Here is a 57671-nt window from a genome sequence, read left to right as displayed (position 1 = left end):
AAGGACATTTGCCCCACCGTGGCCACTTACTCGCTTGTTATCCGCCGGTTGATGATCGTATCGCTGACCATCGTCGTCAGCCGCGCCATCACCAGCCCGTTGCTCACGTTGTTCCTGAGCAACAAACTGGGCCTCAACCAACAGGACGTTGGTTTGCTGCTGGGCATCGCGGTGTTCATCGCCACCCTGCTTGCGCTCTACGGCGGCTACATCATCGACCGCCTGGAAAAGCGCCGGCTGCTGATCCTCGCCATGCTCTCCAGCGCCATCGGTTTCGTGCTGCTGACCTTCGCCGAAAACCTCTACCTGACCACCCTGACCCTGGTGATCACCGAAACCGCTTCGGCGCTGTTCCTGATCGGCTCGAAGGCGATCCTCAGCGAAAACCTGCCCATGGGCCAGCGCGCCAAGGCCTTTTCCCTGCGCTACACCCTGACCAACATCGGTTACGCCACGGGGCCGATGCTCGGCGTAGTCATCGCCGGTGTCTACCCGATTGCGCCGTTCCTGATTGCCGGCGGCATTGCGTTTTTCAGCATCTTTTTGATGAGCGGGATCCCGAAAGATTCGAGCCAGACACCCGCGATCGGCCAGCCGCAAAGCTTTCTGAAAACCCTGATCACCCTGAAAAACGACCGCACGCTGATTATGTTCACCTGCGGCTGCCTGCTCAGCACCGTGGTCCATGGGCGCTTCACCCTGTACCTGTCGCAATACCTGCTGGTGACCCAGGACTCCAAACGCGCCCTGGAAACCATGGCCGCCCTGCTCGCCTGCAACGCCATCAGCGTGATCCTGCTGCAATACCAGATCGGCCGTTTCCTCAAGCGTGAACAACTGCGCTACTGGATTGCCGGTGGCACCAGCCTGTTCATCCTCGGCCTGATCGGCTTCAGTCTGGCGGATAGCCTGGTGTCGTGGTGCGTCGCGATGTTCATCTTCACCCTCGGCGAAATGATCATTTACCCCGCCGAATTCCTGTTCGTCGACACCCTGGCCCCGGAAGAGCTGCGCGGCAGTTACTACGGCGCGCAAAACCTGGCGGCCCTGGGCGGTGCCCTGAGCCCGGTGATTTGCGGTTTCCTGTTGATGCACACCCCGGCGCCGACGATGTTTTATGCCCTGAGCGCGCTGACCGCCATGGGCGGTTTCCTGTGTTTCATGAGCGGACGCCGGGTGGCTTTACAGCAAAATTAATGCACTGAAACTGCATTAATATGAATTTGTCTCCGTCTGGAATGAGCGGCACACTGTGCCTCGTTCCTCCCCCAATAGTTGGAACGACTTCAAGGGCTTTCTGGGTATCCCAGCTAAGCCTTTTTTTGCCTCGACTTTTGCAACGGACCATTCACCTCATGTTTGCTCGCTGGTTCCCCGCCGCCATCAATACCCGACCTTCTGAATGGAGCCGCGCCGCCATCGGCATGGCCCTCGGTACGATGTTCAGCGTCTGGCTGTGCTCACAGGTTTTCGGCATCGAAGTGGCGCAGCACCTGATCGGTCCGCTGGGCGCCTCGGCAGTGCTGTTGTTCGCGGTGTCTTCCGGCGCATTGGCGCAACCCTGGTCGATTCTCGGCGGCTACTTGAGCGCTGGGGTGGTCGCATTGTTGGTCGCCCACGTGCTCGGACGAACCCTTGGCAGTGCTTGCCTGGCCGCAGGCATGTCGCTGATCCTGATGTGCTGGCTGCGTTGCCTGCATCCGCCGGCCGGTGCCTTGGCGTTGCTGCTGGTATTGGCAGACCCGGCGACCATCGCGCTGGACTGGAAAGCCCTCGGCCCGGTAATGCTCGGTGCCTCGACGATGTTGCTCAGTGCGCTGGCGTACAACAACCTGACGCGCATTCGTTACCCAAGACGCGCCAGTGAACCGGTGCCGATGGTGCCGGCCGATCACCCGCCCATCGACAGCCAGGCGATCACTGCCCAGGATCTGAAACGGGCGCTGGCGGACATGGAAGCTTTCTTTGACGTCACGCCCGAAGACCTTGAGCAGTTGATTCAAGCCAGTGAGTTGCATGCCAAACGGCGCAGTATCACTGAAGTCCTTAGCCGCAGAACCTGACTCCCTACAGACCCCTTCAGGAGCGAGCAGTCTCGCTCCTGAACGATCGAGTCAAGCCGCAGATAATTGCTTGGCCGGTACTGCCAGACTCACTGCCCGCACCGATGCACCGGCACTCAACCCCAGCGTTTTTGCAGTCTGCGCATCGACAATCAACGTGCCCGCCGCTACCCGCGCCGGTGCTGCGGTAATCCGGCACTCGGCAAACTGGCGGTTGTGAATCAGGTAAGTCGCCGCCTGTTCTCCGGGGGTGCCAATGCTCAATTGCAGTACCTGACTGTCACGCACCGCGCGGATGTCGGCGGTGGCGCATTCAATCAGCGGCCCGCCATCGAAAATGTCGATGTAGTCGCGGTGTTCGAATCCTTCCGCCTGAAGCATGCCCAGCGCCGGCTCGGTGTTGGGATGGACGCGGCCAATCACCGAGCGCGCTGCTTCCGGCAACAGGCAGGTCGGCAGCGGAAACTTGGGCATCAGTTCCGCGATGAAGGTCTTGTTGCCCAGGCCGGTGAGGTAATCGGCATCGGCAAAGTCCATCTTGAAAAAGTGCCGCCCCAGCCCTTCCCAGAACGGTGAAATGCCCGCTTCGTCCGAGTAGCCGCGCATCTCTGCAATGACCTTGTCGCCGAAGTGCTGACGGAACTCTGCGAGAAACAGGAACCGCGCCTTCGACAACAAGCGCCCGTTCAGGCCGCTGCGATGATCGGCGTGCAGGAACAGTGAGCACAACTCCGATTGCCCGGTCATGTCGTTACCCAGGAACAACGTCGGCAGTTGTTGATTGATCCCGAGGTTTTTCGACGCCGCGACAAACAAGCCCATTCGATAGTTGTACCAGGGCTCGCGCAGGCCGACGGCACCGGCCAATGCGCAAATACCGATCGCTTCTTGCTGGTCGTTTTCCAGCACAAACAAGTAGTCGGCATCGGCACGCTCGGCGTCGCCGGCAAAGGTTTTCGCGGCCCATTCCAGACGCTGGCGCAAACGCGGTGCATCGGCAGGCAAGGTGGTCAAACCGGTCCCGGCGCTATGAGCCAGGGCCAGGAGTGCCGGCAGGTCAGCCGGTGTGGCGGGACGGACGATCATCGCACTTGCTCCTTGGCAGTCAGGTGTTTGGGCAGGAATACTTCGGCCAACATGCAGCGGGCGCTGCCGCCGCCGATGCGTTCGATGGTGTCGATGTTCACCGGCAACGGCGTGGTGTGGGCTTCGATCAACCGACGCTGGCGGGTGTCCAACGCTTGCCAGGCGGTACGTGACATCACCAGCACGGGGTCGCCCGCACTGTCTTGAACTTCCAGCATGTTGCCGGCAAAGGATTCCAACTGGCTCCAGTTCAGCGCGATGACTTGCTTGCCGCTGTCTTCCAGCCGCGAGCGCAGGGCCAGGCGTTCGCTCGGGTTCGTGACCGATGCCAGGCAGGCAATGGCCAGACGCGTACCGACGCTCATCATCACGTTGGTGTGGTAAATCGCGACGCCCTGACGGTCCTGCGCCGTGAACGCGCACAGCTCGTAACCCAGATGGTTGACCACCTCATCCAGCGCCCGGGCGTGGGTGCGGGTGGAGTAGCCGGCGTAGCAAATCCGCTGCTGACGATCCAGCACCATGCTGCCGGTGCCTTCCAGGAAGACTTCCTGCTGTTCGAGGCTGGAAAGGTCCAGCAACTGCTCGACCCGGTATTCGTCGCGCAGCCAGTCGAGCACACCTTTATCCCGCTCCAGGCGCCGGTTGTGGCCTTGCATCGGATACAGCACCAACGTGCCGTCGGGGTGGCTGCTCCACCAGTTGTTGGGAAAGATCGAGTCTGGCGTGTGCGGGGCTTCAAGGTCGTTGTGCACAAGGACCTCGACGCCTTGCCCGCGCAGTGCGGCAACGTAGCCGTCGAACTCTTGCAGGGCCTTGAGCTGAACGTCTTCGGACACGGCGGCCGGGCGCTGAAAACGGTTGTTCGCCGCCGTGTCCTGATTGAAAGAGAAACGTGTCGGGCGAATCATCAAAACGGTATTGGTGGTTTGCATGGGCACAGATTCAATGAGGGTTGAGAGAGGCTCATTGTCTGTTTCGGGAGCGGGAAAACCCGGTTGATAAGGGTTTTTAAGGTGATGGAAACGGCTGAAGATTCCGGCCCCTCCAGCCGATTCGGCAAACACCCAGAACCAAATGTGGGAGCGAGCCTGCTCGCGATTGCGGTGTGTCAGACAACATTATTGCTGGATGACATACCGCAATCGCGAGCAGGCTCGCTCCCACAGGGGACTGGCTTGTTCACTACTCCATCGTGGTCTTGACCATCGCCAGTTCCGGGTGGCTGACCAGTTTGTCGATGTGCAACTCCGGGTCGTCGAACCAGACTTCGGTCAGCACCCGGTAATGTTCCATGTCGCGGCAACGCATGCGCAGGCTGTAGTCGAACGCGCCGCTGATCAAGCGACACTCCAGCACCTGCGGGCAAGCACGGACCTTGGCTTCGAAGGCTTTTTGCGCCGCCCGACCGCTCTGGTTCGACAGCGCCACCAACACCAGCAAAGACAGCCCCGGTGTCAGTTTTTTCTCATCGAGGATCGCCCCGTAACCGCGAATGACCCCGAGCTGTTCAAGCTTGCGCACCCGTTCCAGGCATGGCCTGGGGGTCAGGTGCACGCGCTCCGAAAGCTTTTGGTAAGTGATGCGCCCTTCATGGCGCAGCACTTCAATGATTGCCTGATCGATACGATCAAGCACGATCGACAGATCGCGGATATCCGCCATGTACGTCTTGCCTCACTTCAAACGACCCGATAGGAATTGCTGCAAACGTTCACTGTTTGGCCGGTCGAGGATCGTCGCATCACCCTGCTCCTCGACCCGCCCCTGATGCAAGAACAACACCTGGCTCGACACCTGCCGGGCAAAGCCCATTTCGTGGGTCACCATCAACATGGTCCGGCCTTCTTCCGCCAGTGCCTGAATCACCTTGAGCACTTCGCCGACCAACTCCGGATCAAGGGCCGAGGTCGGCTCGTCGAACAGCAGAATTTCCGGCTCCACCGCCAGCGCCCGGGCAATCGCCACCCGTTGCTGCTGCCCACCGGACAGAAACGCCGGGTATTGATCGGCGACTCGCTGCGGCAAGCCGACCTTGTCCAGATAAGCCCGTGCACTTTCCTCAGCCGCCTTGCGGCTGATGCCCAGCACCCGGCACGGCGCCAGCACGATGTTTTCCAGGACGGTCAGGTGACTCCACAAGTTGAAATGCTGGAACACCATCGCCAGGCGCGTGCGCAAGCGCTGCAACTGTGCCGGATGGGCGACGCGCATGCCACCCGCACCCGGGCGAGTGATGACCCGTTCGCCGTCGAGTTCGATGGCGCCCTCGTCCGCCCGTTCCAGAAAATTGATGCAACGCAGCATGGTGCTTTTGCCTGAACCGCTGGCGCCGATCATGCTCACCACGTCCCCTGCCCGCGCATTCAACGAGACGCCCTTGAGCACTTCATTGTCACCAAAACGTTTATACAGATTTTCAACCGTGAGTTTGTACATGCAGACACCCCTGCAGCAGCACCCGATTCGGCGCTGCTCTGGATAATTGGATTAATGAGTCGGCCCGAGAAAGCTCAGCCAGCGCTTTTCCGCGAGGCGAAATGCGCCGACCAGGCCAAACGACAACGCGAGGTACAGCAGGCCGGCAATGCCGAACGCCTGAAAGGTCATGAAGGTCGCAGCGTTAGCGTCGCGGGCGACTTTGAGAATGTCCGGAATGGTTGCGGTGAACGCCACCGAAGTCGCGTGCAGCATCAGAATCACTTCGTTGCTGTAATACGGCAACGCCCGGCGCAGCGCCGAGGGCAGGATCAGTCGCAGGTACAGGCGCCAGCCGCTCAAGCCATAAGCGTGGGCGGCCTCGATTTCACCGTAGGGAATGCTGCGGATCGCCCCGGCGAAAATTTCCACGGTATAGGCGCAAGTGTTGAGGGTGAACGCAAGCAGCGTGCAATTCATCGCGTCGCGAAAGAACGCTTCGAGCAGCGGCTGCGAGCGCACCACCGCGATGCCGTAGATCCCGCTGTAGCAAATCAGCAGCTGGATATACAGCGGCGTACCGCGAAACACGTAGGTAAACAGCTGAACCGGCCAGCGCAGCAAGCCCCAGCGCGAGGTGCGCAGGATCGCCAACGGCAACGACAGGACAAAGCCCATTGCGATGCTCGCCACCAGCAACCACAGGGTCATCGCCAGGCCAGTGAGGGTCTCGCCGTCGCTGAACAGAAAGGGTTTCCAGTATTCGGCAATCAACTCGATCATCGCGCCATCCCCCGTACGCCCTGGTTGTAACGTCGCTCCAACACACGCAAGGCGTAGTTCGACGCGCTGGTGATCAGCAGATAAAGCGCCGCCGCCATCAGCAGGAAATCGAGCATGTTGAAGGTGCTTTTACCGGCCTCCTGCGCGACCTTGACCAGGTCCGACAGGCCGATGATCGACACCAGCGCCGTGGCCTTGAGCAACACCAGCCAGTTGTTGCCCAGGCTCGGCAAGGCAAAACGCATCATTTGCGGAAACACTACGAAGCGAAACCGCTGCCAGCGGTTCAAACCGAAACACGCCGCGGCTTCCTGCTGTCCACGCGGCACGCTGAGGATCGCCCCGCGAAAGGTCTCGGTGAAATACGCGCCATAGATAAACCCGAGGGTGATAATCCCGGCCACGAACGGGTCGATTTCCATGTACGGCCAGCCCATCGCTTCGGTCAGGCTGCTCAGCCAGCCTTGCAGGCTGTAGAAAATCAGCAGCATCAGCACTAGGTCCGGCACACCGCGAATCAAGGTGGTGTAGAAGGTTGCCGGCAGGTTCAACAGCTTCAGCGGCGACAGCTTTGCCGCCGCGCCGAGCAGCCCCAACGCCATGCTCACCAGCAGCGAGAGCGCCGACAGTTTCAGCGTGACCCAGGTGCCGTGCAGCAACAATGGGCCATAGCCTTGCAGGGCCGAAACATCGAGCCCGATCAGATTCAGGAAGGAATTCACGCCAGTCACCTGTCTTGAGGCGCCCACGATGAAACACTGTGCCGGTTCACGGCACAGCGTCTTGGGGCGCGAGGATCAGTTGTTGTAGAGGTCCAGATCGCCGAAATGCTTCTGCTGGATCTGTGCGTAGATGCCCTTGTCGTGCAGGGCCTTGATGGCGGCATTGAGCATGCCTTTGAGTTCTTCGTTGTCCTTGCGCACGCCGATGGCGATTTCCGACGGCACCAACGGGTCGCTGATGCCTTCGCTGTTCTGGAAGTCAGCCCCCTGTGGCGATGTGAGGAAGCTCATCTGCGCTTGCAGCTTGTCCTGGATCGACGCATCGAGACGGCCATAAACCAGGTCGGCGTACACCTGATCCTGATTCTGATAAGCGCGCAGCTTCACGCCACCCGGCCCCAGTTTGGCCTTGGCGTAGGTTTCCTGAATCGTGCCCTGCATGTAACCGATGGTCTTGCCCCGCAGCGACTCGGCGGTGGGCAGCAGCCCAGAGTCCTTGCGTGTAACGATGGCGGTCGGCCCGGCGTACAGGCGGTCGGTGAAGTCGATCTGCTTTTTGCGCGGCTCGGTCACGGTCATCGACGATTCGATGGCGTCGAACTTGCCGGCCTTGAGGGCTGGAATCAGCCCGTCGAAATCATTGCTGACCCACACGCAGGTCAGTTTCAGCTCGGCACAGATCGCGTTGCCCAGGTCCACGCCAAAGCCCTGCACGCCGCCATCGGCGGTGGTTGACTCAAAAGGCGGGTAGCTTGGGTTGACGCCGAATCGCAGCTCTTTCCATTCCTTGGCATGGGCGCCGGTGGTGCAGCACAGCAGCGCGAGTGTCGGCAAAGTCAGCCATTTGATATTCATCTTCTTGAGTCCCGATTTGTTTGGAGTTATCGCGGCCTGGCGAACCCGACCGCCTTTATGGGCAGGAACAGAGAGTCGGTGCGGCACAAGCCGCAACAGCGTTCTTATTGTTTTGTTCGAGGGGCCGCACGTTGCGGCCTCCAGCCTGAAACCCTCGGCACAGACGGCTTCAAAAGCACGGCCAGAATGCCAACAGATAACCTGTTGCAGGTGTCGTAAGGGCCGCTCCAGACGCCCCGATTGCGCTGATAAGGCTGTTTTCACAGCCGATTCGGTCGTGAGCGCGTCCCGCGGTGGTCTTGAGAGGGAAATCCTTCAGCGCTATTACAAAAATGCACACGAGACCTGCACATATCCGGGTTGTACTAGGCAAATTTGCACTGTTACGATCCAGCATCGCTCGCGCGCGAGCTTCTCTATAAAGAACAATAAAAGCAGGGAGTTAGTGATGACTGCTCAGGTTTCATCGAAGTGGACTTCGTCCATGGATGCCACGCAAAACGACGTGCTGGCCGAGGTTCGCAACCATATCGGTCACCTGACCCTCAACCGCCCCGCCGGCCTCAATGCCATTACCCTCGACATGGTGCGCAATCTGCAGCGTCAGCTTGACGCCTGGGCGCAGGACTCGAACATTCACGCGGTGGTCTTGCGCGGTGCCGGCGAAAAAGCCTTTTGTGCCGGCGGCGACATCCGCTCGCTGTATGACAGCTTCAAAAACGGCGACACCCTGCACGAAGACTTCTTCGTCGAGGAATACGCCCTCGACCTCGCGATTCACCATTACCGCAAACCGGTTCTCGCCCTGATGGACGGCTTCGTCCTGGGTGGCGGCATGGGCCTGGTGCAAGGCGCCGACCTGCGCGTGGTCACCGAGAAAAGCCGCCTGGCGATGCCGGAAGTGGCCATCGGTTATTTCCCGGACGTCGGTGGCAGCTACTTCCTGCCGCGCATCCCCGGTGAACTGGGGATCTACCTGGGCGTCAGCGGCGTGCAGATCCGTGCGGCGGATGCGCTCTATTGCGGCCTGGCCGACTGGTATCTGGACAGCAGCAAACTGGCGACGCTGGACGAAAAACTCGATCAGCTGGAATGGCACGACACGCCGCTCAAGGACCTGCAAGGCCTGCTGGCCCGACTCGCCGTGCAGCAACTGCCGGACGCGCCATTGGAAGCGCTGCGCCCGGCTATCGATCACTTCTTCGCCCTGCCCGATGTGCCGGGTATTGTTGAACAACTGCGCAACGTCACGGTTGCCGACAGCCATGAATGGGCGACCACCACCGCCGACCTGCTGCAAAGCCGTTCACCGCTGGCCATGGGCGTGACCCTGGAAATGCTGCGGCGCGGTCGGCACCTGAGTCTGGAAGACTGTTTTGCCCTGGAGCTGCACCTGGACCGTCAGTGGTTCGAGCGCGGCGACCTGATCGAAGGCGTGCGCGCCTTGCTGATCGACAAAGACAAGACCCCGCGCTGGAACCCGCCGACCTTGCAGGCGCTGGACGCCGCACACGTCGCGAGTTTTTTCACAGGGTTTGACCGGAGCGGGAGCTGAGCCATGCACGATATCGAATTGAGCGAAGAGCAAGTCATGATCCGCGACATGGCCCGGGACTTTGCCCGCGGCGAAATCGCGCCCCACGCGCAAGCCTGGGAAAAGGCCGGCTGGATCGATGACGGTCTGGTGGCGAAGATGGGCGAACTGGGGCTGCTGGGCATGGTGGTGCCCGAGGAATGGGGCGGCACTTATGTCGATTACGTCGCCTACGCCCTGGCGGTGGAAGAGATTTCCGCCGGCGACGGTGCCACGGGCGCACTGATGAGCATCCACAATTCCGTGGGTTGCGGGCCGGTCATGAACTACGGCACCGACGAACAGAAACAGACCTGGTTGCCGGATCTGGCCAGCGGCAAGGCCATCGGCTGCTTCTGCCTGACCGAGCCGCAAGCCGGTTCCGAGGCGCATAACCTGCGTACCCGCGCCGAACTGCGCGACGGCCAGTGGGTGATCAACGGCGCCAAGCAATTCGTCAGCAACGGTAAACGGGCGAAACTGGCGATTGTGTTTGCCGTGACCGATCCGGACCTGGGCAAGCGTGGCATCTCGGCGTTTCTGGTGCCGACCGATACCGCCGGTTTCATCGTTGATCGCACCGAACACAAGATGGGCATTCGCGCCTCCGATACCTGCGCGGTGACCCTGAGCAACTGCACCATCCCCGAAGCCAATCTGTTGGGTGAACGCGGTAAAGGCCTGGCCATCGCCCTCTCCAACCTCGAAGGCGGACGCATCGGCATCGCCGCGCAGGCCTTGGGTATCGCGCGTGCCGCATTCGAAGCGGCACTGGCCTACTCCCGTGATCGCGTGCAGTTCGCCAAGCCGATCATCGAGCACCAGAGCATCGCCAATATGCTGGCCGACATGCACATGCAACTCAACGCTGCACGGTTGATGATCCTGCACGCCGCGCGGTTGCGCAGTGCCGGCAAGCCGTGTCTGTCGGAGGCTTCGCAGGCCAAGCTGTTTGCCTCGGAAATGGCTGAGAAGGTCTGCTCGTCAGCGATGCAGATCCATGGCGGGTACGGGTATCTGGAGGATTACCCGGTGGAGCGTTACTACCGGGATGCGCGGATCACGCAGATTTATGAAGGGTCGAGCGAGATTCAGCGGATGGTGATTGCCCGAGAGTTGAAGAATTATCTGGTGTGAACCTTAAAAAGCTTCGCGGGCAAGCCTCGCTCCTACAGGTTATCGGTGTTCGCATGAACAACACATAACCCGTAGGAGCGAGGCTTGCCCGCGAAGACGTCCGTGAGAACGCTACATCACTTACCGATGAACTCCGCCTCACGCTTGGCAATAAACGCCGCCATCCCTTCCTTCTGATCCTGCGTCGCAAACGCCGCATGGAACACCCGACGCTCAAAGCGCACGCCTTCCGACAGGCTGACTTCGAAGGCGCGGTTGACGCTTTCCTTGACCATCATCGCAATCGGCAACGACTTCTTGGCGATCAGCGCGGCGACTTTCAGCGCTTCTTCCAGCAATTCATCCGCTGGAACGATCCGCGCCACGATCCCGCAACGCTCCGCTTCAACCGCATCGATCAAACGCCCGCTCAGGCACATTTCCATCGCCTTGGCTTTACCGACTGCGCGAGTCAGGCGCTGGGTGCCGCCCATGCCCGGCAACACGCCGAGGTTGATTTCCGGTTGGCCGAACCGGGCGTTATCGCCGGCCAGGATGAAGTCGCACATCAACGCCAGTTCACAACCACCGCCCAGGGCAAAACCGTTCACGGCAGCGATGATCGGCTTGCGGCGGTTGGCCACGCGGTCGCTGTCGCTGAACAGATCGTCGAGGTAGATCTGCGGGTAGGTCAGCTCGGCCATTTCCTTGATGTCGGCACCTGCGGCGAAGGCTTTTTTCGAGCCGGTCAGCACGATGCAACCGATGTTGGAATCGGCTTCCAGGCCATCGAGGGCGTGGTTCAGTTCGCTGACGATCTGCGCGTTCAACGCGTTCAGCGCCTGCGGACGGTTCAGGGTGATCAGGCCGACACGGCCGTGGGTTTCCAGCAAAATCGTTTCGTAACTCACAATGGACTCCTTCTTAAAGACTGCGCGAAATGACCATGCGCTGAATATCGCTGGTGCCTTCGTAGATCTGGCATACCCGCACGTCGCGGTAGATCCGCTCCAGCGGGAAGTCGTTCAGGTAACCGTAACCGCCGAGGGTTTGCAATGCAGCAGAGCAGACCTTTTCGGCCATTTCCGAGGCAAACAGTTTGGCCATGGACGCTTCGACCAACGCCGGTTTGCCGCTGTCACGCAGCGCGGCGGCGTAATGCACCATTTGCCGGGCGACGGCGATCTGGGTCGCCATGTCCGCGAGGCGGAACGCGACGGCCTGATGCTCGATGATCGGTTTGCCGAAGCTCTCGCGCTCACGGGCGTAATCCCGCGCCGCTTCAAATGCGGCTCGGGCCATGCCCACCGATTGCGAAGCGATACCGACGCGGCCGCCTTCGAGGTTGGCCAGGGCAATTCGATAGCCTTCGCCCTCTTCGCCCAAGCGGTTGGCCACCGGCACTTTGACGTCTTCGAACAGAATCTGGCAGGTGTCGGACGCATGCTGGCCGAGTTTGTCTTCGACGCGGGCGACTTTGTAGCCCGGTGAATCGGTCGGCACGATCAGTGCGGTGATCCCGCGTTTGCCGGCGCTCGGGTCCGTCACTGCAAACACGATCACCACGCCGGCGTTCTGCCCGGAGGTGATGAACTGTTTGCAACCGTTCAGGACGTAATGATCGCCTTCCAGGCGCGCACGGGTTTTCAGGCCACTGGCATCGGAGCCGGCCTGCGGTTCGGTCAGGGCGAAGGCGCCGAGCATTGCACCGCTGGCCAACGGTTTGAGAAAGCGTTCTTTCTGGTCGTCGTTGCCGTAGTTCAGGATCGGCACGCAGCCGACCGAGTTGTGCACGCTCATGATGGTCGAGCAGGCGCCGTCGCCAGCGGCGATTTCTTCCAGGGCCATGGCGTAGGCCAGGTAACCGGTGTCGCACCCGCCCCACTGTTCGGGCACCAGCATGCCGAAGAAGCCCAGTTCAGCCATTTCGCCGATGGCTTCCTTGGGAAAACGGTGCTCACGGTCCCATTCGGCGGCGAACGGTTTCAGCCGTTCCTGGGCAAACTGCCGGGCCGCTTCGCTGATCTGCAGTTGTTCGTCATTGGGAATCATGGCAAATCCTTAAAATCCGGGGTACGACACAGAACTCTGTGGGAGCCAGCCTGCTGGCGATGGCGTCGTGTCAGTCACTGTCTGCTTTTATGACATACCGCATCGCCAGCAGGCTGGCTCCCACAGGGGTGAGGTTGGCCTAGTACAGGCATTCCACGGCCATCGCCGTGGCTTCGCCGCCGCCGATGCAGATTGCCGCAACGCCGCGTTTCAGGCCTTTCTGGCGCAGGGCCGAGAGCAGGGTCACGAGGATCCGCGCGCCGGACGCACCGATCGGGTGGCCCAAGGCGCACGCGCCGCCGTGCACGTTGAGTTTCGCGTGGGGGATTTCCAGATGGGTCATCGCTGCCATGCCGACCACGGCAAAGGCTTCGTTGACTTCCACCAAGTCCACGTCATTCAGCGACCAGCCGGTTTTCTTCATCAGCCGCTTGATTGCGCCAATCGGTGCCACCGGGAACAGGCCCGGCGTGTCGGCGAATGCCGCGTGGCCATGAATCACCGCCAGCGGTTTCAGGCCGCGCTTGTCCGCTTCGGAACGGCGCATCAGCACCAGCGCCGCCGCACCGTCGGAAATCGAACTGGAGTTGGCCGCCGTCACCGTGCCGCCTTCGCGGAACGCCGGTTTCAGCGAGGCAATCTTGTCCAGTTTGGCTTTTGGTGGCTGCTCGTCATTGCTGATGACGACTTGCTCTTTGCCGACGGTCACGGTCAGCGGCACGATCTCGTCCTTGAAGCTGCCGTCCTTGATCGCCTGCTGCGCGCGGGTGGTCGAAGCGATGGCAAACGCATCCTGGGCTTCGCGGCTGAAGCCGTTGGTTTCAGCGCAATCTTCCGCGAAAGTGCCCATCAGGCGGCCCTTGTCGTAGGCGTCTTCCAGACCGTCGAGGAACATGGAATCGAGCACACGGCCATGGCCCATGCGATAACCACTGCGGGCGCGGTCCAGCAGGTATGGCGCGTTGGACATGCTTTCCATGCCGCCCGCCACCACCACATCGGCGCTGCCGGCGAGCAGCATGTCATGGGCCAGGATGGCCGCTTCCATACCGGAACCGCACATCTTGTTCAGGGTGGTGCAGCGGGTCGATTTATCCAGCCCGGCGCCCAGTGCAGCCTGGCGCGCCGGGGCCTGGCCGAGGCCGGCGGGCAGCACGCAGCCAAACAGCACTTCTTCAACCGCGTCCGGCGCCACACCGGCGCGTTCGACGGCGGCGCGAATCGCGGCGGCACCCAATTGCGGTGCAGTCAGGCTTTTCAGTTCGCCCTGGAAACCGCCCATCGGGGTACGGACGGCGCTGACGATAACGATTGGATCGTGGGAAAGGGTCATGACAAATCCTCCTTACTTGGCGGCCATGCGCAAGGCACCGTCGAGACGGATCACCTCGCCATTGAGCATGCTGTTATCAATGATATGCCTGACCAGCTGCGCGTACTCGGCCGGTTTGCCCAAACGTGGTGGAAACGGCACGCCAGCGGCAAGGGAATCGCGGACTTCCGGGGTCATGCCGGCCATCATCGGCGTCTCGAAAATCCCTGGGGCGATGGTCATCACACGGATACCGAAGCGCGCCAGTTCACGAGCCGCCGGCAAGGTCAGGCTGACAATCGCGCCTTTCGATGCCGCATAGGCCGCCTGGCCGATCTGGCCGTCATAGGCTGCGGCGGAAGCGGTGTTGATGATCACACCGCGCTCGCCATCAGCATCCGGCTCGGTTTCGGCGATGGCCGCCGACGCCAGACGCAGCATGTTGAAGCTGCCGATCAGGTTGACGTTGATCACCTGGCTGAAACTGGCCAGTGCATGCGGACCGTTTTTGCCGAGGATCTTCTCGCCACGCACGATGCCGGCGCAGTTGACCAGACCGTTCAGGCCACCGAAGGCTTTGACCGTGGCCTGCACTGCCGCTTCCGCCGCCGCTTCATTGCTGATGTCCGCGACCACGCTTTGCGCGCCGAGACGTTCAGCCTGGGCCGCGACCGCTTCGGCGTTCATGTCCACCAGCATCACTTTGGCGCCGGCCGCGACCAGCATTTCAGCCGTGGCCGCACCGAGCCCGGAGGCACCGCCGGTGACGAGAAAAACCTTGTTTTCGATCTGCATCATTGTTTCCTTGGATTCAAGCTGAAACGTTCTTCGCTGCGGCCTCTTGAGCCTTGGCGATTTCCTGGTTGCGCAAGATAAAGCGCTGCAATTTGCCGCTTGGGGTTTTCGGCAACTCGCTGACAAATTCGATTTCACGTGGGTAAGAGTGCGCGGCCAGGCGTTTGCGCACGTGTTGGCGCAACTCTTCGGCCAACTCCGGCGCGGCGCGGTATTGCGCGCTGAGCACGACGAAGGCTTTGACCAGTTCGGTGCGCTCCGGATCGGGTTTGCCGACCACGGCGGCTTCGACGACGGCCGGGTGTTCGATCAACGCACTTTCCACGTCGAACGGGCCGACACGGTAGCCGGAGGTGGTGATCACGTCGTCACTGCGGCCGACGAAACTGATGCTGCCGTCCGGGTTCCACTCGACGGTGTCGCCGCTCAGGTAATAGTTGCCGACGAAGGCTTTGGTCGGTGCGCCTTCGTAGCCGTTGAACCAGCACATCGGCGACTGAGTGCGGTCGATGGCGAGGATGCCGGGTTGGCCGACACCCAGTTCCTTGTACTCCTCGTCCAGCACCACGATACGGTGGCCCGGCGAAGCAAAACCGGCGGCGCCCATGTGGATCGGATGATCGAGGCCGTGGTGGTTGCACAGGACCATGCCCAATTCGGTCTGGCCATAATGGTCGTGAATCACCACGCCGAGGTTGTCGGCGAACCAACGGATCACTTCCGGGTTCAACGGCTCGCCGGCACTGCTGACGATGCGCAGTTTGCCTTTGATCGACTTAGCGAACTCATCGCCACCGGCGATCAGCAGGCGATAGGCGGTCGGTGAACCGGTGAGGTTGGTGATCCCGTATTTGTTGATCACCCGGCAGGTGCTTTCGAGGGTGAACGGGCCATCGTAAAAGGTGATCGGATGCCCCATCGCCATCGGCCCGGTGACGCCGAAATAGATGCCGTAGGCCCAACCCGGATCGGCGACGTTCCAGAAGGCGTCTTCAGGGCGAAGGTCCACGGCGTCGCGGGTGTAGCTCTCGAACGCGACGATTGCCTTGAGCGGCACCGACAGCGCTTTCGACGGGCCGGTGGTACCGGAGGTGAACATCAGCAGGAACGGGTCTTCGCCGGTCAGCAGCACCGGTTCGCAGTCAGCGGAATAGTTGGCCAGTTCGGCCCAGAAACTGAAATCGCCACGGACGATGCCCTGGCCTTTTGCACCACCGACGGTGACGATAGTCGGGCAGTCGGCGACTTCAGCGAGTTTCGAGCGATTGACCGCGTCGGTCACCACCACTTTGGCGCCGGAGCTGCTCAAGCGGTGTTCGATGGCCTTGGGGCCAAACGCGGTGAACAGCGGCTGATACACCGCGCCGATGCGCCAGGTGGCGAACACGGTGATCAACAATTCGATATTGCGCGGCAGCAGGCCGGCGACCTTGTCGCCTTTTTTTACGCCCTGCGCCAGCAGGAAATTGGCGAAACGTGCAGCCTTGTCCTGCAAGTCGCTGAAGGTGTACGTAGAGCTGGAACCGTCGCGACCTTCCCAGAACAGCGCGATGCGACCTGGCAACGCATGCCGGTCGCAACACTCGACACAGGCATTGAGGGCCGTCAGGTTACCCGCGAGTGCGGCGTCGACGGTGTGCTGATAATTGAACTGTGACGTGGCAGACAAGTAATCGCGCATTGCCAGAATCCCTCGGTATTTTTATTAGGTTGGGGGAAGCGTAACCAACAGCGAAATACTCGCTCTGCGCGGGGGGTGGGGCAATGGTCAAAGCTATCAAGTTGTCTGACTGGTTTGGCCAAGATCCAACAGATGTGGCGCCTGATTTCACGCCTTCGCGGGCAAGCCTCGCTCCTACAGGGGATCGCATTTCTCTGTAGGAGCGAGGCTTGCCCGCGAAGAGGCCCGCCCAATCACCACAAAACCTGGATCAGCTCGCTTCAGTCAGAATCAAACTCCGATAATGCCCCGGATTCGACCCCGACCATTTGCGAAACGCCTTGTAGAACGAGCTCGCATCGGCAAACCCCAGCCGGGTGGCGATTTCGGCGAAGCTGATACTCGGCTCCGCCAGCCAGACAATGGCCAGTTCCTTGCGCACGCTGTCCTTGAGGCCTTGATAGGTCTGCCCCTCCTCCGCCAGCCGCCGCCGCAAGGTCGAGGCCGACATGCACAGTTGCTGTGCCAGAGGTTCGGTTTCCGGCCACTTCTCGGCGGGCAATTGCCGCAAATCGTGCTTGATCCGACTCGCCAGACTCTCCGGGTCGCGGTACTTGACCAGAATATTGGCCGGCGCATGGGCCAGGAAGCGCTTGAGTTCTTCCGCGCTGCGCTTGATCGGCAGGTCCAGGCAATCGGCCGAAAAAATCATTCGGGTGCGTGGCCGGTCGAAACGCAGGTTCTCGGAAAACATCACCTGATAGTCATCACAGAAATCCGGTTCCGGGCAGCGCAACTCGATGGCCAGAATCGGAATCCGCCGCCCGGCCAGCCAACACGCAACGCCGTGAACGATCATCCAGTAGGTGAAATAGGTGAACGCGCGGCGAGGGTCCTGGTCGTCTTCCAGCAGGACGATTTCCGCGAGACTTTGCTGACGAACCAGCTGCGCGGGCAGGTGTTCGAGCATCAACGACAGAAACCCCAGCCCCGAAGTCAGGCCGGCGGTCAGGCTCGGCTGGACCATCGAGCAGCGGCACAGAAACTCCAGGCTGCCGGATTTGAGCTTGCGCGGGTCCATGCCAAAAAACTCATCGTCGCCACGCCGGGCCAGCAACCGCCATAAACGCGCATAGGCCGTGGCCGGGACGCGGGCAACGGCGGACTCCAGCAGCGCCGGATCGATACCGACCTTGCTCAACACCTCATCGGTGGCCGCGCCAGGGGCGCAACTTTGCAACAGCGCTTCACGCACCAGTTGAATGGAAATGGTGTCTTTTTCCGACATTGCGCGGGGTGTGCCCTGTTGTTTGAGTGGAGGGCATAGTAGCGCACAGCGACACAGTTCCGTAGGAGCGAAGCTTGCTCGCGAAAGCAGTGTGTCATTCAACATCCACAGTGACTGACATGGCCTCTTCGCGGGCAAGTCGGATCGCCGCACCGCTCGCTCCTACAGGGGGTACTTGGGCGATGTTGAGGGTTGTTCAGGTTAGGTTCAGGTAAATGTCAACTATTGGCATTTGGGAATGAGTGTCATTATGTTACAAATTAGCACCCTATCTAATTCCACGACGGTGCTGAATGCTTGTTCCTTTTCTGATCATGCTGCGCGAAGGCATCGAGGCCGCATTGATCGTCGGCATCATCGCCAGCTACCTCAAACAGACCGGTCGTGGCCAGTGGATGCCGGCCGTTTGGATTGGTGTGTTTCTCGCTGCGGCACTGGCCCTGCTGGTGGGCGGCGGCCTGGAACTGGTCAGCGCTGAGTTCCCGCAGAAACAACAGGAACTGTTTGAAGGTGTGGTCGGCCTGGTGGCAGTCGGCATCCTCAGTTCCATGGTGTTCTGGATGCGCAAGGTGGCGCGTTCGATCAAGCATTCGCTGCATGTCTCCCTCGATCAGGCGCTGACCGGCTCTAAACATCAGGTCACGGCGCTGATCGCCATGGTGTTTTTCGCCGTCGCCCGGGAAGGCCTGGAAACGGTGTTTTTCCTGCTCGCGGTGTTCCAGCAAAGCGAAGGCCCGGCGGCACCGATTGGCGCCCTGCTCGGCCTGATTCTGGCGATCATCGTTGGTTTCCTCATTTACACCGGCAGCATGCGCCTGAACCTCGGCGCGTTCTTTCGCTGGACCGGGCTGTTCATCCTCGTGGTCGCGGCCGGCATTCTCGCCAACTCGGTGCAGGCGCTGCATGAAGCTGGGGTGTGGAATCAGCTGCAAACCGTGCTGTTCGATTTCAGCGCGACGCTGCCAATGGACGGGCCGCTGGGCTCGGTGCTGGCCGGGATGTTCGGTTATCAGGATGCGCCCACCGTCAGCACCCTCGGCGCTTATCTGATTTACCTGCTGGTGGCGTTGGTGATGTTTTTTCTCCCGGCGCCACCTGTCCTCTGTAGGAGCGAGCCCGCTCGCGATGGTCGTTAACGATAACGCGTAAAACCAGATGCCCCGCGGCGCCTGTGGCTTTTTCGCGAGCAGGCTCACTCCTACAGGGGCGTGCGCCAATGCATTTTTTCCAGTCAGTAAGGGCACCCATGTCAAATCAAGCCCCTCCTCAGGCCTCCCCTCCCCGTGCCTTGCGCTGGGCGGTGGCCGGTTCGGTGATCGTGATGATCGCCGCCGGCGGCCTGTTCTACTACGCCTCGAAAATGGCCGCGGCCAAACGCCAGGCCAACCATGACGAAGTGCTGGTGACCATTCACCCCCACAGCTGCGAACCGAACGCGTTGACGGTGCCGGCCGGTCGCGCCAGTTTCCGCATCGTCAACCGCTCGGATCGCGCCGTTGAATGGGAAATCCTTGACGGCGTGCTGGTGGTCGAAGAACGGGAAAACATCGCGCCCGGCCTGAGTCAGGTGATCAACGCCAACCTGTTGCCCGGCGATTACGCGATCACCTGCGGCCTGCTGAGCAACCCGCGTGGCACGCTGCACGTGACACCGACCGCGGCGTCCGATGCCGCGGCCAAAGCCAAGCCGTCGATGGTGGCTTTCGTCGGGCCATTGTCGGAGTTCCGCGTTTACCTGAGCAGCCAAAGTACCGCGCTGATCAAAGCCGTCACCGCGCTCGAACAAGCCATCGAAGCCGGTGACCTGAGCCAGGCGCAAGCGTTGTACGTCCCGGCGCGCAGTGCCTACCAACGCATTGCCCCGGCCACGCAACGCCTGGCGGAACTGGACAACACCATCAACGCCCGTGCCGATTACTTTGAAAAGCGCGAGCAGGACCCCGGCTTCGTGGGTTTCCATCGCCTGGAATATGCGCTGTTCCAGCAACGCAACCTCGACGGCCTGACACCGGTAGCCCAACAGCTGCTGACCGACGTCACCACGCTCAAGCAACAACTGCTCGCGCAATCGCTGCCCCCGGAACAACTGGTCAGCATCGTGGTGCGCAACCTCAATAACCTCGGCGATGTGCGCGCCAGCAGCGGTGAAGAAGAACGCTACAGCCACACCGACTTGAACGGTTTCGCCGGCAACCTCGAAGCTGCCCGCAAAGTCGTCGACCTGTTGCGCCCGTTGCTGACCAAGTCCGCCGCCGAACTGCTGCCGGCCCTCGACAGCGCTGTCGCCAGCCTTGATGCCGAACTCAACGATTTCAAGGTCAAGGACGGCTATGCGAGCTATGACACGGTCGGCGCCGCGCAACGCAAACAGATCGCCGACAAGGCCAAGGCACTGGCCGATGCACTCGATGGAATCGATCCCGCCCTTGGCCTTTCCGGCCTGTAGCAGAAGACGACATTCAGATGAACGATTCAGAGCAATTCAACCTCCAGCGTCGCCGGGTATTGATGGGCATGGGGGCCGCCGGTGTGGCGTTGGCCGGTTCTGCATTGAGCTGCCCGGCCATGGCCGCCAGCCCGGCGCAAGTCACCGAAGCACCGAGCAGCGACCGGACCGAAGACCACCACGACTTCCACGGCCAGCACCAAAGCGGCATCGTCACCCCGCGCCCGGCGTCGGGCATGTTGGTGTCGTTTGATGTGTTGGCCAGTGACCGTGAAGACCTCGAACGGCTGTTCCGCACGCTCAATGAGCGCATCGCGTTCCTGATGAAGGGCGGCCCGGTGACGCAGGTCGATCCGAAACTGCCGCCAGTGGATTCAGGGATTCTTGGCCCGGTGGTCACGCCCGACAACCTGACCATCACCGTCTCGGTGGGTGAATCGTTGTTCGACGAACGCTTCGGCCTGGCCCACGCCAAACCGAAACGGCTGAGCCGCATGGTCGGTTTCCCCAACGATGCGCTGGAAGCCGATTGCTGCCACGGCGACCTGAGTTTGCAGTTCTGCTCCAACACCACCGACACCAACATCCACGCCCTGCGCGACATCGTGAAAAACCTGCCGGACTTGCTGCTGGTGCGCTGGAAACAGGAAGGCAGCGTGCCGCCCCAGGCACCGGCGAAACCCGGTGTGCCGGCGCAGAGTGCGCGTAACTTTCTGGGCTTTCGCGACGGCTCGGCCAACCCCGATTCCAACGACGCCAAGGCCATGGACCGCATCGTCTGGGTCCAGCCCGGCAGCGACGAACCGGCGTGGGCCGTCAATGGCAGCTATCAAGCGGTGCGGATCATCCGCAACTTCGTCGAGCGCTGGGACCGCACGCCGTTGCAGGAACAGGAAAGCATTCTCGGCCGGGTCAAAAGCACCGGCGCGCCCATGGGCGGTGCCCACGAAACCGAGGTTCCGGACTACGCGAAAGACCCGGAAGGCAAGCTGACCAAGCTCGATGCGCACATCCGTTTGGCCAACCCGCGCACCGCCGCGAGTCAGGCCAACCTGATCCTGCGCCGGCCGTTCAACTACTCCAACGGCGTGAACAAGAACGGTCAGCTGGACATGGGCTTGCTGTTCATCTGCTACCAGGCCGACCTGGAAAAAGGCTTCATCACCGTGCAAACCCGGCTCAACGGCGAGCCGCTCGAGGAATACCTCAAGCCGGTCGGCGGCGGGTACTTCTTCACCCTGCCGGGTGTGACGGGCGACCAGGATTTCATCGGTCGCTCGCTGCTCAACGCCACACAAACAAAAGCCACCGCCTAACCAACCCCCAACACGGAACCGTCCCATGAAAAAGTCGCCACTCGCGTTATTGCTGACCCTTGGTTTGCTCAACACCCCGTTTTCGGCTTTCGCGGCGACGGCGCCGCTGGAACTGGTGGGGCCGATTTCGGATTACAAGATCTACGTCACCGAGCAACTGGACGAACTGGCCAGCCACACTCAGAAATTCACCGATGCGGTGAAAAAAGGTGACCTGGCCACCGCGCAAAAACTCTACGCGCCGACCCGGGTTTACTACGAATCGATCGAGCCGATTGCCGAGCTGTTCAGTGACCTCGACGCCTCCATCGACTCCCGTGTCGACGACCACGAAAAAGGCGTGAAAGCCGAAGACTTCACCGGTTTCCACCGCATCGAATACTCGCTGTTTTCCGAGAAGAGCACCAAGGGCCTGGGCGAACTGGCGGATGGCTTGAACAAAGACGTCAAGGACCTGCAAACCCGCGTGGCCGGCCTGACCTTCCCGCCTGAAAAAGTGGTGGGCGGCGCGGCGGCGCTGCTGGAAGAAGTCGCCGCCACCAAGATCTCCGGCGAAGAGGATCGTTACAGCCACACCGACCTGTATGACTTCCAGGGCAACATCGACGGCGCCAAGAAAATCGTCGACCTGTTCCGTCCGCAGATCGAGAAGCAGGACGCGGCGTTCATTGCCAAGGTCGACAAAAACTTTGCCACGGTGAACAAGACGCTGGCGAAGTACAAAACCAGGGATGGCGGTTTTGAGACCTATGACAAAGTGAAGGACAGCGATCGCAAGGCGCTGGTTGGGCCGGTGAATACGTTGGCTGAGGATTTGTCGACGTTGCGTGGGAAACTGGGTTTGAACTGAGTGTCTAGTAGCGTCTAGGCGGGCCCTATCGCGAGCAGGCTCGCTCCCACATTGGAATGCATTCCAACTGTGGGAGCGAGCCTGCTCGCGATGGCTTTTTCAAACTCAACATATCCCCCTCCTGCTACCATCCCCCGCCAATAATAAAAGCTCACGGAAGACTCACCCATGTCCGCTTCAACCTTCGACCTGCGCCCGCTCATGGTCGCCAACATGGCCTGCACCATGGCAATGATGGCGTTCGTTTCTTTGATCGGGCCCATCGCCCGGGTGTTGGGCCTGGCCACCTGGCAGGCCGGTGCGGCGGTGACGGTGTCCGGGGTGATCTGGATGGTGCTGGCGCGCCCATGGGGTCAGGCCAGCGACCGCTTTGGACGACGGCGCATTCTGTTGCTCGGCACTGCGGGATTCACCCTCGCCTATTGGGCCTTGTGCCTGTTCATCGACACGTCTTTGCGATTCCTGCCTTCAGCGGCGCTGGCGTTTATCGGGCTGATGCTCGGACGCGGGCTGATCGGCGTGTTCTATGCGGCGATTCCGGTCGGCTGTAATGCACTGATTGCCGACAACGTCGAGCCGCAACACCGCGCCAAAGCCATGGCCGCATTGGGCGCTGCCAACGCCTGCGGGCTGGTGATCGGCCCGGCGATAGCGGCGTTGCTGTCCCGATACAGCCTGAGCCTGCCCTTCTACGCCATGGCGTTTCTACCGCTGATGGCATTCCTCGTGCTGCGTTACAAGCTCAAGGCTCAGGAACTGCATTTGCGCCAGGCACCGCGCAAGGTGCACCTCAACGATCCACGGTTGCGCCGGCCCATGGCGGTCGCGTTCGTGGCGATGCTGTGCGTTTCTGTTGCGCAGATCACCGTCGGCTTCTTCGCCATCGATCGACTGGGCATGAGCCCGGCCGACGCCGCGCAAACGGCCGGTATCGCCCTGACCATGGTCGGCTTCGCGTTGATCTGTTCGCAGCTGGTTGTGCGTCGACTGGAATGGCCGCCGCTACGGCTGATCCGGGTCGGCGCGATGGTCGCTGCGCTGGGGTTTTCCGGCAGCATCATGGTCGATTCGGCGTGGGGGTTGTGGCTGGGGTTCTTTGTCTCGGCGAGCGGCATGGGCCTGATTTTCCCGTCCTTCGCCGCGCTTGCCGCCAATGCGGTCGAGGCCTCGGAGCAAGGCGCGACCGCAGGTTCCATCGGCGCCGCCCAAGGGTTCGGCGTGGTGATCGGGCCGTTGACCGCCACGCTGATCTACGGCATCGAACCGCGCTTGCCGTATCTGGTAGCGGCTGCGTTGTTGCTGCTGGTGGCCCTGTGGCCAGGGCCCCGGCAGCGTCAGGCTTTATAGGATGCGATAGAGCAAGCGTTCAATGCGCACGCGACTGACACGCTTGAGGAACTTGGCCACGCCCGCCGGGTAATCCGGCAGGGTTTGCAGGTCCTGATAACGCTCGATGCGCGTGGTGTGCTGGAAGATCTCCGCCAGCTCACTGCGACGCGGCTCCAGCAATTCACCTTTGGGGTCATCAATCAGCAGCGCGTTTTCCAGGTCGAGACGGAATGCGCGCGGATTGAGGTTGTTGCCGGTCAGCAAGGTGTAACGCTGATCGACCCACATGCCTTTAAGGTGATAGGTGTTATCGCCGTCCTTCCACAGGTGCAGGTTCAACTGGCCGCTGTCGACGCTGCGATGATGACGCTTGGCGAAACGCCGCAGGCTGATCTCGTAGAGGTACGGCAACGCCGAGATCACCTTGAACGGCTCGCTCGGCGGGATGTAGAAGTCGTTGGCGGTTTTGTCGCCGACCACGATGTCGATCTTCACACCCCGGGCCAATGCCCGGTTGATCTCCCGGGTCACCGCCAACGGCAGGTTGAAGTACGGCGTGCAGATCGTCAGTTGATGCTGGGCACTGGCGATCAACTCGCAGATTACCCGGCTCAACGGGTTGTTCTTGCCGACCCCAAGCAATGGGCTGACCGACAAACCGTCTTTAACCGTGGTGCCCGTCGTGGTGTCGTACGCCGCATGTTTCAGGCGGCTGCGCAGGTCGCCGATGTCGTGGCGCAGGCTGCGGGTGGTCGGCAGGTTCGGCAAATCGAGGCGATGCACCGCTTTCGAGGCGACCAGGCCGTGCTGAACCAGGTGCTGCATCGAATCGGCCAGGGCGCCGTTGTGCAGCAGGTGATAACGGTCGTAGCGGTATTTGTCGAATTTGTGCAGATAAACGTTGTTCAGGCTCGCACCGCTGTAGATCACGCAGTCATCGATCACGAAGCCCTTCAAATGCAGCACGCCGAACAGCTCGCGGGTCTGCACCGGCACACCGTACACCGGGACCACGCTGGCATGGGTTCGGGTGGTTTCCTGATACCACGCCGAATTGCCCGGCTGTTTGCCGGCACCGATCAAGCCACGCTGGGCGCGCAGCCAGTCGACGACCACCACCACGTCCAGTTCCGGACGCGCCAGTTTGGCGGCGTGCAAGGCATCGAGAATTTCCTGGCCGGCTTCATCCTGTTGCAGGTACAGCGCGACGATATAGATGCGCCGGGTCGCCTGGGCAATTTTTTCCAACAGGCAACGGCGGAATTCGGCAGCGCCAGAGAGGATGGTGACGGCATCGGCGGTCAGCGGAAAACTGCGCAGTTTGGGCAGCAGAGAGCGTTTGAAAAGCGACGGCATAGGGCTCGCAATGGGTCGAATCCGGAGAGGTTGAGAGCTTACACCATGGAGGGGGTTGGGTCTTGTTACGGTCTGTAATGACCCCATCGCGGGCAAGCCTCGCTCCTACAGTCAATCGTGCTCCCTTGTAGGAGCGAGGCTTGCCCGCGAAGGCGATTTAATGGGCAACACAAAATAATATTTGACCAAGGAGAACGATCGTTCTACTGTATGCCACATGAACGAAATCACTAGCAACGACACACGCGACATCATTCTGGATGTCACCGAAAAGTTGATCTACAAAAGTGGCATCGCTGCCACGGGCATGGATCTTCTGGTGAAAACCGCCGGCGTCTCCAGAAAGAGCATCTACCGCTACTTCGCCAACAAGGAGGAGTTGACCGTCGCCGCCCTGCAACGCCGCGACGTGCGCTGGATGCTCTGGTACAGAAGTGCCGTCGACCAGGCCGAAACCCCGGCCGACCGGCTGCTCAACCTGTTTACCGTGCTCAAGGCCTGGTTTGCCTCCGAAGGCTTCCGTGGCTGCGCTTTCATCAACACCAGCGGTGAAACCGGCGACCCGCAAGACCCGGTCCGGCTGGTCGCCAAAGAACACAAACAGAAGCTGCTCGACTACGTGCGCGAGCTCTGCACCGAACATGGCGCAACCGACCCGGAGACGCTGGCCAAACAGCTGCTGATCCTGATCGATGGCGCCATTACCGTGGCGCTTGTCATGGGTGATCACAGTGCCGCCGATAATGCGCAATGCATGGCGCGAAAGTTATTGGACCTGTAACACTTTAAACAAGCCCGAAAACTTGCTTGAACTTTAATATTATTGGGAGACTTTAAATGTCTAACGCCGAAGTTCGTCCGCCATTGCCGCCGTTTACCCGTGAATCGGCCATCGAAAAAGTTCGCCTGGCCGAAGATGGCTGGAACTCCCGTGATGCAGAGCGCGTGTCTCTGGCCTACACACTGGACACCAAATGGCGCAACCGCGCCGAATTCGCCTACAACCGTGAAGAAGCCAAAGGTTTCCTGACGCGCAAATGGGCCAAGGAACTGGACTATCGACTGATCAAGGAGCTCTGGGCGTTCACCGGCAACCGCATCGCCGTGCGCTACGCCTATGAATGGCACGACGACTCGGGCAACTGGTTCCGTTCCTACGGCAACGAAAACTGGGAGTTCGACGAGAACGGCCTGATGGCCAACCGGTTCGCCTGCATCAACGACATGCCGATCAAGGAAAGCGACCGCAAGTTCCACTGGCCGCTGGGGCGTCGCCCGGATGATCACCCGGGGCTGTCTGACCTAGGTCTGTAAACACACATCTCCCTTGTAGGAGCCGGCTTGCTGGCGATGGCGTCATAACATTCAACGATGATGTTGATTGTGAAATCGCTATCGCCGGCAAGCCGGCTCCTACAAGTTTTTGTGGTGATCAGGCGACTTCGGCTTGTTTCACGCTGGCCTCAGCCTCCAGCTCCCGCACCAACGGCAGCACCCGCTTGCCGAAATACTCCACCTCTTCCTGAAAGTGCAGAAACCCCGCCAGCACCAAATCCACGCCCACCGCTTTCAACGCCACAATCCGCTCGGCAATTTGCCGAGGCGTGCCGATCAGGTTGGTCTTGAAGCCGTCGTTGTACTGCACCAGATCCTCGAACGTCGATTTGGCCCAATTGCCCTCGCCTTCCGGTGATGCCCTGCCCGCCTGTTTCGCCGCATCGCCAAAGGCATTCACCGCTTCCGGATCAGCCTGATCGATGATCTGCGCCAGCACTGCGCGAGCCTCTTCTTCGGTGTCGCGGGCGATGACGAACGCGTTGACCCCGACCTTCACCGAGTGATTGTTTGCGGCGGCCTTGCTGCGGATATCGTCGACTTGCGCCTTGATGCCTTCCGGTGTGTTGCCGTTGGTGAAGTACCAGTCCGAAACTCGCGCCGCCATGTCCCGTGCTGCACGGGAGCTGCCGCCCTGAAAGATTTCCGGCTGGCCCAGCGGTTTCGGTTTGAGGCTGTAATTGTCGAAACGGTAGAAGTCACCGCGAAAGGTGAAGTTGTCCTGGCTCCAGATGCCTTTGAGCGAGCGAATGAATTCTTCGGAGCGGCGATAGCGCTCGTCGTGCTCCAGCCAGTGTTCGCCGATGGCCTGGAATTCACCCTTGAACCAACCACTGACGATGTTCACCGCGATGCGGCCGTTGGTCAGCTGATCGATGGTCGCCAGTTGCTTGGCCGCCAGCGCCGGTTGCCAGGGCCCGGGCAGGATCGCCGCGATGACTTTCAATGTGGTGGTGGCGCCGAGCAGCGCGTGGCTGAAGGCGACCGACTCATGCTGGTACTCGGCGCCGTAACCGGCGGTGAAGCGAATCTGCGTCAGGGCGTATTCGAACCCCGCCTCTTCGGCCAGTTGCGCCAGTTTGCGGTTGTAGTCGATGCCCCAGTGGGTGCGTTGCTCGATCTTGCTGACCACCAGCCCGCCGCTGACGTTCGGCACCCAGTAGGCAAATTTGACGGCTTGCTGACTCATTGACGTGTCCTCGGGACGTTAGGAAGTCCTGGGGTGAGAGCAGCAACCGTGCCAGTGCTTTCCTGTACCGACCGAAGCCCCCTGTGGGAGCGAGCCTGCTCGCGATGGCGGTGTGTCAGCCAACAAAAGTGTTGTATGTGCAACCGCCATCGCGAGCAGGCTCGCTCCCACAGGGGTCTGGGTGTGTCAGGGCAATTTGCTGCGGCGCTGTTGGCTCAGCAACAGTTCAAGCTGAATCTGAATCCCTACGCCTCAGTAAATCCTGGCCGCCCCTCTCCGGCATGGACCATGCAATCCCCCTTGGCATCCACTGCCGATCCAAGGAGCTGTCCCATGACCGAACACCAGGTAATCAATCCGCTGTCCATTGGCACTGACTATGAAGCGCTGGCCGCGAGATTCCGTCCGATTTTCCAGCGCATCGCCGCCGGTGCCGTTGAGCGTGAACAGTCGCGCAGCCTGCCTTACGAGCCCATCCAGTGGCTGAAGGAAGCCGGTTTCGGCGCAGTGCGCGTGCCGGTGGAATACGGGGGTGGCGGCGCCTCCCTGCCGCAGCTGTTTGAGTTGCTGATCGAACTGGCCGAAGCCGATTCCAACGTGCCACAGGCACTGCGCGGGCATTTCGCGTTTGCCGAGGACCGCTTGAACGCCACGCCAGGGCCGGCACGGGATCTGTGGTTCAAACGCTTTGTCGACGGCGACATTGTCGGCTGCGCCTGGACTGAAATCGGCAATGTGGCGATTGGCGACGTGATCACCAAAGTCTCGCCCAACGGCGACGGCTGGCGGCTCAACGGTGAAAAGTTCTACAGCACCGGCAGCCTGTTTTCCGACTGGATCGACGTCTACGCACAGCGCAGTGATACCGGCGGCGATGTCATCGCAGCGGTGCGCACCCGGCAACCGGGGATCGTGCAAAGCGATGACTGGGACGGTTTCGGTCAGCGCACCACAGGCAGCGGCACGTCGCGGTTTATCGACGCCGAGGTGGACGCCGAAAACGTTATCGACTTCGCCACCCGTTTCAAATACCAGACGGCGTTCTATCAGCTCGTGTTGTTGGCCACGCTGAGCGGGATCGGTCGCGCCGCGTTGCGCGACGTGGCGCATCAGGTACGTGAGCGCAAACGTATTTACAGCCATGGCAATGCCCAGCGTGTCAGCGAGGATTCACAAGTTCAACAAGTCGTCGGCGAAGTGGCGGCGCTGGTGTACGCCGCCGAAGCGAGCGCATTGAAAGCCGCACAACCGGCGCAGCGGGCGTATCTGGCGCGGTTTTCGGGGGATGACGCGCTGGAGCGGGCGGCGAATGTTGCGGCGGAACTCGAATCGGCGAAAGCGCAGGTGGTGGTGTCGGAGCTGACTCAGCGGGCGACCACCGAGCTGTTCAATGCGCTGGGGGCTTCGGATGTGCGTCAGGGCAAGTCGCTGGACCGGCATTGGCGTAATGCGCGGACCGTGTCTTCGCACAATCCGGTGATCTACAAGGCGCGGATTGTCGGGGATTGGGAGATTAACGGGACTGAACCGCCGTTTGTGTGGCAGATCGGCAATGGGCCGGCCGCCAAGTGATGTAGCGCCTGCAAGTCAGTCTTCGCGGGCAAGCCTCGCTCCTACAGGTTGTGAGGCGATCATGCCAACACCGATAACCTGTAGGAGCGAGGCTTGCCCGCGAAGAGGCCACACCAGTCGCCGCAGAAGTTGGATATAGGTAAGATATCGGCCCTTCCCCGCAGCCCTTTGCTGCACCCCGCCGAATAAGCCCATTTCCATGCCTTTCGAACTCAGCGTTGACCTCACCACCCTCGCCATCCTGGCCGTCGTCGCCTTCATTGCCGGTTTCATCGACGCCATTGCCGGCGGCGGTGGTCTGTTGACCACGCCGGCGCTGTTGACCGCTGGCCTGCCGCCGCACCTGGTGCTGGGCACCAACAAACTCAGTTCGACCTTCGGCTCGGCCACCGCCAGTTTCACCTTCTATCGACGCAAACTGTTCCATCCCCGGCAGTGGGTGCACGCCATCGTCGGCACCTTGGTCGGCGCGCTGACCGGTGCCGTGGTCGCGCATTACCTGCCTGCCGAATGGCTGAACAAAATGCTGCCGGTGATCGTGTTCGCCTGCGGCCTCTACCTGTTGTTCGGTGGCACGCCGAAAGCGCCGCTGGACAGCAACGCCCCGATCAAGAAAAAGTGGCAATCGACCCAAGGCTTCAGCCTCGGCTTCTACGACGGCGTGGCCGGCCCCGGCACTGGCGCGTTCTGGACCGTGAGCAGCCTGCTGATGTACCCCATCGATCTGGTGAAGGCCAGCGGCGTGGCGCGCAGCATGAACTTCGTCAGCAACATTGCGGCGCTGTCGGTGTTCATCTTTTCCGGGCAAGTGGACTGGATCATCGGCCTGAGCATGGGCCTGTCGGTGATGGTCGGTGCGTTCTTCGGTGCGCGCTCCGCCATCAGCGGCGGAGCCAAGTTCATTCGCCCGGTGTTCATCACCGTAGTGCTGGGTCTGACTGTGCGCCTAGCCTGGCAGCACTGGTTCAGCGTGGCCTAAGCGCCGCGCCACATAGACGTCGATCAGGTAACGGGCAATCGAGCGTGACGCCGGCAACGGCGGCAGCTCGTGCACGTTGAACCACTGGGCGTCTTCGATCTCGTCCTCCTGGCAAACAATCTCGCCGCCGGCGTACTCGGCGTGGAAGCCGAGCATCATCGAGTGCGGGAACGGCCAGCACTGACTGCCCATGTACTGGATGTTCTTGACCTCGATCTGCACCTCTTCACGCACCTCGCGAATCAGGCAGTCTTCAGCCGATTCGCCCGGTTCGGCAAATCCCGCCAGCGTGCTGTAGACCCCGGTGACAAACCGTGGCGAACGCGCCAGCAAGACTTCATCGCCACGGGTGATCAGCACGATCATGCTCGGCGAAATCCGCGGGTAATAGCGCAAATTGCACGGCTCGCAATACATCGCCCGCTCACGCGGCACCTGCAAGGTCGCCTGCCCGCAGTTGCCGCAAAAACGGTGTTCGCGGGCCCAGGTGCCGATCTGCGCGGCATAACCCAGCACTTTGTAAACCGCGTGATCGCCATCGAGCATGAACGCCCGCAAGCCTTTCCAGTTGCAGCCCGGTACTTCGCTGTGACTGCGCAGCTCCAGCAGGTAGACCGGTTCGCCATCCAGATGACCGATGCCGTGTTCGGCCAGAACCGGCAGGTCCTGACGCTTGAGCCATTCACGCGGGAACAGCGCGCCATTGTCGTCGAACAGGAAGCCTTCGGGGCTGCGCGCAACGGCCCAGCCGCCCGGTTGATCGGTGTCCAGTACTGCAGTGGTCCAGCGTGAAGTCATTTTTCAATCAATCCAGAAATTCGGGTTTCTGTTTGCTCATATGGGCGGCCATGGCCACGCGCAAGTCAGTGGATTGCAGCATGGCGGCGTTCCAGGTAGCGACGTATTCAAGGCCGTCGTCAATGCGATGGTCACGCATGTAGCTGATCATCTCTTTGGTGCCGGTGATCGCAATCGGCGACTTGCCGGCGATGTCCCGGGCAATGCCCATGACACCGTCGAGCAGGCTGGCGGCGTCGCTGTAGACGCGATTGACCAGGCCGATGCTGCGCGCTTCCTCGGCGCCAAACGAGCGACCAGTGTAAGCCAGTTCACGCAGCATGCCGTCACCGATGATCCGCGGCAAGCGTTGCAAGGTGCCAACGTCGGCGGCCATGCCGATGTCGATTTCCTTGATCGAGAATTGCGCGTCTTCGGCGGCATAACGCATGTCGCAGGCGGCAATCAGGTCGATCGCGCCACCCAGGCAGTAACCCTGGATTGCTGCCAGCACCGGCTTGCGGCAGTTGTCGACGGCATTGAAGGACGCTTGCAGCGCAAGGATCTTGCGGCGCAGCAGGCGCGCATTGCGGCCGACGTCCTTGCCCAGCTCATTGGCCACGCCGGCCAGCATCATCAGGTCGATACCGGAGGAAAAATGTTTGCCGGCGCCGCTGAGCACCACCACCCGGACTTCGTCGGTGTCATCGATCCACTGGAAGATCTCAATGATCTCGTTCCAGAACGCGGCGTTCATCGAGTTGATCTTTTCCGGACGATTGATCTGCACATGGGCAATTTTATCGGCCAGTTCGACGGTGAACGCAGTGTACTGAGACATGGCAGTGATCCTTTACCGGGCAAAAAATGAGGCCCGAACTATAACAAGGCAACCCGCGCCGCAGTAAGGCAGCGGTTCGGCCAAAAGCGGGACCTGCGAGCGCACCACAACAGTGCGCAGCCGTAATCGCCCTTGCACATTCGTGTGACTGCCAGGTTACTTTTTGGGGCCGAATCGCGAAAAAACATGCCCTTCGTCGGGGCGTTTGGCTGCCTATCCGGTACGTCCGTACCGCTTTGAACCGATTGTCGAACAATTTTGCCAACTGGCCTTCACCGCTCTAAGTTCTGGCCTAGACTCCTTTTCGCGGGGCAAAACCGGTCGGTCACAAAGTGTCAAAAAAATCGAAACTTTTGCCATTTGTGGCCGGTCCTCTGAAAGGTAGGTGCGTTGCGACTGGTGCAATCCTTGCAACGGCCACTCCAGCCATTCTGCTTTAACGCATGGGCAGCGTTTGCTCACCGATGCGTAGCGCGTTTGCGCCCGGCCACAGGATTTGGCCACGAAACACCGTTTGCCAGACCTAGAACTAGATCAACAACACGGGAGATTCATATGATCAGTACGGCATTAGATATCCAGGGAGAACGTGCTCATCAGCAGGTCGGCGAAACGAGCGCCGTGAGTGCCCCAAGTGCCCAATCGATCAACGTCACGGGTACCAAGACGTTGACGCCGGTGGTCAGTCAGAATCCCAACAGAAAGAAAGTGTTGTTTGTGACCTCGGAAATCGCCGACCTGGTGAAGACCGGCGGTCTGGGTGACGTTTCCGCGGCGCTGCCCCGGGCCATGGCGAAATTGCACGATGTGCGTGTGCTGATCCCCGGTTACCCGCAAGTGCTGCACAGCGAAAACCCGATCCATATTATTGGTGAACTTGGTGGTCATGCCGCGCTGCCTGCCTGCAAGATCGGGCGCATGGACATGCCTGACGGACTGGTCATTTACGTGTTGATCTGCCCTGAACTCTACGAGCGCGAAGGTTCACCTTACGGCGCCAATAACGGTCGCGACTGGCCGGACAACCATATTCGTTTCGCCCGCCTGGGCCTGGCGGCTGCCGACATCGCCGCCAACCTCGCACAAATCCACTGGTGCCCGGACCTGGTGCACGCCCATGACTGGCCCGCCGGCCTGGCCCCCGCCTATATGCACTGGCGCGGTCAACGCACGCCGACGCTGTTCACCATTCACAACCTTGCTTATCAAGGCGTGACCAGCCTGGGGTCGTGCCCCGAACTGGGCATTCCCGCACATGCCCTGCAACAGGAAGGCATGGAGTTTTACGGCAAGATGTCGTTCCTCAAGGCCGGCATGGCTTATTCGAGCCACATCACCACCGTCAGCGCCACCTACGCCCAGGAAATCACCACGCCGGCCTTCGGCTGCGGCCTCGACGGTTTTCTCGCCGCCAAGACCCAGCAAGGCCTGCTCAGCGGGATTCCCAATGGCATCGATGAGAGCTGGGACGCCGCCACTGACAGCCACCTGTTCCGTCCATTCAGCATCGGCGACTGGGAAGGCAAAGCGGTCAACGCGGCGCACGTACGCGAGCTGTTCGGGCTGGACGACTCCGAAGGTCCGCTGTTCGCCGTGGTCTCGCGCCTGGTCTATCAGAAAGGCCTGGACCTGACGGAAGCCGTGTCCGAGTACATCGTCAAATCCGGTGGCCAGATCGCGATCATCGGGCGCGGCGAGCCGGAAGAAGAACAGGCAATGCGTGAACTGGCCCTGCGCTTTCCAGGGCAGATCGGTGTGCGCATCGGCTTCAACGAAACCGACGCCCGCCGCATGTTCGCCGGCAGCGATTTCCTGCTGATGCCCTCGCGTTATGAACCGTGCGGCTTGAGCCAGATGTACGCCCAGCGTTTTGGTTCGTTGCCGGTGGCACGCAACACCGGCGGCCTGGCCGACACCATCGAAAACGGCGTGACCGGTTTCCTGTTCGACGAATCCACGGTCGAGAGCTATCAGGAAGCCCTGAGCCGCGCCTTCAAAGTGTTCGCCTTTCCTGGCTTGCTCAATGCCATGCGTTGCCGGGCCATGGCCGCACCGTTCAACTGGTGCAAAGCCGTCGAACCCTACGCCGAACTCTACGAACAGCTGGTGGCTAAAGCGCTGGGGAAATCGAACAAACAGTAAGAGGTTTTCAACGATGCCGTTACGGACCCTTGAGACCTGGCCCCACGGCGCAATCATGCTGGACGCAGAGCACACGCGTTTTGCCTTGTGGGCGCCGGATGCGTTTTTTGTCAGTGTCGAACTGGAAGATGGACAGTCCTTGCCGTTGCTGCCTCAGGCCGATGGCTGGTTCGTGATCAAGACGCGCTGTCCTGCGGGCACGCGTTACCGCTACAACATTGATGGCGAACTCGAGGTGCCCGACCCGGCCTCCCGCGCTCAGGCCGGTGATATTCACCGGCACAGCGTGGTGGTCGATCCCCTCGCCTACACCTGGCGACACCGCGACTGGCTGGGGCGAGCCTGGAACGAGGCGGTGATCTACGAGTTGCACGTCGGTGCGCTTGGCGGTTTTGTCGAGGTCGAGCAGCACCTGGCGCGGCTTGCCGGACTGGGCGTTACCGCCATCGAACTGATGCCGCTGGCGCAGTTCCCCGGTGATCGCAATTGGGGCTACGACGGGGTTCTGCCCTACGCACCCCAAGCCTCCTACGGCACGCCCGAGCAACTCAAGCACCTGATCGACACCGCCCACGGCCATGGTCTGGCGGTGATGCTCGACGTGGTCTACAACCACTTCGGCCCGGACGGCAATTACCTGCATCGCTACGCCAAGGCGTTCTTCAATGAAGACAAGCACACGCCTTGGGGCGCGGCCATCGACTTCCGGCGACGCGAGGTGCGCGACTTCTTTATCGACAATGCATTGATGTGGTTGCTGGAATACCGTTTTGACGGTTTGCGCTTCGACGCGGTGCACGCGATCAAAAGCCCGGACTTTCTACAGGAACTGGCGCAACGCATCCGGCAGCAAATCGACCCGGCGCGCCACGTGTGGCTGACGGTCGAAAACGAACACAACCAGGCCAGTTTGCTGCAGGAAGGTTACGACGCGCAGTGGAACGACGACGGCCACAATGCCTTGCACGTGCTGCTGACCGGTGAAACCGAGGCCTATTACGCCGACTATGCCGACAACCCTACCGAACAGTTGGCACGCTGCCTGAGCCAGGGCTTTGTGTTCCAGGGCCACACCAACCGCCACGGCGAAGCTCGCGGCGAGCCCAGCGGTCATTTGCCGCCCACGGCGTTCGTGCTGTTCTTGCAGAACCATGACCAGATCGGCAATCGCGCATTCGGCGAACGGCTGCACCAACTCGCCCACCCCGACGCCTTGAAAGCCGCGACGGCGTTGTTGCTGTTATCGCCGATGATCCCGCTGATGTTCATGGGCGACGAGTTTGCCGCCGAGCAACCGTTCCTGTTTTTCACCAGCCATCACGGCGAACTGGCGGAACTCGTTCGCGAAGGTCGGCGTAACGAATTTTCTGCATTCGACGCATTTTCCGATCCGGCCAAGCGTGAACAGATTCCCGACCCGAACGCGCAGCAGACCTTCGAAGACTCACGGCCGAATCTGACGGCGAGCGGGCAATCGGCCATTTACGCGCTGTATCGCCAACTGCTGAAAATCCGCCACGAGCAGATCATCGCGCGCCTGCCCGGTGCACACCCGTTGGGTGCCGAGGTACTGGCGCCAGGCGCGGTGAGCGCACGCTGGCAACTGGGCGATGGCAGCCTGCTGCGCATTGACCTGAACCTCAGCGACAAGCCGGTGGTCCACTCCCCACAGGCCGGCACTTCGTTGTTGTTCGAACACCCGCCGAAGTCCGCCGACCTGCTGAATCAGGGCACCCTTGCCCCGTATTGCGCGCTAGTCAGCCTCACGACCGCAGCCCCTTTGCTACCCCCGGATGGAGAGCGCCCATGAGCGATGCGCAATTGGAAATACTGGCTAGCCGAGCTGGCCTGGCCGTCGACTGGATCGATGCCAACGGCCGCCCACAAAAAGTCGCGCCATCGGTGTTACGCAATGTCCTGACCGGGCTCGGCCATCCGGCCGGCAGCGCCCAGGAGATCGATGCCAGCCTGCAAGAATTGCAGCAAGTGCAACAAACCCGGCATCTGCCGCCGCTGCTGACCGCGGACGTTGGCGTGGGCCTCAGCCTCGCGCATTATTTCGAGCCGCAGACCCCCTGCGAGATCCACCTTGAGGACGGATCGCGGCTCAACCTGAAACTGGATGCCCAGGCGATGTTGCCGGGCCTGATTCCTGTCGGTTATCAGCACGTCACGATCGACGGCCAATCCTTTACGCTGGCCGTGGCGCCGGCACGCTGCTACAGCGTCAGCGATGCGGTCGACAGTCCGATCCCTCGCGCCTGGGGGCTGAGCGTGCAGCTGTACTCGCTGCGCCGTCCCGGCGATGGCGGTTTTGGCGACACCCAGGCGCTGGAAGATCTGGCCCGCGTCGCCGGTGAGCGTGGCGCCGAAGCGCTGGCGATCAGTCCGCTGCACGCGATGTTCAGCAGCGACACCCAACGCTATAGCCCTTATTCGCCGTCCAGCCGCCTGTTCCTCAACAGCCTGTACGCAGCACCCGGCGCGATCCTTGGCGAACGAGCGATGCGCACGGCGATTGACGCCACCGGGCTCGCCGCCGAGCTCAAGCATCTGGAACAACAGCCGCTGGTTGACTGGCCCGTGGCGGCCGACGCCAAGCACCGTCTGTTGCAGGCGTTGTACGAAGGCTTTGTCCAGGGCGAACACCCGTTGCATGCCGATTTCAGCAGTTTCCGCCACGCGGCTGGCGAAGCGCTGGAGAACCACTGCCGTTTCGAAGCCATTCAGGAAGCCCGTGCCGCCAAAGGTGAAAACCTCGACTGGCGCGACTGGCCCGAGCAATGGCGCGACCCGCGCAGTGCTGCGCTGGCTGAATTTGCCGAAGAGAACGCCGGGCGCATCGGCTTCTTCGCCTTCTGCCAGTGGTTGATTACCCGTTGCCTGGAGCGCGCACAAACCGCTGCGCGCAGTAGCGGCATGAGCATTGGCCTGATCGCTGACCTCGCGGTCGGTGCCGACGGCGGCGGCAGCCAGGCCTGGAGTCGCCAGGACGAATTGCTCGCCTCGCTGACGGTGGGTGCGCCGCCGGACATTCTTAATCGCACCGGGCAGGGCTGGGGGATTTCCGCGTTCTCGCCCGAAGGCCTGGTGCGTCACGGATTTCGTGCGTTCATCGAAATGCTTCGGGCCAACTTCGCCCATGCCGGTGGCCTGCGCATCGATCACGTCATGGGATTGCAACGGCTGTGGGTGATCCCCAACGGCTCATCACCCGCCGATGGCGCTTATCTTTATTACCCGGTGGACGATCTGCTGCGCCTGCTGACCCTGGAATCCCATCGGCATCAAGCCATCGTTCTCGGCGAAGATCTCGGGACAGTGGAAGACGGCCTGCGGGAAAAACTCATCGCCCGTTCGATTCTCGGCATGCGCGTGTTGCTGTTCGAGCAGGACAACACACACTTCAAGCCGATCCTCGACTGGCCGGACAACGCACTGGCCACCACCAGCACCCACGATTTACCGACGCTCAACGGCTGGTGGCATGGCCACGATATCGACTGGAATGCCCGATTGGGCCTGGTCGACGCCACGGGTGAAATCGAGTGGCGCCGTCACCGCGAACGCGAGCGTGAAGGTCTGCGCCGCGCGTTGAGCCAGGACCCGCAGAATTTCCGCGAAGAGTCCCATGAGACCGATCAGATACTCGACGCAGCCATTCGCTTCCTCGGCCATACCCGCGCGCCGCTGGTGTTGTTGCCGCTGGAGGATGCCCTGGGCATCGAACAGCAGGCCAACCTGCCCGGCACCATCGATACCCATCCGAATTGGTCGCGCCGCTTGCCCGGTGCCAGCGAAGCCCTGCTCGATGACCTGGACGCGGCCCGACGCCTGGAATTGCTTGCCTGCGCGCGGCTTCAGGCGGCCGAGCGTGACCGATGAATCAACCACGCGCGACCCTGCGTTTGCAGTTTCATAAAGGCTTCACGCTGGACGATGCGGTGCCGCTGGTGCCCTATTTCGCCCGCCTTGGTATCAGCCATGTCTACTCCTCGCCGCTGCTGAGCGCACGCGCAGGTTCCATGCACGGCTATGACGTGGTGGACCCCACCACGGTCAACCCGGAACTGGGCGGCGAAGCGGCGTTGCGCCGTTTGGTCAGCGCGTTGCGTGAGCAGAACATGGGACTGATCCTCGACATTGTCTCCAACCACATGGCGGTCGGTGGCGGCGATAATCCCTGGTGGCTGGACTTGCTGGAATGGGGCCGTTTGAGCCCGTACGGCGAATTTTTCGACATCCAATGGCATTCGCCCGATCCGCTGATGGAGGGTCAGCTCTTGCTGCCATTCCTCGACAGCGACTATGGCGTGGCGTTGCAGGACGGCACCCTGCCCTTGCGCTTCGATGCGCAGCACGGTGCTTTTTACGTCCAACACTACGATCATCACTTCCCGATTTGCCCGATGGACTACGGCGAATTGCTCAAGGACGATACCGAGCGATTAAAGTCACTGGCCGACCGTTTCAGCACCTTGAGTTACCAGACCGACGCCCACCGCCTGGCCAAACCGTTGAAAGACGAGCTGCGCGAACTGGCCAGCGACCCGGCCCTGCTTCACGTCATCGAGCAGAACCTGCAAGCCTACGATTCGCTCACGCCGGACGGTTTCCAGCGCCTGCACCAGTTGCTGGAACGTCAAAGCTATCGCCTCGCCAGTTGGCGCACGGCGGCGGATGACATCAACTGGCGGCGCTTTTTCGACGTCAACGAACTGGGCGGCCTGCGTGTGGAGCGCCCGGCGGTGTTCGAAGCCACTCACGCAAAAATCTTCGAACTGGTCGCCGAAGGCCTGATCGACGGCCTGCGCATTGACCACATCGATGGCCTCGCCGATCCGCGCGGTTATTGCCGCAAACTGCGGCGCCGGATCGACAGCCTGGCGCCGGGCCGACACCTGCCGATCTACGTCGAGAAGATTCTCGGCGAAGGTGAAACCCTGCACCGTGACTGGTCGGTGGATGGCACCACCGGTTATGAATTCATGAACCAGGTGTCGTTGCTGCAACATGATCCCGCTGGTACGCAAACTCTCGGCGAATTGTGGAACCGCTTCAGCGAACGGCCCGCCGATTTCCGTCAGGAAGCACACCTTGCCCGTCAGCAAATTCTCAACGGTTCGCTTGCCGGCGACTTCGAAAGTGTCGCCCAGGCGCTGCTGCAAGTGGCCCGGGATGATGTGATGACCCGCGACCTGACCCTCGGCGCGATTCGTCGGGCGTTGCAGGAGCTGATCGTGCACTTCCCGGTGTATCGCACCTACATCAGCCCTTGTGGGCGCTCCGTTGAGGACGATGGGTTTTTTCAGCAAGCCATGGACGGCGCGCGGCAAAACCTCAGCGAAGCCGATTGGCCGGTGCTCGATTGTCTGGCCCGATGGCTGGGCGGCGCACCCTGGCGCAAACGCCCGGTGGGCCGCCCGCGCAAGATGCTCAAGCATGCCTGCGTGCGTTTTCAGCAGTTGACTTCACCGGCAGCGGCGAAGGCCGTCGAGGACACCGCGTTTTATCGCTCGGCGGTTTTGCTGTCGCGCAATGACGTGGGGTTCAACACAGAACAATTCAGTGCACCGGTGGCTGACTTCCATGCCGCGTGCCTCAATCGTCTCGAAGAATTCCCCGACAACCTGCTGACCACCGCGACTCACGACCACAAACGCGGCGAAGACACCCGCGCCAGGCTGGCGGTGTTGAGCGAGCGCAGCGCGTGGTTCGCCGAGCAGGTGCCGCTCTGGCAGACGCTGGCCCGGCCGGTGCGCGCCGACGATGCGATGCCGTCGGCGGGCGATGAATTGATTCTGTATCAGGCGATTCTCGGCAGTTGGCCACTGGAACTGCGCGTCGACGATCGGCCCGCGCTCGAGGACTACGTCAAACGTCTCTGGCAGTGGCAGCAGAAAGCCTTGCGTGAAGCCAAGCTGCAAAGCAGCTGGAGCGCGCCGAACGATGCGTATGAACGTGCGACCCAGGCGTTCATCGAACGTCTGCTGCTAAGCCCCGAAGCCGAGCTGCTGCGCGCAGCCCTGAGCAAAGCCGTGACGTCCATCGCTGCATCCGGCGCACTCAACGGATTGGCGCAAACCTTGCTGCGCATGACCGTGCCGGGCATTGCGGACCTTTACCAAGGCAACGAGTACTGGGACTTCTCGCTGGTCGATCCGGACAACCGTCGCCCGGTGGATTACGCGAGTCGCCAACACGCCATGCAACGTCCGCCGGAACTGCCGGAACTGCTGGCCAACTGGCGTGACGGGCGCATCAAACAAACCTTGATCGCGCGCACATTAAACCTGCGCGCCCAACAGGCCGAGCTGTTTCAACGCGGGACGTATCAAGCGCTGGAAGTGGTCGGCTGCGAGGCACATCGGGTGCTGGCATTTGCGCGCTCGTACAACCAGAAGCAGGCCATCGTGATCGTCCCGATACGTTGTGCAGGCCTGCTGAAAAACAGTGCCGAACCCCATATCGGCGCGCCGCAGTGGGGCGATACGCGAGTCAAATTACCGTTTACCACCCCTGCCGAAAACCTGAAGGGACTTTTTTCCAGCGTCGCAGTCACAGAACACAAGGAGCTGATGATTGGCGCCGCGCTGGGGGATTTCCCGGTCAATCTCTTTATCCAAAACTTTGAGTTCAGTTCAGGAGCATAGCGATGAGTACCGACGATAAACGCATCCGCGAATTTGCCTATCAGATCTGGGAATCGGAAGGAAAACCCGAGGGCCATGAAGCCCGGCACTGGGAGATGGCTCGAAAACTGGCAGAAGCCGAAGCCCTGGCCCCCAGCAAATCGCCCAAGGCGGCCGGCAGCAAAGCGGCAGGCACCAAGCCTGCCGTCAGCAAAACCGCCAACGGCAAGGCTGGCGAGCCGAAAACCAAAGCCAAGGCGAAACCCGCCGCTGCGGCAAAGGTGATCCCGCCCGGGGAAAAATCCACCGAGAAGAAACCTCGCGCAGCGCGTAAACCGCCTGCGGTCTGACGCTTCCCGGCATTGTCCTGACTGACCTTGTGGCGAGCGACCTCTCGCCACCGTGGGCACGTTCGCCCCCGATAAACCTGTAGGAGCGAGGCTTGCCCGCGAAAGCGGTGTGTCATTCAACATTCGAATCGCCTGACACGCCGCCTTCGCGGGCAAGCCTCGCTCCTACAGGGGATTCCCCAATTGCAGGAGCATCTATGACCAGTCCAAAAAAAGCCGCGCCAGAACCTCAGGCCGAGGCTTCGCGAATCCGGGAAGGCCTGCCCTTTCCGCTAGGCGCCACCTGGGATGGTCTGGGGGTCAACTTCGCCTTGTTCTCCGCCAACGCGACCCGAGTTGAACTGTGCATCTTCGATGACGCCGGCGAAGTTGAACTGGAGCGCATCGAACTGCCGGAATACACCGACGAGATCTACCACGGCTACCTCCCCGACGCTCATCCGGGGCTGATCTACGGCTACCGTGTTTATGGCCCGTATGACCCGGCCAACGGGCATCGCTTCAATCACAACAAACTGTTGATCGACCCCTACGCCAAACAACTGGTCGGCCAGTTGAAGTGGTCCGAAGCACTGTTCGGCTACACCATCGGCCACCCCGACGCCGACCTCAGTTTTGACGAACGCGACAGCGCGCCGTTCGTACCGAAATGCAAGGTGATCGACCCGGCGCACACCTGGGGCCACGACCACCGCGTCAGCGTGCCGTGGGACAAAACGATCATTTACGAAACTCACGTGCGCGGCTTCAGCATGCGTCACCCGTCTGTCCCCGAGAGCGTGCGTGGCACCTTCGCCGGGTTGATGGTCGATGACATGCTGGAACACATCCGCAAGCTCGGCGTGTCGACCGTGGAATTGCTGCCGATTCACGCGTTCGTGAATGACCAGCACTTGTTGCACAAAGGCATGACCAATTACTGGGGCTACAACAGCATCGCGTTTTTTGCGCCGGACCCGCGCTACCTGGCAAGCGGCAAGATCGCCGAGTTCAAGGAAATGGTCGCGCACCTGCACGAAGCCAATCTGGAGGTGATTCTCGACGTGGTGTACAACCATACCGCCGAGGGCAACGAACAGGGTCCGACCCTGTCGATGCGCGGCATCGACAACGCCTCGTATTACCGCTTGATGCCCGACGACAAGCGCTTCTACATCAACGATTCCGGCACCGGCAACACCCTGGACCTGAGTCACCCGTGCGTGCTGCAAATGGTCACCGACTCCCTGCGCTACTGGGCTTCGGAAATGCACGTGGACGGGTTCCGCTTCGATCTGGCGACCATTCTCGGGCGCTACCACGACGGTTTCGATGAACGTCACAGCTTCCTCGTTGCCTGCCGCCAGGACCCTGTACTGCGCCAGGTAAAAATGATTGCCGAGCCGTGGGACATTGGTCCCGGTGGTTATCAGGTCGGTCGCTTTCCACCGGGCTGGGTCGAATGGAACGACAAATTCCGCGACACCGTACGCGCGTTCTGGAAAGGCGACGACGGCCAACTCGCTGACTTCGCCAGCCGGATGACTGCCTCCGGTGAAATGTTCAATCAGCGTGGTCGGCGGCCCTACGCATCGGTGAACTTCGTCACCGCTCACGATGGCTTCACCCTCAACGACCTGGTGTCGTACAACGAAAAACACAACGAAGCCAACGACGAGAACAACCAGGACGGCAGCAACAACAACCTGTCCTGGAACCACGGCGTCGAAGGCCCGACTGACGATCCCGAGATCAATGCGCTCCGCCAGCGGCAGATGCGCAACTTCTTCGCCACCCTGCTGCTGTCCCAGGGCACGCCGATGCTGGTGGCCGGTGACGAGTTCGCCCGCACCCAGGACGGCAACAACAATGCCTATTGCCAGGACAGTGAAATCGGCTGGGTCAATTGGGACCTGAGTGAAGATGGCAAGGCGTTGCTGAAGTTCGTCAAACGCCTGATCAAGTTGCGCCTGGCCTACCCGATCCTGCGACGCGGGCGCTTCCTGGTGGGCAATTACAACGAAGACATCGGCGTCAAGGACGTCACCTGGCTGGCGCCGGATGGCAGCGAGATGAGCACCGAACAATGGGAGGAATCCCACGGCAAATGCCTCGGCATGCTGCTCGATGGCCGAGCCCAGGAAACCGGGATTCGCCGCAAGGGCGGTGATGCCACCTTGCTACTGGTGGTCAACGCGCACCACGACATCGTCAACTTCACCTTGCCGCAAGTGCCGGATGGCAGGTTCTGGACCTGCATGGTCGACACCAATCAGCCATCGATCCGCGGTCAGGAGCGCTTTGAGTTCGGCCACGAATATTCGGTCACCGGCCGTTCGCTGCTGCTGTTCGAATTGCAGCGTGAGGAAGAAGAGTGAAATGAACCTACGGGGGTTTCTACATGGCCAGGCAGCGGCCGGACACTGGAGCGACTCCAGCGAAAATTGCGCGACCTGGCACAGCCCGGAGAAAAATATGTACCGGTGGGAACATCGACGCGACGAATAGCGTGACTTGAGCAATACTCTGCTCGCGGCAATCCAGGGTTCGGAGAGCGGCACATTGCTATCAATTAGAACAAGGACGTAGCCCGATGAAATCCGTTTCCATCAGCGACAGCAGCCTTACTGCACAGATCTGGAACAACGCGCCTCAGCTCGACAACATTCCCGTCATCAACACCCAGACCCTGGTCCCGCCCGGCGCCCGCGCCGTGGTGATCGCGCCGCACCCCGGCGATGAAGTCGTGACCTGCGGCGGACTGCTGCAATTACTCAGCGCTCTGGGCCATCCCCTGCAATTGATCTCGATCACCGACGGCAGCGCCAGCCATCCGGGGTCACAGCAATGGTCGGAGAAACGCCTCAGCGTGTTTCGTCCCCAGGAAAGCGTCGAAGCCTTGCGCCGCCTCGGTTTGCCGATGCACAGCCTGAAGTGGATTCGCGGTGGGTTCACCGACAACGCCCTGGCTGAGCGCGAACTTCAGTTGACTCAATTCATCGCGCGGTACTTGCGGCCTGGTGATGTGGTGTTCAGCACCTGGAGCGAGGACGGCAATGTCGACCACGACGTCGTCGGCCGCGCCAGTGCCAAAGCCGCCGCCTCGGTCGGTGCAGCGTTCAACGAAGTGCCCGTCTGGGCGTGGCATTGGCCCACGCGTGATCGAGGGCTGATCCCGTGGCACCGCGCCCGCAAGGTTCGCCTCGACACCTGGACCGTTGCGCGCAAAAGCCACGCCACCCACGCCTACGCCAGCCAGCTCGACGGCGAACCCGCCATCGGTATCGCCCCGCTGCTGCCCCGGGTGCTGCTGGAACGCATGCGGTTGCCCTATGAAATCGTCTTCGTCTAAACCAACACCCCCTGCAGGAGCCAGCTTGCCGGCGATGAGGCCCTTGAACCTTGCGCTAATCTTGCGGACGCCATCGCTAGCAAGCCAGCTCCTACAAGGTTGTGTCGATCACAGGTTTGAATTTACCCCCGCACCCGTAGGAGCCGGCTTGCTGGCGATGAGGCCCTTGAACCGTGCGTTATTCTTGCGGACGCCATCGCCGGCAAGCCAGCTCCTACAGGTTTGTGTCGATCACCCGCTCGAAATTGCCCCCACCCCTGTAGGAGCCAGCTTGCTGGCGATGAGGCCCTTGAACCGTGCGCTAATCTTGAAGACGCCATCGCCGGCAAGTCGGACCGCAGCGCATGCTCAAACTGAACTGCCCGCCCCCGCATCAGTCGCATACATAAGCCAGCCTGATTCAGAGGAGTCAAAGTGACCAGTGATTCCAAGCGCCAGACCGTCGAATCGACGCCATTGAACACGCCGCCGGCGATTCATCGACTCAGAGTACTGACGGTCAACACCCACAAGGGCTTCACCGCGCTAAACCGACGCTTCATCCTCCCGGAACTGCGTGAAGCGGTACGCAGTACATCCGCCGACCTGGTGTTCCTGCAGGAAGTCGTCGGCGAACACGAACGCCATTCTTCCCGCCTCAACAACTGGCCGCAGACCTCGCAATACGAGTTCCTCGCCGACAGCATGTGGAGCGATTTCGCCTACGGCCGCAATGCGGTCTACCCCAACGGTCACCACGGTAACGCGCTGCTGTCAAAATACCCGATCCGCGAATACCGCAACCTCGACGTCTCGATCACCGGCCCCGAGCGCCGCGGTCTGCTGCATTGCCTGCTCGACGTACCGGGCCACGCCGAAGTCCACGCGATTTGCGTACACCTGAGCCTGCTGGAAAGTCATCGTCAGTTGCAGCTCCAGTTACTCTGCCAACTGCTTGAGTCTTTACCCGACGATGCACCGGTGATCATCGCCGGCGACTTCAACGACTGGCAGCTACAAGGCAACGCCGCCCTCGCCCGCCACGACTACCTGCACGAAGCCTTCGAGCGCCACCATGGTCGCCCGGCAAAAACCTATCCGGCACGGTTTCCGTTACTGCGCCTGGACCGGATCTATCTGCGCAATGCCAGCAGCCATGAGCCGCGGATATTGGGCAGCAAGCCGTGGACGCATCTGTCGGATCATTTGCCGTTGGCGGTGGAAGTGCGTCTTTAGTGTTTCAGACCTGATCCGTCAGGCATCATTGATATTGACAGTAATGTTCTAAGGGATGCGACTGTGAATCTCGCCGTTCACATCGACTTTCTTACCGACCGTCGGCTGCTCAAACGCCTCTGGAACAATACTTTCACGATGATTTTTCGTACAAACAAGAACTTAGATAAACGCCAAAAAACAATTAGTTGCAACGGCTAAATTAGACATACCGCTTATCGTTCATTTTCTTGACGCGACGCCATCGGTCTTCTTGACTTGACGTTACTACCCCCGGAAGTACCACCCGGAGCAACCCCCAGACACCCGTCAGAACGGGCCGCCAGCGGCTTGCCCCAGTCCATTCGGTCGCCCCTCAATCAGGGGTAGGAGAGACGCCAGAGCGAGATACCACATGCGACTGCAAGGTAGACCTCCATGAAAACTTCATTCACCCCACAAGAGATCAAAGTTACTTTTTGCACGGTGTCGAGTTCACTCTTGCTGTGCTCATCCATGGAAGTGCAGGCCTCGCCTGCCGAGGAAGAAACAACCCCCTGGTATGACCAGGAGGTCCCGGTGCTCACCTTGCCTGCGCTCGCTACCAACTACCCTGGGCGCTTCAGCGCCAGGCCTGATCTGCGAAGTTCACACCTGACCATCGAAGACGCTGCGCCCTCGGCCTGGGATCAGCTTTATGGACAGGCGTCGCGTCAGGCACAAACCGATTATCTGTCCCAGGGATTCAGCATTCCTGGCGCCAACGAATTCAAAGGTCCGGCGATCCTCACCCTGCAAAGCGGTAGTGGCCATACCCAGCAGGTCGGGCTAATCGGCGGGATGAGCCAGTTTCAAGGCAACAGCAACGGCCTGCTGACCAGTCGCGCCCTTGCCGACCCCAACACCGACACCCTCAACCTGCAAGGCCAGAGCCTCGGCGCCTACTGGAGCCTGACCGGTCCACAGGGCTGGCACGTCGACTTGACGGCCAGTGGCGGTCGGGTCAACGGTTTCAGTCGTAATGAACAAGGGGCGCGACAAGCCGCCGAAGGCAGCGCAGTCACCTTCTCGGTGGAAGGCGGCTTTCCGATTGGTCTGGGCGACAACTGGGTGGTCGAACCCCAGGCGCAGTTGATCAATCAGCGCATCACCCTGGACACCCCGTACGCCGGTTCCGGCAATGCGTCCTCCAGCGACCTGACATCCTGGAGCGGCCGGGTCGGCGCACGGTTGAAAGGTAGCTACGACATCAACGGCCTCGGGGTCGAACCGTATGTGCGGACCAACTTGTGGCACACGGTGTACACCGGCAATACCGTGACCCTGGATCAGGTCGACAAGATCAGCACCAGCCGCTATTCATCGACGGTCGAAGTGGGTTTGGGCCTGGTGGCCAGAGTGACACCCGCCGTGAGCCTGTATGTGAGCGCGGATTACAGCAGCAGCGTGGATGAAAATGATTTGAATGGGCTGATTGGCAGTTTGGGTGTGCGGATGCGTTGGTGAAAACACTTGATTCACCTGTTACTTCTTACAGTAGGCAGGCGAATGATGGTCGTGCATTGTGATGGGCAGTTTACTTTGATCAAGGCCAGCAGGGATGCCAACCGGAGCTTCGTCATACGCGCATACCGACACGCCGACCATGGCGGTGTCGGATGCGCGTGGCCTGTTGATCAGGACAGTGCAGTTTCATCGGCGGGAGGCTGCCGATCCGGTTGACACACGGGTTACCGAGCAACGTTTCGATGCGGCAGGTCGATTAGCGGGCAGTCGTGATCCGTATCTGTTCGATCTGGCTCACACCGATGCATCGGCCCCTTTTAACCTGAGCCAAGTGACGAGCCTGTCAGGTGGCGCATTGATGACCGACAGCGTGGATGCCGGATGGCGCGTTGTGTTTCCAGGTGACGCCGGGCAGCCTTTGGAACACTGGGACGGCCGCGGCAGCCATTCGCTGACCGAGTACGACGAACTGCTGCGCCCGGTGGCCGTGCGTGAAAGCGGTCGGGAAGTGGCCGAACACACGCTGGAGCGATTTACCTATGCCGATGCCAGCGCGGAATCTGCGGCACGCAACCTGTGCGGCCAACTGATCCGTCACGATGACCCGGCCGGCACCGTTCATATTGGTAACCTGAGTATCACCGGCAACGTGCTGAGCCACACGCGGAAGTTTTTGACCGGCACCGACGAGCCCGACTGGCCGGCCGACGTTGCCGGGCGGGATGCATTGCTCGAACCGGGAGATGGCGCGACCACGGCTTACACCTTTGCACCCAGTAGCGAATTACTTAGCCAGACTGACGCCTTCGGCAATGTTCAGGCCTTTGCTTACACCCTCGCCGGCCAGCTGGAAAACACTCGGCTAACCCTGGCGGGCGACGGACAGGTCGAGAAGTTGCTAGTCCACGATATTCGCTACAACGTCACTGGCCAGATCGAATCGGAAACCGCCGGTAACGGCGTCATCACCCGCCACCGTTACGACGAAGCCAACGGCCGACTGACCGAACTGAGCACCCTCAAAGCCGATGGCACGCCGTTGCAAGACCTGAAATATCACTACGACGCCGTGGGCAATGTGCAGAACATCAAGGATGCCGCGCAACCGATCCGCTACTTCGCCAACCAGCGCATCTTGCCGCTCAAGACCTACTGCTACGACACGCTTTATCAGTTAATCGAAGCCACAGGCTGTGAGGCCAAAACCGGATCCGGTGGCCCCACCCTACCCGACTTTCAAGCCCTGCCGCTCGACCCGAGCCAGCTCGCCAACTACACACAAACCTTTTATTACGACGCGGGCGGCAATCTGCTGGACCTGGTGCACGTCGGCGCGCAAGCCCATGGCCGCACGCTGACGCGGGCACGCTACAGCAACCGCTGCCTGCCCGAACGCGACAACCGGCCACCGACCGAGGACGAACTGGCCAACGGCTTCGATGCCAATGGCAATCTGCGAGAGCTTCAAGTCGGCCAGTCACTTACCTGGGACTTGCGTAACCAGTTGCGGGAAGTGCGGCCGGTCGTGCGCGAGGACAAAGAAGACGACTTCGAATGTTACATCTACGACGGCGGCGGCCAACGGGTGCGCAAGGTGCGCTCGAGTCTGACCAATGCCCGAGCAGTGCTTCGTGAAGTACGTTACCTGCACGGTGTAGAGGTCCGCAGTCACAGCGGCAGCGGGGAAATACTCCATGTCATCACCGCCAACGCCGGCAGCAACAGCGTGCAGGTGCCGCACTGGGTGTCGGAACCACCCGATCAAATGACTCAGGATCAGGTGCGTTACAGCCTCAACGACCACCTGAAATCCAGTGCATTGGAACTGGATCAGAATGCCAACCTGATCAGCCTGGAATGGTATTACTCGTATGGTGGCACGGCGTGTTGGGCAGGTCGAAACGCGACCGAGGCCAAGTACAAAACCGTGCGTTATTCCGGCAAGGAGCGGGATGCGACAGGGCTTTATTATTATGGGTTCCGCTATCACGCGCCGTGGTTGCAACGGTGGATCAATCCTGATCCAGCAGGGTATGGAGACGGGATGAATTTGTTCTTGATGGTTCATAACAACCCGGTCAACTATCAGGATGCCCGCGGATTATGCGGCACCAAAGCCAAAGCGCCCTCGCCAAAAAAATGTAAAAACATAACAAGCGCAAAAAACAAATTGGCAGCCATGCAGATTAAAAAGCAACAATTCCACGCAGAAAATCTTAAAAACCTAGAGAAGTGGAAAAATATTCCTGACGAGTTATTATTGGTTCACACATTAAAACTAGATCTCAAATCACACGAAAACAGCGAGTTACTTTCACAGAGTGCAGCATCATTATTTTCAAACTGGGATATTATAAGCACTAGCTTAATAAGGCTTAGCGATCGAAGCACAGCCACCTATACAAGAAGCCTTAAAACACAACTTAGTGGATTCGACGGCATGACCTTTGACATACCAGAAAACACACTGGAGCATTACAGTCAATCTGAAAAAATAACTTTCGGGGAAATTGCTTTTAAACTTAGAGTGCCAGCAGCAAACATCATAGGGACCATTCCGTTCGATAACGGATTTCCTAATCAAACGGGCCGAAACGCAAAGACCATCGAAGAAAAAGGCAGTCTTGCCAAAGCATTTCATGACGGACAAACAAAATTAAAGGGAGAAAAATCAGAACTAAACACTTACTACTCAATTGTTTCTCCAGAGCAGCTCATCAAAGATCAAAGAGAGTACGGCGACGATTGGAATGAGGTTTTGATTGTGGGACGAAAGGATGTCTCAATACATCCAGGTTTCCCAAATACGGGGGACATTTCAGTAGAAGAAATATTTATACTGCCACAGCAAGATATACGGCTATCAGATGGAAAACCGATACTTCCAGACTTTCTTCAGGAAGCAGCTGAAAGAATAAAAATCGCAAACCCCGGAATCCCTATCACTATAAAATAATAGGCGCCCGACTCCAGAAACATATCTGGGGCCGGCACCCTGACTTTTTACGCTGCCTACCCCTCCGGCCGCAACATCAACACCGCCAACGGCGGCAAATTCAGCACCAGCGAAAGCGCCTGCCCATGGCTCGCCTCTTCCTCGGTAGACGTCCCGCCGCTGTTCCCGTAATTCGACCCGGCATACGTCGCCGCGTCACTGTTGATCACCTCAGTCCAGCGCCCCGCAAACGGCACGCCAATGCGATAAGCCTGGCGCGGCACCGGCGTAAAGTTGGCCACCACCAGCACCGGCCGACCATCCTTGCTCCAGCGCAGGAACGCGTAAACGCTGTTGATCGCGTCATCGCCAATCAGCCACTGGAACCCTTGCGGCACGTCGTCCTGCTCATGCAGCGCCGGTTCTTCGCGGTACAGCCGATTCAGGTCACCGACCAATGTCTTCACACCTTGGTGTTCCGGGTACTGCAGCAAGTACCAATCCAGCTGCTGATCATGATCCCACTCGCGCCACTGGCCAAACTCGCAGCCCATGAACAACAGTTTCTTGCCCGGATGCGCCCACATGAAGCTCAGGTACGCACGCAAGTTGGCGAATTTCTGCCAGCGGTCGCCGGGCATTTTGTCGATCAGCGAGTGTTTGCCGTGGACCACTTCGTCATGGGAGATCGGCAGGATGAAGCGCTCGGACCAGGCGTATACCAGGCCGAAACTCAGTTCGTTGTGATGATGCGCGCGGTACACCGGATCCTGCTGGATGTAATGCAGCGAATCGTGCATCCAGCCCATGTTCCATTTGTAATCGAAACCCAGGCCGCCCTGTTGCGTGCTCTGGCTCACGCCTGGCCACGCGGTGGATTCTTCGGCGATCACCAGCGCGCCAGGGGCTTCGAGGTTGACCACGTCGTTGAGGTGGCGCAGGAAGTCGATCGCTTCAAGGTTCTCCCGCCCGCCGTGACGGTTCGGCACCCATTCGCCGGCCTTGCGCGAGTAATCGCGATACAGCATCGATGCCACCGCGTCGACGCGCAGGCCATCGACATGGAAATGCTTGAGCCAGTGCAGCCCCGACGCCAGCATGTAGCCGTGCACTTCGGTGCGTCCGAGGTTGTAGATCAGCGTGTCCCAATCCTGGTGGAAACCTTCCAGCGGGTTGCCGTATTCGTACAGCGCGGTGCCGTCGAATTGCGCCAGGCCGTGGACATCGGTCGGGAAATGCGCCGGCACCCAATCGAGGATGACGCCGATGTCGGCCAGGTGACAGGCGTTGACGAACGCGGCGAAGTCATCCGGTGAACCGTAGCGCGCACTCGGGGCGAATTGCGAGAGCAGTTGATAGCCCCACGAACCGCCGAACGGGTGCTCCATGATCGGCATCAGCTCAATGTGGGTGAAGCCCAGATCTTTCACGTACGGGATCAACCGTTCACCCAGTTCGTGCCAGGTGTACTGACGCGCGACTTCGCCCAGATCGTCCAGTTCGCACTGCCAGGAGCCGGCGTGCAATTCGTAGATCGACAGCGGCGCGCTCGGCTGTGAACGCTCGACGCGTGCCTGCATCCACGCGTGATCCTGCCACTCGATGCTCAGCGGTGAGGCGACTTTCGATGCGGTGTCCGGCGGCAGCGCGGTGGCCAGGGCCATCGGATCGGCCTTGAGCGGCAGAATGCCGTGGGCACCGAGGATCTCGTACTTGTAAGCCTCGCCTGCTTGCATGCGCGGGATGAACACTTCCCAGACACCGGTCGGGTGACGCGAGCGCATCGGGTGCCGGCGGCCATCCCAGTTATTGAAATCGCCGACCACCGACACCCGTCTGGCGTTGGGTGCCCACACGGCAAAACGCACGCCGTCGACACCGTCGACGTTTTTCAGCTGCGCACCGAGGCAACTGCTCAAGTCGCGGTGATTGCCCTCGGCGAACAGGTACAAGTCCATTTCACCGAGCAACGGGCCGAAGCTGTAAGGGTCCTCGGACACCTGTTCGCCACCGGCCCAACGGGTGCGCAGCACATACGGCTGCGCGTGCTCGAAATGCCCGACAAACAACCCGGGCGTCTGGGTGGCTTCAAGGCTGCCGAGTTCTTCACCGGAGTCCTTGGCCAGCACCTGCACGCTCAGCGCGTCAGGCAGATAAGCCCGAATAAATTGCCCGCCAGCGCCATCGCCATGGGGGCCGAGGATTGCAAAGGGGTCGTGATGTTCAGCGCGTACCAGCGCATCAATGTCCCGGGATCTGGGCAGTAACGCCTCTCTAGCGTGACCCTGTTCCTTGTTCGAGAAACTCATGACTACTCTCCACCAAGATCGGAAAAGGGTTTAAGCCCACTCAATAATCCATATAAACCGTGCAACGGCACGGGCAACCAGGTGGGCCGATTCTCTGCCTCATAGGCCACCTCATACGCCGCTTTCTCCAGACCGAACAACGCCAGCGCGGCGTCCTCGCCTTCCGGATCTTGCCACGCATGAGCAAGACTAGCTGCCGCCAGCCGATAAGCGTCGACAAATGCCTGTCGCGCTTCACTTAAATAGCGATCGGCAACGCGCTGGCGAGCCGCCTGCACATCGGAGGTCTGATCGGCGTTGTGCACGTTGATCGTCATCGCCGCAGCGTAGTCGAAGGAACGCAACACGCCGCTGACATCTTTGTAGGGGCTGTGTTTGCCGCGACGTTCGGCCAGTGGCCGTGCCGGTTCGCCTTCGAAGTCGATCAGGTACGCATCACCCTTGATCACCAGCACCTGCCCGAGGTGCAAGTCGCCGTGGACGCGAATCCGCAGACCACCGACTGCTTTTTTACCCAGTTCCTGGACGTGGGCGAGGATGGCTTTTTTGTTGTCCAGTAAACGGCTGACCAGGGTTTTGTCCGCCGGGTTCAGTTCGCTTTGATGCTGTTTGAGCAACTTCAGCGCGTGCTCCAGTTGCGCCGCGACATCCTTGGCCGAGGCCAGGGCGTCTTTTTGCGTGGTGACGTGCGGGGCGAAGTCCGGGTCGTCGGTAGACGCCGCCAGCACCAGGTGCATTTCGCCCAGGCGCTGGCCGAGCATTGCGGCGAAGTCTTTCAACTCGCCGAGGGCGTTGTAATGCTGCTCCTGCTCGGACATGGCGTCGGCCAGCTCATCGCGCAGCGCCCGTTCGAGGTTGTTCTGCGTCCATTCCCACGCATCGCCCTGATTGCTCAAATAGCCTTGGGCGATCATCAGCAGATTGTCTTCGCCCTTGGCGTCGCGGCGAACCACCGAACCCAGCAGCGGCGAGATATTGGCAAAGCCTGCGTTGGTCAGGTACGCGCTCATTTCCAGTTCCGGGTGCACGCCCGAGGCGATCTTGCGGATCAGCTTCAGCACCATGGTTTTGCCCACTACCACCGAACTGTTGGACTGCTCGGCGGACAGGTAACGCACTTCCGAATCCGCCGTCAGCCCCAGGCCGGCCAGTGCGGCAGTCGGCTCGAAACGGATTTCGCCGCCATCGGAAGGCAACACCGTGTTGTCCTGCATGGCTGACAGCACGGCGCGGATGAAGTGTTCGAGGCTGAAGGCATCGGTGATCAAACCCACCTGCGGTCCGCGTCGCACCCGCGACAACGCCAGCTGCTGCGGCAATGCCGGCCCGACCTGATCGTCCGCAATGAAGCCGAACGGCAACTGGTAACGACTGGTCTGGTCGCCGCTGGTGACTTCGATTTCACTCAACAGCACCGGATGCTGCGCATCTCCAAAACGCACGCCGTAGGCCAGGTTGACCTTGTCGATGGCTGCGTCCTTGCCGGCGAACCAGCGCCGGTTCTGCAACCAGCTTGGCAAGATGCTCTGCTCCAGCGTGCCACGGGACGGCGCTTCGAGCAGTTCCTCCATGCGTTTTTTCAGCACCAGCGTGGTGAAGTCCGGCAGGCTTTGCGCCGGTTCGACGTGCCAGCTCGGCATCTGGTTTTCTGCCGCCAGCACAAACCAATAGAAACCGTACGGTGCCAGGGTCAGGAGGAAATTCAATTGCCCAATCGGCGGGAACGCATTCCCGCCGAGCATCTCCACCGGCACCATGCCGACGTAGGCCGACAGGTCGAGCTCTGCCGCTTGCGCGCTGCGGGACACGTTGGCTACGCACAGGATGATTTCGTGCTTGCCGTCGGCCCCGGTGAATTCACGGGTGTAGGCCAGAATCCGGCGGTTGCTCGGCGACAGCATTTTCAGGGTGCCACGACCGAAGGCCTTGGACTGTTTGCGCACCGCGAGCATGCGGCGAGTCCAGTTCAGCAGCGAATGCGGGTCGCCGGCCTGGGTTTCGACGTTGACCGACAGGTAGCCGTATTGCGGGTCCATGATCGGCGGCAGCACCAGGCTCGCCGGGTCGGCGCGGGAGAACCCGCCGTTACGGTCGATCGACCATTGCATCGGCGTGCGCACGCCATCGCGGTCGCCGAGGTAGATGTTGTCGCCCATGCCGATTTCATCGCCGTAATACAGCGTCGGTGTGCCGGGCATCGACAGCAACAGGCTATTGAGCAATTCCACGCGACGACGATCACGCTCCATCAGCGGTGCGAGGCGACGGCGAATCCCCAGGTTGATCCGCGCGCGACGGTCGGCGGCGTAGTAATTCCACAGGTAATCGCGCTCCTTGTCGGTGACCATTTCCAGGGTCAGCTCATCGTGGTTGCGCAGGAAAATCGCCCACTGACAGTTGGCCGGAATTTCCGGGGTCTGACGCAGAATGTCGGTGATCGGGAAACGGTCTTCCTGGGCCAGCGCCATGTACATCCGCGGCATCAACGGGAAGTGAAAGGCCATGTGGCATTCGTCGCCGTTCAGGCCTTTTGTATCGGTGTCGCCGAAGTACAACTGGGTGTCTTCCGGCCATTGGTTGGCCTCGGCCAGCAGCATGCGGTCGGGATAATTGGCGTCGATTTCGGCACGGATCTGCTTGAGGACATCGTGGGTCTCGGGCAGGTTTTCGTTGTTGGTGCCGTCGCGCTCGATGAGGTACGGAATCGCATCCAGACGCAAACCGTCGATGCCCATGTCCAGCCAATAGCGCATGACCGAGAGCACGGCTTTCATGACCTGCGGGTTATCGAAGTTCAGGTCCGGCTGGTGGGAGTAGAAGCGGTGCCAGAAGTACTGACCGGCGACCGGGTCCCAGGTCCAGTTGGATTTCTCGGTGTCGAGAAAAATGATGCGGGTGCCGTCGTATTTTTGATCGTCATCGGACCAGACATAAAAGTCCCGCGCGGCCGAGCCAGGCTTGGCTTTGCGCGCACGCTGGAACCACGCGTGCTGGTCCGAGGTGTGGTTGATGACCAGTTCGGTAATCACCCGCAAGCCACGTTTGTGCGCTTCAGAGATAAAGCGTTTGGCGTCGGCCATGGTGCCGTAATCGGGGTGCACGCCGCGGTATTCGGCAATATCGTAACCGTCATCGCGTCGTGGCGAGGGATAAAACGGCAACAGCCAGATGGTGTTGACGCCTAGGTCGGCAATGTAATCGAGTTTGGCGATAAGGCCGGGAAAGTCGCCGATCCCGTCGTTGTTGGAGTCGAAAAAAGACTTAACGTGAACCTGGTAGATCACCGCATCCTTGTACCAGAGCGGGTCCTTGATAAACGTGGCTGCCTTGGGTTTCTTCGCCATTTGAAACTCCTGTTGAGTTCGAGAAGGTCGCTGGGCCGTACACAGTCCTCCGACGCAATGATTTCCCTTGTAGGAGCCGGCTTGCTGGCGATGGCGGCGGGCCAGTCAACGAAAGTGTTGAATGCAATTGCGCTATCGCCAGCAAGCCGGCTCCTACAGGTCCTGCGTTTAGACGGTGATGCGCCAGATCCCGAACGGCTGATGCGCCGGGTCGATCCGCATGAACTGGTACTTGCCGTGCCAGGTCCAGCGATGCCCGTTCATCAAATCCTCACCCTGGGTGCTGGCGTCGTCGGACAAACCCATTTCCCACAGCGGCAATTCGAAATTCGCTTCCTGAACGTTGTGCGGATCGAGGCTGACGGCCACCAGAATGAAATTGCTGCCATCGGCGCTGCGCTTGCCGAAATACAGAATGTTGTCATTCCAGGCGTTGTAGACCCTTAGCCCCAAATGCGTGTGCAGCGCCGGGTTTTGCCGACGAATGCGATTGAGCTGCGCGATCTCGGCGATGATGTTGCCGGGCGCATTGAAGTCCCTTGGGCGAATCTCGTACTTCTCGGAATCGAGGTATTCCTCCTTCCCCGGCACAGGCGCGGCTTCGCAGAGTTCGAACCCGGAATACATGCCCCACAACCCGGAGCCCATAGTCGCCAGCGCCGCACGGATGAGAAAACCGGCGCGCCCCGACTCATGCAGAAACGCCGGGTTGATGTCTGGCGTATTGACGAAGAAATTCGGCCGGTAGCATTCGCGCCACGGCGATTCGTTGAGCTCGGTGAAGTACGTCGACAGTTCATGCTTGGTGTTGCGCCAGGTGAAGTAGGTGTAGCTCTGCGAATAACCGACCTTACCCAGGCGCGCCATCATCGCCGGCGTGGTGAAGGCTTCGGCGAGAAAAATCACCTCCGGGTACAGCGCCCGCACATCGGCGATCAGCCACTGCCAGAACGGCAACGGTTTGGTGTGCGGGTTGTCGACGCGAAAGAGCTTCACGCCCTCCTCGACCCAGCCGACCACGATGTCGCGCAACTCGACCCACAGGCTGGGGATCGCCTCGACCGCATAGAAGTCGACGTTGACGATGTCCTGGTATTTCTTCGGCGGGTTCTCGGCATATTTGATCGTGCCGTCCGGGCGCCAGTTGAACCAGCCGGGGTGCTGTTTCAGCCACGGATGGTCCTGGGAACACTGGATGGCAAAGTCGAGCGCGATTTCCAGGCCATGGTCAGCCGCTGCAGCCACCAGCCGACGGAAGTCTTCGCGGGTGCCCAGCTCCTTATGAATCGCCTCATGCCCGCCCTCTTCACTGCCAATGGCATAGGGGCTGCCCGGATCGTCGGGGCCAGCGGTGAGCGAGTTGTTCGGGCCTTTGCGGTAGCTGCGCCCGATCGGGTGGATCGGCGGAAAATACAGCACGTCGAACCCCATGTCGTGGATCATCGGCAGCCGCGAATGCACGTCATTGAAGGTGCCGTGACGGGCCGGGTCATCGGTGATCGAACGCGGGAACAACTCATACCAACTGGCAAACTGCGCGAGCTCGCGTTCGACATCCAGCGGATACTCGGCGCTCAGGCTCAAAAAAGCGTGGTGATCGGCCTCCGCCATCAGGTCAGCGCTACGCTGGTGCAAAAACAGTGCGACCTGCTCGGTTTCGAGCAACCCGGACAATTCATGGTGCAGCGCGGCCAGCGCTTCGCTGAGTGGTCCTTCAGTGCGTTCGGCCGCCTGCTGGACCTGATTGCGCCCCTCCTGCAACTCAAGACTGACCGGCACGCGGGCCGTGTACTTTTTTTCCAGCTCATAACAGAAGCTGGCGAACTGATCGACCCAGGCTTCGATGCAGAACACATAGCGGCCCTGGCGGTCGACGCGGAACTGGCCTTGATAACCGTTGTTGCCCAACTCGCCCATGACTTCGCTCTGCCAGACGTCATCGTCGGCAGCGCGCCAGCGGACCCGGACGGCCAGTTTGTCATGACCGTCGGCGAAGACTTTGCTGGTGACGACCACGTCTTGCCCCACCACCGCTTTAACGGCGAATTGCCCGCCATCGAGGGTCGGCATGGTGTTTTCGATGGCGATGCGCGGTAGCAGTAATGCCTGCGACAGCGGCATATGAGGGTTGTAGTTGAGCTCTGTGGGTTTTTCAGCAGTCATCGAGCATCTCTCCTTCACGCCCCATGGACGCTCTTGTACCTGGTCGTCATTC

43 protein-coding genes are annotated in these 57671 nt (G+C 60.6%); 23 read left to right on the top strand and 20 right to left on the bottom strand.

Translation table 11 applies throughout. The features are described from left to right. Nucleotides 1–18 precede the first annotated feature (18 nt). Together K5R88_RS05170 and K5R88_RS05165 are read left to right on the top strand one after the other, a co-directional pair. Nucleotides 19–1197 carry an MFS transporter gene (locus K5R88_RS05170; RefSeq protein WP_223414286.1) on the top strand — a complete coding sequence of 393 codons (1179 nt, stop codon included), beginning with the start codon at nt 19–21 and terminating at the stop codon, nt 1195–1197. A 158-nt stretch (nt 1198–1355) separates the two neighbouring features. Beyond that, entirely contained in the window at nt 1356–2063 is a 708-nt protein-coding gene (locus tag K5R88_RS05165) for an HPP family protein (protein WP_223479986.1), read from the top strand. Between the two features lie 51 nt (nt 2064–2114). Here K5R88_RS05165 and astA read toward each other — a convergent pair whose 3' ends face one another. From astA to K5R88_RS05130, 7 genes are all read right to left on the bottom strand, one after another. Further along, nucleotides 2115–3149 (bottom strand): arginine N-succinyltransferase, encoded by a 1035-nt coding sequence (gene astA, locus K5R88_RS05160; RefSeq protein WP_008038379.1) that lies wholly within the window; start codon nt 3147–3149, stop codon nt 2115–2117. After that, the gene (gene ctlX / locus K5R88_RS05155; protein WP_226299351.1) at nt 3146–4084 is read right to left on the bottom strand and encodes a citrulline utilization hydrolase CtlX; all 939 of its coding nucleotides are present in this window, start codon (nt 4082–4084) and stop codon (nt 3146–3148) included. The genes astA and ctlX overlap by 4 nt, the downstream gene beginning before the upstream one ends. A gap of 250 nt (nt 4085–4334) precedes the next feature. Next, nucleotides 4335–4814: an Lrp/AsnC family transcriptional regulator gene (locus tag K5R88_RS05150; RefSeq protein ID WP_008026500.1), complete on the bottom strand. Its 480-nt coding sequence runs from the start codon at nt 4812–4814 to the stop codon at nt 4335–4337. Nucleotides 4815–4826: 12 nt separating this feature from the next. Beyond that, nucleotides 4827–5588, bottom strand: coding sequence for an ABC transporter ATP-binding protein (locus tag K5R88_RS05145; RefSeq protein WP_008038375.1), 762 nt, complete (start codon nt 5586–5588; stop codon nt 4827–4829). 51 nt (nt 5589–5639) lie between these two features. Continuing rightward, nucleotides 5640–6350, bottom strand: coding sequence for an ABC transporter permease (locus K5R88_RS05140; protein ID WP_008026504.1), 711 nt, complete (start codon nt 6348–6350; stop codon nt 5640–5642). Beyond that, entirely contained in the window at nt 6347–7072 is a 726-nt protein-coding gene (locus K5R88_RS05135) for an ABC transporter permease (protein WP_008038374.1), read from the bottom strand. The genes K5R88_RS05140 and K5R88_RS05135 overlap by 4 nt, the downstream gene beginning before the upstream one ends. A 75-nt stretch (nt 7073–7147) precedes the next feature. Then, a complete protein-coding gene (locus tag K5R88_RS05130) occupies nt 7148–7927 on the bottom strand; it encodes a transporter substrate-binding domain-containing protein (RefSeq protein WP_008026508.1) in 780 nt (259 codons plus the stop codon). Nucleotides 7928–8375: 448 nt separating this feature from the next. Here K5R88_RS05130 and K5R88_RS05125 point away from each other — a divergent pair, with 448 nt between their 5' ends. Together K5R88_RS05125 and K5R88_RS05120 are read left to right on the top strand one after the other, a co-directional pair. Beyond that, nucleotides 8376–9482 carry an enoyl-CoA hydratase/isomerase family protein gene (locus K5R88_RS05125; protein WP_008038371.1) on the top strand — a complete coding sequence of 369 codons (1107 nt, stop codon included), beginning with the start codon at nt 8376–8378 and terminating at the stop codon, nt 9480–9482. A gap of 3 nt (nt 9483–9485) precedes the next feature. After that, the gene (locus K5R88_RS05120; RefSeq protein ID WP_008026512.1) at nt 9486–10637 is read left to right on the top strand and encodes an acyl-CoA dehydrogenase family protein; all 1152 of its coding nucleotides are present in this window, start codon (nt 9486–9488) and stop codon (nt 10635–10637) included. Nucleotides 10638–10753: 116 nt separating this feature from the next. Here K5R88_RS05120 and K5R88_RS05115 read toward each other — a convergent pair whose 3' ends face one another. The 6 genes from K5R88_RS05115 to K5R88_RS05090 all read right to left on the bottom strand — a co-directional run bounded on the left by K5R88_RS05115 (nt 10754) and on the right by K5R88_RS05090 (nt 17723). Continuing rightward, the gene (locus K5R88_RS05115; protein ID WP_226299350.1) at nt 10754–11527 is read right to left on the bottom strand and encodes an enoyl-CoA hydratase; all 774 of its coding nucleotides are present in this window, start codon (nt 11525–11527) and stop codon (nt 10754–10756) included. A gap of 13 nt (nt 11528–11540) precedes the next feature. Beyond that, on the bottom strand, nt 11541–12668 hold the full coding sequence (locus tag K5R88_RS05110; protein ID WP_008026517.1) for an acyl-CoA dehydrogenase: 1128 nt from the start codon (nt 12666–12668) through the stop codon (nt 11541–11543). 139 nt (nt 12669–12807) lie between these two features. After that, a complete protein-coding gene (locus K5R88_RS05105) occupies nt 12808–14001 on the bottom strand; it encodes an acetyl-CoA C-acyltransferase (RefSeq protein ID WP_192227238.1) in 1194 nt (397 codons plus the stop codon). A gap of 12 nt (nt 14002–14013) precedes the next feature. After that, nucleotides 14014–14775 (bottom strand): SDR family NAD(P)-dependent oxidoreductase, encoded by a 762-nt coding sequence (locus K5R88_RS05100; protein ID WP_008026522.1) that lies wholly within the window; start codon nt 14773–14775, stop codon nt 14014–14016. 16 nt (nt 14776–14791) lie between these two features. Continuing rightward, nucleotides 14792–16456: an AMP-binding protein gene (locus K5R88_RS05095; RefSeq protein WP_008026523.1), complete on the bottom strand. Its 1665-nt coding sequence runs from the start codon at nt 16454–16456 to the stop codon at nt 14792–14794. 250 nt (nt 16457–16706) lie between these two features. Beyond that, nucleotides 16707–17723: an AraC family transcriptional regulator gene (locus tag K5R88_RS05090; RefSeq protein WP_226299349.1), complete on the bottom strand. Its 1017-nt coding sequence runs from the start codon at nt 17721–17723 to the stop codon at nt 16707–16709. 293 nt (nt 17724–18016) lie between these two features. On the opposite strand from K5R88_RS05090, the gene efeU reads away from it, so the two are divergent. The 5 genes from efeU to K5R88_RS05065 all read left to right on the top strand — a co-directional run bounded on the left by efeU (nt 18017) and on the right by K5R88_RS05065 (nt 23682). Continuing rightward, nucleotides 18017–18859: an iron uptake transporter permease EfeU gene (gene efeU / locus K5R88_RS05085; protein WP_226299348.1), complete on the top strand. Its 843-nt coding sequence runs from the start codon at nt 18017–18019 to the stop codon at nt 18857–18859. Between the two features lie 110 nt (nt 18860–18969). Next, the gene (gene efeO, locus K5R88_RS05080; RefSeq protein WP_226299347.1) at nt 18970–20169 is read left to right on the top strand and encodes an iron uptake system protein EfeO; all 1200 of its coding nucleotides are present in this window, start codon (nt 18970–18972) and stop codon (nt 20167–20169) included. Nucleotides 20170–20186: 17 nt separating this feature from the next. Further along, complete coding sequence (gene efeB, locus K5R88_RS05075) at nt 20187–21485, top strand: iron uptake transporter deferrochelatase/peroxidase subunit (protein WP_226299346.1); 1299 nt, start codon at nt 20187–20189, stop codon at nt 21483–21485. A gap of 25 nt (nt 21486–21510) precedes the next feature. Then, nucleotides 21511–22335, top strand: a complete 825-nt coding sequence (gene efeO, locus K5R88_RS05070) for an iron uptake system protein EfeO (RefSeq protein WP_008038359.1) — start codon at nt 21511–21513, stop codon at nt 22333–22335. A 168-nt stretch (nt 22336–22503) separates the two neighbouring features. Beyond that, the gene (locus K5R88_RS05065; protein WP_192227244.1) at nt 22504–23682 is read left to right on the top strand and encodes an MFS transporter; all 1179 of its coding nucleotides are present in this window, start codon (nt 22504–22506) and stop codon (nt 23680–23682) included. Here K5R88_RS05065 and pssA read toward each other — a convergent pair. Next, on the bottom strand, nt 23677–25020 hold the full coding sequence (gene pssA / locus K5R88_RS05060) for a CDP-diacylglycerol--serine O-phosphatidyltransferase (protein ID WP_008038356.1): 1344 nt from the start codon (nt 25018–25020) through the stop codon (nt 23677–23679). The two genes, K5R88_RS05065 and pssA, sit on opposite strands and share 6 nt — an antisense overlap. A gap of 217 nt (nt 25021–25237) precedes the next feature. Between pssA and K5R88_RS05055 the strand changes: the two genes are divergently transcribed. Together K5R88_RS05055 and K5R88_RS05050 are read left to right on the top strand one after the other, a co-directional pair. Then, complete coding sequence (locus tag K5R88_RS05055) at nt 25238–25801, top strand: TetR/AcrR family transcriptional regulator (protein ID WP_192227246.1); 564 nt, start codon at nt 25238–25240, stop codon at nt 25799–25801. Between the two features lie 56 nt (nt 25802–25857). Continuing rightward, a complete protein-coding gene (locus K5R88_RS05050) occupies nt 25858–26334 on the top strand; it encodes a nuclear transport factor 2 family protein (RefSeq protein WP_192227247.1) in 477 nt (158 codons plus the stop codon). Between the two features lie 118 nt (nt 26335–26452). Here K5R88_RS05050 and sfnG read toward each other — a convergent pair whose 3' ends face one another. Next, nucleotides 26453–27544 carry a dimethylsulfone monooxygenase SfnG gene (sfnG, locus tag K5R88_RS05045; protein WP_226299345.1) on the bottom strand — a complete coding sequence of 364 codons (1092 nt, stop codon included), beginning with the start codon at nt 27542–27544 and terminating at the stop codon, nt 26453–26455. 333 nt (nt 27545–27877) lie between these two features. On the opposite strand from sfnG, the gene K5R88_RS05040 reads away from it, so the two are divergent. Together K5R88_RS05040 and K5R88_RS05035 are read left to right on the top strand one after the other, a co-directional pair. Continuing rightward, nucleotides 27878–29116, top strand: coding sequence for an acyl-CoA dehydrogenase family protein (locus tag K5R88_RS05040; RefSeq protein WP_226299344.1), 1239 nt, complete (start codon nt 27878–27880; stop codon nt 29114–29116). Nucleotides 29117–29315: 199 nt separating this feature from the next. Then, nucleotides 29316–30095, top strand: coding sequence for a TSUP family transporter (locus tag K5R88_RS05035; RefSeq protein WP_223434540.1), 780 nt, complete (start codon nt 29316–29318; stop codon nt 30093–30095). Here the strand turns inward: K5R88_RS05035 and nudC are convergent. Both nudC and K5R88_RS05025 read right to left on the bottom strand, forming a co-directional pair. After that, nucleotides 30063–30893: an NAD(+) diphosphatase gene (gene nudC, locus K5R88_RS05030; protein WP_008026265.1), complete on the bottom strand. Its 831-nt coding sequence runs from the start codon at nt 30891–30893 to the stop codon at nt 30063–30065. The genes K5R88_RS05035 and nudC overlap by 33 nt on opposite strands. A 7-nt stretch (nt 30894–30900) precedes the next feature. Then, nucleotides 30901–31713, bottom strand: a complete 813-nt coding sequence (locus K5R88_RS05025; protein WP_223434542.1) for a crotonase/enoyl-CoA hydratase family protein — start codon at nt 31711–31713, stop codon at nt 30901–30903. Nucleotides 31714–32268: 555 nt separating this feature from the next. Here K5R88_RS05025 and glgA point away from each other — a divergent pair. The 10 genes from glgA to K5R88_RS04975 all read left to right on the top strand — a co-directional run bounded on the left by glgA (nt 32269) and on the right by K5R88_RS04975 (nt 49824). Continuing rightward, nucleotides 32269–33855: a glycogen synthase GlgA gene (gene glgA, locus K5R88_RS05020; RefSeq protein ID WP_207284283.1), complete on the top strand. Its 1587-nt coding sequence runs from the start codon at nt 32269–32271 to the stop codon at nt 33853–33855. 13 nt (nt 33856–33868) lie between these two features. Continuing rightward, complete coding sequence (treZ, locus tag K5R88_RS05015) at nt 33869–35665, top strand: malto-oligosyltrehalose trehalohydrolase (protein ID WP_226299343.1); 1797 nt, start codon at nt 33869–33871, stop codon at nt 35663–35665. Further along, nucleotides 35662–37740 carry a 4-alpha-glucanotransferase gene (gene malQ, locus K5R88_RS05010; RefSeq protein WP_226299342.1) on the top strand — a complete coding sequence of 693 codons (2079 nt, stop codon included), beginning with the start codon at nt 35662–35664 and terminating at the stop codon, nt 37738–37740. Before treZ ends, malQ begins: the two co-directional genes overlap by 4 nt. Then, nucleotides 37737–40508 (top strand): malto-oligosyltrehalose synthase, encoded by a 2772-nt coding sequence (locus K5R88_RS05005; protein ID WP_226299341.1) that lies wholly within the window; start codon nt 37737–37739, stop codon nt 40506–40508. The genes malQ and K5R88_RS05005 overlap by 4 nt, the downstream gene beginning before the upstream one ends. 2 nt (nt 40509–40510) lie before the next feature. Further along, entirely contained in the window at nt 40511–40837 is a 327-nt protein-coding gene (locus K5R88_RS05000; RefSeq protein ID WP_008038331.1) for a DUF2934 domain-containing protein, read from the top strand. Between the two features lie 197 nt (nt 40838–41034). Beyond that, on the top strand, nt 41035–43194 hold the full coding sequence (gene glgX, locus K5R88_RS04995; protein ID WP_008044002.1) for a glycogen debranching protein GlgX: 2160 nt from the start codon (nt 41035–41037) through the stop codon (nt 43192–43194). A gap of 215 nt (nt 43195–43409) precedes the next feature. Then, nucleotides 43410–44168, top strand: coding sequence for a PIG-L deacetylase family protein (locus K5R88_RS04990; protein ID WP_226299340.1), 759 nt, complete (start codon nt 43410–43412; stop codon nt 44166–44168). A gap of 414 nt (nt 44169–44582) precedes the next feature. Beyond that, the gene (locus tag K5R88_RS04985; RefSeq protein WP_226299339.1) at nt 44583–45383 is read left to right on the top strand and encodes an endonuclease/exonuclease/phosphatase family protein; all 801 of its coding nucleotides are present in this window, start codon (nt 44583–44585) and stop codon (nt 45381–45383) included. Nucleotides 45384–45800: 417 nt separating this feature from the next. Further along, the gene (locus K5R88_RS04980) at nt 45801–46868 is read left to right on the top strand and encodes an autotransporter domain-containing protein (RefSeq protein WP_226299338.1); all 1068 of its coding nucleotides are present in this window, start codon (nt 45801–45803) and stop codon (nt 46866–46868) included. 94 nt (nt 46869–46962) lie between these two features. After that, a complete protein-coding gene (locus K5R88_RS04975; RefSeq protein WP_226299337.1) occupies nt 46963–49824 on the top strand; it encodes an RHS repeat domain-containing protein in 2862 nt (953 codons plus the stop codon). A gap of 56 nt (nt 49825–49880) precedes the next feature. On the opposite strand, the gene glgB is transcribed toward K5R88_RS04975, so the two are convergent. The 3 genes from glgB to K5R88_RS04960 all read right to left on the bottom strand — a co-directional run bounded on the left by glgB (nt 49881) and on the right by K5R88_RS04960 (nt 57619). Continuing rightward, a complete protein-coding gene (gene glgB / locus K5R88_RS04970) occupies nt 49881–52112 on the bottom strand; it encodes a 1,4-alpha-glucan branching protein GlgB (protein WP_226299336.1) in 2232 nt (743 codons plus the stop codon). 2 nt (nt 52113–52114) lie between these two features. Further along, on the bottom strand, nt 52115–55456 hold the full coding sequence (gene treS / locus K5R88_RS04965; RefSeq protein ID WP_226299335.1) for a maltose alpha-D-glucosyltransferase: 3342 nt from the start codon (nt 55454–55456) through the stop codon (nt 52115–52117). Between the two features lie 168 nt (nt 55457–55624). Further along, nucleotides 55625–57619 carry an alpha-1,4-glucan--maltose-1-phosphate maltosyltransferase gene (locus K5R88_RS04960; protein WP_226299334.1) on the bottom strand — a complete coding sequence of 665 codons (1995 nt, stop codon included), beginning with the start codon at nt 57617–57619 and terminating at the stop codon, nt 55625–55627. Nucleotides 57620–57671: the final 52 nt, after the last annotated feature.

Origin of the sequence: Pseudomonas sp. MM213, from assembly GCF_020423045.1 — a bacterium.
GTDB lineage: Bacteria > Pseudomonadota > Gammaproteobacteria > Pseudomonadales > Pseudomonadaceae > Aquipseudomonas > Aquipseudomonas migulae.
Note: the sequence above shows the minus strand (reverse complement) of the source record. Positions and strands in the feature narration are given on the sequence as shown.

Excerpts from the sequence above, each read along its gene's own strand:
- K5R88_RS04990 (WP_226299340.1), top strand. The coding sequence starts at position 43,410 with ATGAAATCCGTTTCCATCAGCGACAGCAGCCTTACTGCACAGATCTGG.
- malQ (WP_226299342.1), top strand. The coding sequence starts at position 35,662 with ATGAGCGATGCGCAATTGGAAATACTGGCTAGCCGAGCTGGCCTGGCC.
- K5R88_RS05090 (WP_226299349.1), bottom strand. The coding sequence starts at position 17,723 with ATGTCGGAAAAAGACACCATTTCCATTCAACTGGTGCGTGAAGCGCTG.
- K5R88_RS05040 (WP_226299344.1), top strand. The coding sequence starts at position 27,878 with ATGACCGAACACCAGGTAATCAATCCGCTGTCCATTGGCACTGACTAT.
- K5R88_RS05130 (WP_008026508.1), bottom strand. The coding sequence starts at position 7,927 with ATGAATATCAAATGGCTGACTTTGCCGACACTCGCGCTGCTGTGCTGC.
- K5R88_RS05055 (WP_192227246.1), top strand. The coding sequence starts at position 25,238 with ATGAACGAAATCACTAGCAACGACACACGCGACATCATTCTGGATGTC.
- treZ (WP_226299343.1), top strand. The coding sequence starts at position 33,869 with ATGCCGTTACGGACCCTTGAGACCTGGCCCCACGGCGCAATCATGCTG.
- nudC (WP_008026265.1), bottom strand. The coding sequence starts at position 30,893 with ATGACTTCACGCTGGACCACTGCAGTACTGGACACCGATCAACCGGGC.
- glgA (WP_207284283.1), top strand. The coding sequence starts at position 32,269 with ATGATCAGTACGGCATTAGATATCCAGGGAGAACGTGCTCATCAGCAG.
- K5R88_RS05035 (WP_223434540.1), top strand. The coding sequence starts at position 29,316 with ATGCCTTTCGAACTCAGCGTTGACCTCACCACCCTCGCCATCCTGGCC.
- K5R88_RS05140 (WP_008026504.1), bottom strand. The coding sequence starts at position 6,350 with ATGATCGAGTTGATTGCCGAATACTGGAAACCCTTTCTGTTCAGCGAC.
- K5R88_RS05025 (WP_223434542.1), bottom strand. The coding sequence starts at position 31,713 with ATGTCTCAGTACACTGCGTTCACCGTCGAACTGGCCGATAAAATTGCC.
- efeU (WP_226299348.1), top strand. The coding sequence starts at position 18,017 with ATGCTTGTTCCTTTTCTGATCATGCTGCGCGAAGGCATCGAGGCCGCA.
- K5R88_RS05150 (WP_008026500.1), bottom strand. The coding sequence starts at position 4,814 with ATGGCGGATATCCGCGATCTGTCGATCGTGCTTGATCGTATCGATCAG.
- K5R88_RS04975 (WP_226299337.1), top strand. The coding sequence starts at position 46,963 with ATGCCAACCGGAGCTTCGTCATACGCGCATACCGACACGCCGACCATG.
- glgB (WP_226299336.1), bottom strand. The coding sequence starts at position 52,112 with ATGAGTTTCTCGAACAAGGAACAGGGTCACGCTAGAGAGGCGTTACTG.
- efeO (WP_008038359.1), top strand. The coding sequence starts at position 21,511 with ATGAAAAAGTCGCCACTCGCGTTATTGCTGACCCTTGGTTTGCTCAAC.
- K5R88_RS04960 (WP_226299334.1), bottom strand. The coding sequence starts at position 57,619 with ATGACTGCTGAAAAACCCACAGAGCTCAACTACAACCCTCATATGCCG.
- K5R88_RS05005 (WP_226299341.1), top strand. The coding sequence starts at position 37,737 with ATGAATCAACCACGCGCGACCCTGCGTTTGCAGTTTCATAAAGGCTTC.
- astA (WP_008038379.1), bottom strand. The coding sequence starts at position 3,149 with ATGATCGTCCGTCCCGCCACACCGGCTGACCTGCCGGCACTCCTGGCC.
- K5R88_RS05145 (WP_008038375.1), bottom strand. The coding sequence starts at position 5,588 with ATGTACAAACTCACGGTTGAAAATCTGTATAAACGTTTTGGTGACAAT.
- treS (WP_226299335.1), bottom strand. The coding sequence starts at position 55,456 with ATGGCGAAGAAACCCAAGGCAGCCACGTTTATCAAGGACCCGCTCTGG.
- K5R88_RS05100 (WP_008026522.1), bottom strand. The coding sequence starts at position 14,775 with ATGCAGATCGAAAACAAGGTTTTTCTCGTCACCGGCGGTGCCTCCGGG.
- K5R88_RS05065 (WP_192227244.1), top strand. The coding sequence starts at position 22,504 with ATGTCCGCTTCAACCTTCGACCTGCGCCCGCTCATGGTCGCCAACATG.
- K5R88_RS05095 (WP_008026523.1), bottom strand. The coding sequence starts at position 16,456 with ATGCGCGATTACTTGTCTGCCACGTCACAGTTCAATTATCAGCACACC.
- K5R88_RS05105 (WP_192227238.1), bottom strand. The coding sequence starts at position 14,001 with ATGACCCTTTCCCACGATCCAATCGTTATCGTCAGCGCCGTCCGTACC.
- K5R88_RS05000 (WP_008038331.1), top strand. The coding sequence starts at position 40,511 with ATGAGTACCGACGATAAACGCATCCGCGAATTTGCCTATCAGATCTGG.
- sfnG (WP_226299345.1), bottom strand. The coding sequence starts at position 27,544 with ATGAGTCAGCAAGCCGTCAAATTTGCCTACTGGGTGCCGAACGTCAGC.
- K5R88_RS05120 (WP_008026512.1), top strand. The coding sequence starts at position 9,486 with ATGCACGATATCGAATTGAGCGAAGAGCAAGTCATGATCCGCGACATG.
- ctlX (WP_226299351.1), bottom strand. The coding sequence starts at position 4,084 with ATGCAAACCACCAATACCGTTTTGATGATTCGCCCGACACGTTTCTCT.
- K5R88_RS05110 (WP_008026517.1), bottom strand. The coding sequence starts at position 12,668 with ATGATTCCCAATGACGAACAACTGCAGATCAGCGAAGCGGCCCGGCAG.
- pssA (WP_008038356.1), bottom strand. The coding sequence starts at position 25,020 with ATGCCGTCGCTTTTCAAACGCTCTCTGCTGCCCAAACTGCGCAGTTTT.
- K5R88_RS05165 (WP_223479986.1), top strand. The coding sequence starts at position 1,356 with ATGTTTGCTCGCTGGTTCCCCGCCGCCATCAATACCCGACCTTCTGAA.
- K5R88_RS04980 (WP_226299338.1), top strand. The coding sequence starts at position 45,801 with ATGAAAACTTCATTCACCCCACAAGAGATCAAAGTTACTTTTTGCACG.
- efeO (WP_226299347.1), top strand. The coding sequence starts at position 18,970 with ATGTCAAATCAAGCCCCTCCTCAGGCCTCCCCTCCCCGTGCCTTGCGC.
- glgX (WP_008044002.1), top strand. The coding sequence starts at position 41,035 with ATGACCAGTCCAAAAAAAGCCGCGCCAGAACCTCAGGCCGAGGCTTCG.
- K5R88_RS05050 (WP_192227247.1), top strand. The coding sequence starts at position 25,858 with ATGTCTAACGCCGAAGTTCGTCCGCCATTGCCGCCGTTTACCCGTGAA.
- efeB (WP_226299346.1), top strand. The coding sequence starts at position 20,187 with ATGAACGATTCAGAGCAATTCAACCTCCAGCGTCGCCGGGTATTGATG.
- K5R88_RS05125 (WP_008038371.1), top strand. The coding sequence starts at position 8,376 with ATGACTGCTCAGGTTTCATCGAAGTGGACTTCGTCCATGGATGCCACG.